This is a genomic window from Occallatibacter sp. FHG110214_02 (assembly GCF_059115385.1).
Genome location: NZ_JBZYWK010000027.1, coordinates 1 through 51,531, shown reverse-complemented (window position 1 = coordinate 51,531; position 51,531 = coordinate 1). Strand labels below are relative to the sequence as shown.

General features: G+C 59.0%; 38 protein-coding genes and 2 pseudogenes. 27 read left to right on the top strand and 13 right to left on the bottom strand.

Translation table 11 applies throughout. The features are described from left to right. The 3 genes and pseudogenes from AC5S3R_RS18415 to dnaN all read right to left on the bottom strand — a co-directional run. Positions 1-251 (bottom strand): annotated as a pseudogene (locus tag AC5S3R_RS18415) (L-seryl-tRNA selenium transferase); the annotation flags it as partial. A 71-nt stretch (positions 252-322) separates the two neighbouring features. Continuing rightward, a complete protein-coding gene (locus AC5S3R_RS18410) occupies positions 323-856 on the bottom strand; it encodes a RidA family protein (RefSeq protein WP_494268633.1) in 534 nt (177 codons plus the stop codon). A 157-nt stretch (positions 857-1,013) separates the two neighbouring features. Beyond that, complete coding sequence (gene dnaN / locus AC5S3R_RS18405) at positions 1,014-2,135, bottom strand: DNA polymerase III subunit beta (RefSeq protein ID WP_494268636.1); 1,122 nt, start codon at positions 2,133-2,135, stop codon at positions 1,014-1,016. A gap of 893 nt (positions 2,136-3,028) precedes the next feature. Here dnaN and AC5S3R_RS18400 point away from each other — a divergent pair. Both AC5S3R_RS18400 and AC5S3R_RS18395 read left to right on the top strand, forming a co-directional pair. Further along, positions 3,029-4,579 carry an ankyrin repeat domain-containing protein gene (locus AC5S3R_RS18400; protein WP_494268632.1) on the top strand — a complete coding sequence of 517 codons (1,551 nt, stop codon included), beginning with the start codon at positions 3,029-3,031 and terminating at the stop codon, positions 4,577-4,579. Positions 4,580-4,692: 113 nt separating this feature from the next. Then, a complete protein-coding gene (locus AC5S3R_RS18395; protein WP_494268631.1) occupies positions 4,693-5,505 on the top strand; it encodes a HEPN domain-containing protein in 813 nt (270 codons plus the stop codon). Positions 5,506-5,567: 62 nt separating this feature from the next. On the opposite strand, the gene AC5S3R_RS18390 is transcribed toward AC5S3R_RS18395, so the two are convergent. Further along, entirely contained in the window at positions 5,568-7,457 is a 1,890-nt protein-coding gene (locus AC5S3R_RS18390; RefSeq protein ID WP_494268630.1) for a hypothetical protein, read from the bottom strand. A gap of 129 nt (positions 7,458-7,586) precedes the next feature. Between AC5S3R_RS18390 and AC5S3R_RS18385 the strand changes: the two genes are divergently transcribed. From AC5S3R_RS18385 to AC5S3R_RS18355, 7 genes are all read left to right on the top strand, one after another. Continuing rightward, entirely contained in the window at positions 7,587-8,900 is a 1,314-nt protein-coding gene (locus AC5S3R_RS18385) for a bifunctional folylpolyglutamate synthase/dihydrofolate synthase (RefSeq protein ID WP_494268629.1), read from the top strand. A gap of 2 nt (positions 8,901-8,902) precedes the next feature. Then, entirely contained in the window at positions 8,903-9,640 is a 738-nt protein-coding gene (locus tag AC5S3R_RS18380) for a lysophospholipid acyltransferase family protein (RefSeq protein WP_494268628.1), read from the top strand. Positions 9,641-9,710: 70 nt separating this feature from the next. Next, positions 9,711-11,387 carry a M20/M25/M40 family metallo-hydrolase gene (locus AC5S3R_RS18375; protein ID WP_494268627.1) on the top strand — a complete coding sequence of 559 codons (1,677 nt, stop codon included), beginning with the start codon at positions 9,711-9,713 and terminating at the stop codon, positions 11,385-11,387. A gap of 90 nt (positions 11,388-11,477) precedes the next feature. After that, the gene (locus AC5S3R_RS18370) at positions 11,478-12,245 is read left to right on the top strand and encodes a gamma-glutamyl-gamma-aminobutyrate hydrolase family protein (protein ID WP_494268626.1); all 768 of its coding nucleotides are present in this window, start codon (positions 11,478-11,480) and stop codon (positions 12,243-12,245) included. Next, positions 12,242-12,874 (top strand): 16S rRNA (guanine(527)-N(7))-methyltransferase RsmG, encoded by a 633-nt coding sequence (gene rsmG / locus AC5S3R_RS18365; protein ID WP_494268625.1) that lies wholly within the window; start codon positions 12,242-12,244, stop codon positions 12,872-12,874. Before AC5S3R_RS18370 ends, rsmG begins: the two co-directional genes overlap by 4 nt. A gap of 350 nt (positions 12,875-13,224) precedes the next feature. Beyond that, positions 13,225-14,085, top strand: coding sequence for a ParA family protein (locus AC5S3R_RS18360; RefSeq protein WP_494268624.1), 861 nt, complete (start codon positions 13,225-13,227; stop codon positions 14,083-14,085). A 119-nt stretch (positions 14,086-14,204) separates the two neighbouring features. Continuing rightward, positions 14,205-15,122, top strand: coding sequence for a ParB/RepB/Spo0J family partition protein (locus tag AC5S3R_RS18355; protein ID WP_494268623.1), 918 nt, complete (start codon positions 14,205-14,207; stop codon positions 15,120-15,122). A gap of 92 nt (positions 15,123-15,214) precedes the next feature. Here the strand turns inward: AC5S3R_RS18355 and AC5S3R_RS18350 are convergent. Beyond that, a pseudogene (locus AC5S3R_RS18350) lies at positions 15,215-15,727 on the bottom strand (SDR family oxidoreductase); the annotation flags it as partial. Positions 15,728-15,735: 8 nt separating this feature from the next. Here AC5S3R_RS18350 and AC5S3R_RS18345 point away from each other — a divergent pair. The 7 genes from AC5S3R_RS18345 to AC5S3R_RS18315 all read left to right on the top strand — a co-directional run bounded on the left by AC5S3R_RS18345 (position 15,736) and on the right by AC5S3R_RS18315 (position 28,871). Next, complete coding sequence (locus AC5S3R_RS18345) at positions 15,736-16,068, top strand: ArsR family transcriptional regulator (protein ID WP_494268635.1); 333 nt, start codon at positions 15,736-15,738, stop codon at positions 16,066-16,068. Positions 16,069-16,401: 333 nt separating this feature from the next. Further along, positions 16,402-16,611, top strand: a complete 210-nt coding sequence (locus AC5S3R_RS18340) for a hypothetical protein (protein ID WP_494268622.1) — start codon at positions 16,402-16,404, stop codon at positions 16,609-16,611. A 154-nt stretch (positions 16,612-16,765) separates the two neighbouring features. Continuing rightward, on the top strand, positions 16,766-17,131 hold the full coding sequence (locus AC5S3R_RS18335) for a PadR family transcriptional regulator (protein ID WP_494268621.1): 366 nt from the start codon (positions 16,766-16,768) through the stop codon (positions 17,129-17,131). An 11-nt stretch (positions 17,132-17,142) separates the two neighbouring features. Further along, complete coding sequence (locus tag AC5S3R_RS18330) at positions 17,143-19,797, top strand: ADOP family duplicated permease (protein WP_494268620.1); 2,655 nt, start codon at positions 17,143-17,145, stop codon at positions 19,795-19,797. Between the two features lie 27 nt (positions 19,798-19,824). Next, complete coding sequence (locus AC5S3R_RS18325) at positions 19,825-22,545, top strand: ABC transporter permease (protein ID WP_494268619.1); 2,721 nt, start codon at positions 19,825-19,827, stop codon at positions 22,543-22,545. Between the two features lie 10 nt (positions 22,546-22,555). After that, positions 22,556-25,171: an ABC transporter permease gene (locus AC5S3R_RS18320; protein ID WP_494268618.1), complete on the top strand. Its 2,616-nt coding sequence runs from the start codon at positions 22,556-22,558 to the stop codon at positions 25,169-25,171. A 241-nt stretch (positions 25,172-25,412) separates the two neighbouring features. Continuing rightward, positions 25,413-28,871: a TonB-dependent receptor gene (locus AC5S3R_RS18315; protein ID WP_494268617.1), complete on the top strand. Its 3,459-nt coding sequence runs from the start codon at positions 25,413-25,415 to the stop codon at positions 28,869-28,871. A 170-nt stretch (positions 28,872-29,041) separates the two neighbouring features. Here AC5S3R_RS18315 and AC5S3R_RS18310 read toward each other — a convergent pair whose 3' ends face one another. Then, positions 29,042-29,392 (bottom strand): hypothetical protein, encoded by a 351-nt coding sequence (locus AC5S3R_RS18310; protein WP_494268616.1) that lies wholly within the window; start codon positions 29,390-29,392, stop codon positions 29,042-29,044. Between the two features lie 226 nt (positions 29,393-29,618). Here AC5S3R_RS18310 and AC5S3R_RS18305 point away from each other — a divergent pair, with 226 nt between their 5' ends. The 4 genes from AC5S3R_RS18305 to AC5S3R_RS18290 all read left to right on the top strand — a co-directional run bounded on the left by AC5S3R_RS18305 (position 29,619) and on the right by AC5S3R_RS18290 (position 32,621). Next, positions 29,619-30,338, top strand: coding sequence for a metallophosphoesterase family protein (locus AC5S3R_RS18305; protein WP_494268615.1), 720 nt, complete (start codon positions 29,619-29,621; stop codon positions 30,336-30,338). A 97-nt stretch (positions 30,339-30,435) separates the two neighbouring features. Next, positions 30,436-31,800 (top strand): asparagine--tRNA ligase, encoded by a 1,365-nt coding sequence (gene asnS / locus AC5S3R_RS18300; RefSeq protein WP_494268614.1) that lies wholly within the window; start codon positions 30,436-30,438, stop codon positions 31,798-31,800. Between the two features lie 114 nt (positions 31,801-31,914). Next, the gene (locus AC5S3R_RS18295) at positions 31,915-32,238 is read left to right on the top strand and encodes a type II toxin-antitoxin system Phd/YefM family antitoxin (protein WP_494268613.1); all 324 of its coding nucleotides are present in this window, start codon (positions 31,915-31,917) and stop codon (positions 32,236-32,238) included. After that, a complete protein-coding gene (locus AC5S3R_RS18290; RefSeq protein WP_494268612.1) occupies positions 32,235-32,621 on the top strand; it encodes a type II toxin-antitoxin system VapC family toxin in 387 nt (128 codons plus the stop codon). The genes AC5S3R_RS18295 and AC5S3R_RS18290 overlap by 4 nt, the downstream gene beginning before the upstream one ends. 138 nt (positions 32,622-32,759) lie before the next feature. Here the strand turns inward: AC5S3R_RS18290 and AC5S3R_RS18285 are convergent, their stop codons facing one another. Beyond that, positions 32,760-36,203, bottom strand: a complete 3,444-nt coding sequence (locus tag AC5S3R_RS18285; protein ID WP_494268611.1) for a TonB-dependent receptor domain-containing protein — start codon at positions 36,201-36,203, stop codon at positions 32,760-32,762. A gap of 323 nt (positions 36,204-36,526) precedes the next feature. Between AC5S3R_RS18285 and AC5S3R_RS18280 the strand changes: the two genes are divergently transcribed. Beyond that, entirely contained in the window at positions 36,527-37,081 is a 555-nt protein-coding gene (locus tag AC5S3R_RS18280; RefSeq protein ID WP_494268610.1) for a DUF1697 domain-containing protein, read from the top strand. A gap of 48 nt (positions 37,082-37,129) precedes the next feature. Here the strand turns inward: AC5S3R_RS18280 and AC5S3R_RS18275 are convergent, their stop codons facing one another. Then, positions 37,130-38,377: a sugar MFS transporter gene (locus AC5S3R_RS18275; RefSeq protein ID WP_494268609.1), complete on the bottom strand. Its 1,248-nt coding sequence runs from the start codon at positions 38,375-38,377 to the stop codon at positions 37,130-37,132. A 175-nt stretch (positions 38,378-38,552) separates the two neighbouring features. Between AC5S3R_RS18275 and AC5S3R_RS18270 the strand changes: the two genes are divergently transcribed. Further along, entirely contained in the window at positions 38,553-39,761 is a 1,209-nt protein-coding gene (locus AC5S3R_RS18270; RefSeq protein ID WP_494268608.1) for a VIT1/CCC1 transporter family protein, read from the top strand. Between the two features lie 65 nt (positions 39,762-39,826). On the opposite strand, the gene hxlA is transcribed toward AC5S3R_RS18270, so the two are convergent. From hxlA to hemG, 4 genes are all read right to left on the bottom strand, one after another. Further along, positions 39,827-40,459 (bottom strand): 3-hexulose-6-phosphate synthase, encoded by a 633-nt coding sequence (hxlA, locus tag AC5S3R_RS18265; protein ID WP_494268607.1) that lies wholly within the window; start codon positions 40,457-40,459, stop codon positions 39,827-39,829. A 31-nt stretch (positions 40,460-40,490) separates the two neighbouring features. After that, a complete protein-coding gene (gene hxlB, locus AC5S3R_RS18260; protein WP_494268606.1) occupies positions 40,491-41,063 on the bottom strand; it encodes a 6-phospho-3-hexuloisomerase in 573 nt (190 codons plus the stop codon). A 70-nt stretch (positions 41,064-41,133) separates the two neighbouring features. Beyond that, entirely contained in the window at positions 41,134-42,060 is a 927-nt protein-coding gene (locus tag AC5S3R_RS18255) for a LysR family transcriptional regulator (protein WP_494268605.1), read from the bottom strand. A 176-nt stretch (positions 42,061-42,236) separates the two neighbouring features. Beyond that, complete coding sequence (hemG, locus tag AC5S3R_RS18250; protein ID WP_494268604.1) at positions 42,237-43,703, bottom strand: protoporphyrinogen oxidase; 1,467 nt, start codon at positions 43,701-43,703, stop codon at positions 42,237-42,239. A gap of 179 nt (positions 43,704-43,882) precedes the next feature. Here hemG and AC5S3R_RS18245 point away from each other — a divergent pair, with 179 nt between their 5' ends. The 3 genes from AC5S3R_RS18245 (at position 43,883) to AC5S3R_RS18235 (ending at position 47,697) form a co-directional block, all read left to right on the top strand. Continuing rightward, on the top strand, positions 43,883-45,220 hold the full coding sequence (locus AC5S3R_RS18245) for a cytochrome ubiquinol oxidase subunit I (protein WP_494268603.1): 1,338 nt from the start codon (positions 43,883-43,885) through the stop codon (positions 45,218-45,220). Positions 45,221-45,238: 18 nt separating this feature from the next. Continuing rightward, positions 45,239-46,264 (top strand): cytochrome d ubiquinol oxidase subunit II, encoded by a 1,026-nt coding sequence (gene cydB / locus AC5S3R_RS18240; protein WP_494268602.1) that lies wholly within the window; start codon positions 45,239-45,241, stop codon positions 46,262-46,264. A gap of 479 nt (positions 46,265-46,743) precedes the next feature. Beyond that, on the top strand, positions 46,744-47,697 hold the full coding sequence (locus tag AC5S3R_RS18235) for a universal stress protein (protein ID WP_494268601.1): 954 nt from the start codon (positions 46,744-46,746) through the stop codon (positions 47,695-47,697). Between the two features lie 136 nt (positions 47,698-47,833). On the opposite strand, the gene AC5S3R_RS18230 is transcribed toward AC5S3R_RS18235, so the two are convergent. Beyond that, positions 47,834-49,594: a CRTAC1 family protein gene (locus AC5S3R_RS18230; protein ID WP_494268634.1), complete on the bottom strand. Its 1,761-nt coding sequence runs from the start codon at positions 49,592-49,594 to the stop codon at positions 47,834-47,836. A gap of 395 nt (positions 49,595-49,989) precedes the next feature. Here AC5S3R_RS18230 and AC5S3R_RS18225 point away from each other — a divergent pair, with 395 nt between their 5' ends. Further along, positions 49,990-50,853, top strand: coding sequence for a ComFC family protein (locus tag AC5S3R_RS18225; RefSeq protein ID WP_494268599.1), 864 nt, complete (start codon positions 49,990-49,992; stop codon positions 50,851-50,853). Positions 50,854-50,885: 32 nt separating this feature from the next. Beyond that, complete coding sequence (locus AC5S3R_RS18220) at positions 50,886-51,488, top strand: HNH endonuclease (protein ID WP_494268598.1); 603 nt, start codon at positions 50,886-50,888, stop codon at positions 51,486-51,488. The last annotated feature ends 43 nt before the right edge of the window (positions 51,489-51,531 follow it).

Sequence of the window (51,531 nt, the reverse complement as noted above, 5' to 3'; positions counted from 1 at the left end):
GAGCCGCCAATCACCGTTACGGTGCCGACAATATTGATGAGCGGCTTTACGCCCAGCTCGGCGTAGACATCGCCCGTAGAACCAAGGCCGCTTGTAATCGGCACAATCGGGTGGCCGTCCAGCAGCGGGGAAGCAGGGGCATCCGGCTTTGCCGTGGCGGCGCGCAGCGGCGCTGGAGCCAATGCGCCGCCTCCAACCGCGCCTAAAAGTGAGAGAAACGAACGGCGATTCCAGATGGACTTCAGATTCATGAATTGTTTCCTTTCCGTGACCTCAAAAAATTTCTATCAATCTATGGGCTTGTGCGGATGCCGCGTCATGCTTACGGATTGACGACGAGCGCGCTTCCCACCATCTCAATCAACGAATCACCTGGAATCCAATCTACCGCCACGCACGCCCGGGACGGGGCTTTTCCGGGGCTGAAGTAGGTTCCGTAGATTTTATTCAGCGCATCGTACTGCGCTTTATGCGCGTCGAAACGGGCTTTACCCTGCGGTGTCGCCACTCCGTCTGCCAAAGGCAGGCAAAGCGTGACCTCCAGATGCAGGATATTGTCCATGTTAGAGCCGGCGCGTTCGAGCGAACGCTTCAGTGCATCCATGGTACGCGTGACGTGCTTCTCGAAGGGGTCGGTCACCAGAACATGGTCGTCCTTGGGATAGCCATCGTTCGCGCCGGTTCCGGAGAAGTAGTAGATGCCGTCATGAATATGGTTGCTGCGCCTGGGCTTGTCGCCGCCTGCGGCCTGCGCTACCGCCGGAGCCTGTTGCGCAAAGAGCCGCGAAGCACCGGCTGCTACAGCCGTCATTGAAGCCAGCTTTCCAAAGAAACTACGCCGGGAGGCAATCTCCATACCCCATCTCCTTCAGTCCTGAGGATTCACCTATCGCGAGAGCGTGAGCGAATCATAGGCGATGGCGCAAGGAGCGAATACGGACAAATGACATAGGCGCGCGGAAAAAGCAAAAGCCCTCTGCAATGAGGGCTTTTGCTTTTCCCATACAGGAAAGTCATATCCTCATCGGCATCAGAACATAGCGCGAGCGGTACTCCGCATCCGGGTCTTCGGGGCGCATCTGGCCGGCGGATTGCGAGTCCTTGAACTCGAGCCGCACTTCGCCTTCATTGCCCAGAGCCTTGAGGAAGTCGAGGATGTAAGACGAGTTGAAGCCCACCACAATCGGGTCACCGGAGTAAGGCGTATCAATCGTGTCTTCCGACTCGCCGGATTCCGTGGACGCTGCCGAAAGCTTCAGCTCATTCGACTCAAGGCGCAGGCGAATCGCGCCGGAGCGCTCATCGGCAAACTGTGCGACACGTTGAATCGATGCAGAAAGCTCGCTGGAGCGGATGACGGCGAACTTGGTGTTATCACGCGGCATCACGGCTTCGTAGTTGGGGAACTGGCCGGTCAGCTTGCGCGAACTGAGCGTGCGGTGACCTACGCGGAAGAAGAGCGTGTGCTCGTCGTCTGCAAATTCCACGGTCTCGGCATCGGAGCTATTCAGCAGGCTTGCCAGCTCCTGCAGCGCCTTGCGCGGAATGAGCACTCGCTTTTCGCCGCTGATGCCTTCGAGCGTTTCGCCGGGCTTTTCGACGAAGCTGAGGCGATGGCCGTCCGTGGCAACCATGGCAATCGACTCTGCCTTGAGCACCACCAGCGCTCCGTTCAGCGTATAGCGCGACTCTTCATTCGAGATGGCGAAGATAGTCCGCGAGATAAGCGTCTTGAGCGCGACTGCGGAAAGCGTGGTTACCGCGATGGAAGGGAACTCGGGAACCTGCGGGTAGTTGGCACGCGCCATGCCGACCATCTTGGTGTTCGAACGGCCGGAGCGAATCTGTACCCAGTGGTTTTCAAGCAGTTTGATGGAGACTTCGCCCTCGGGCAGCAGCTTTACGTAGTCGTAGAGCTTGCGTGCCGGAATGGTGCAGGAGCCCGGCTTCTTGACCTTGACGGAGGCGCTGGTGCGAATCGCCTGGTCGAGATCCGTGGCTGTGATGGAGAGCTTGTCGTCTTCGGCTTCCACCAGAAAGTTGGAAAGAATGGGGATAGTCGTCTTGCGCTCCACCACGCTCTGCGTAGCGGTTAGTTCCTTCAGCAGTTCCTGGCGGCTTACCGTAATCTCCATCGCTGCCCCCTGTGCCGATTCTCGCCCGGCAGTTTGTTCGACATCCGATTCCGTGATTGGCATTCCCCTACCCCCACCTTGCCAGCGCTCTCCCTGGCGGTCTCAGCTTTTGCGCCAGCGGCGCAGATATCTGGACGGCTAGTCCCTTGTTCCTGATTGTATTCAGGTTTGCGCCAATCTCAATGGTGGAAAACGTGCGTCATGTCTGGATTCCTCGTACCATGTTCCCGAAAAGTAAGCATTTTGGCGTGCCATGCAGCCTGATGAGCCGGGAAATGGAGGCTGTTTGCGGCAGTGCGCGTTGGCACAAAAGCCTGCGACGGAGACTGAGTTTTTCTATGAAAAGAGAAATACATACCCCGTAGTCATAACCGTTCCGTGCGGAAAAGTGGATAACTTGCTTAACTTCTCTGAATAGAAGCGGATAGATATATGTCCAGTTTTCTAAAACTTGGCATGTTCAATCTGCAGAATTGGAAAACTGGTGTGGAAGCCCGTTAGCCTGCCCCTGATTTCCCACGCTTTCAACAGCAAAGCTGAAACCCCCTGTGAATTCCTGGGAGATTTTGTGGGTTTCTAGTCCAAAGGCGCATGGATTGCAGCGATGGAATGCGCGCGTTCTGCACAGCGGACGTGGTTTCCACGGCTTCCACAAGCGCTTTGCGGAGCGTGGAAAAGCGGGGCGCAATCCGCGGCGCGCCGAGCCGGTGTTGTAGGTGTAACGAATGCCGGTAGACCAAAATATTTTTCTGCTGATACTCTTGTCTCGCACTGAAAAGGGTGCACCCCGTCCGCGGAAAGGGATTATCCCACCTTTGGTTTTGTGTTTACCCACAACCCACTCTCTTCTCGCCCGGCGCAGCGGACCACGGGCACACAAGAAGGAGTGAATTATGTCTTTACGCGAATTACCCGCGCGCCCCAACCTTGACCACCTGAAAAATCAGGCTCACACGCTACTGCGGCAGGTGCAGGAGTCGGACGCAGCGGCAGCCGGACGCTTTACTGCCTTTGGCATCTCCGCCACCCAGCCAAAATATGCCGATGCGCTCCACGTCATCGCCCGTGAGTACGGCTTTGACACCTGGCCGGCGCTCAAGCAGCGCGTCGAAATTTCTTCTGAAGATGCAACCGAAGCGCTGATTGCGGCCATCCGTTCTGACAACGCAGCGCTGGTGCGCGAGGTGCTTGCGCGTCACGCGTCGCTGCGGGAACGCATCGATGAGCCGCTGCCGAACTTTGCTTTCGACGCTCCGGCGATTCTTGGCGCTGTCCACCGGAAGAACCGAGCGATGGTGGATGCTCTGCTCGATGCCGGTGCCAACATCAATGCACGCTCGCGCTGGTGGGCGGGCAGCTACGGTGTACTGGATGAGGCAAGCCCGGAGCTGTCGGCGTATCTCATCGAGCGCGGAGCTACGGTGGATATTCACGCGGCGGCCAGGCTGGGGATGAGGGACCGCGTGCGGCAGCTTCTTGCGGCAGATCCAACTCTTATCCACGCCCGCGGCGGCGATGGGCAGCTTCCGTTGCACTTTGCGAAGACGGTTGAGATTGCTGCTCTACTGTTGGACCACGGTGCCGAGATTGACGCTCGCGATATCGACCATGAATCCACCGCAGCGCAATATATGGCCTGTACGGATCGCCGTGAAGTGGCGCGTTATCTGCTCTCGCGCGGTGCAAAGGCAGACATTCTGATGGCTTCCGCGCTTGGCGACCGTGCTCTGGTCGAAGAGATTCTGAACAACGACCCGGACACCGTGCGCGTGACCGTGAGTGAGCGCAACTTTCCCAAGCAGGACCCGCGTTCCGGCGGCATCATCTACATCTACGGCTTCGGCATCACCAAGTCGCCGCACTTGCTGGCGCATGAGTTCGGCCACAAGGATGTTTTTGATTTGCTGATGCAGCGCAGCGCTCCGTGGCTGCGGCTTATTGTTGCGGCGGAGATTGAAGAGGATGCGCTCTTCCAGCGGCTGCTCGCGCAGCATCCCAATGTGATTGCAAAGCTCAACGAGCGCACTGTGCGCCGCCTTATGGGCGTGGTTGTGCGAAACAACACGCGCTCTGTTGTGCAATTGCTGGAAGCTGGCTGGCCGGCCAATGTATCGATGGATAACAACCAGACCGCGCTGCACTTTGCCGCATGGCATGGCAATCTCGCGGTCGTTCGCGCGCTGCTTGCGCATGGTGCAGCCATCAACATCTATGAGACGGAGCATGGTGGCAATGCACTGGCATGGGCGCTGCATGGCTCCATGCACAGTTGGCAGCGCGACAGGGGCGATTATCCTGCCGTGACGCAAGCGCTTCTGGATGCGGGCATGCGAATTCCAGCGCCGGAAAATATGCCGCTTGTGGCGACTGACGATGTGCTGGAGGTTGTGCATGAATATGCGCGACAGCATCCGGAGGCAAGTGTCTCTCCAGGGGTTTCGTAACGCAGCGGTTTCGTTATGGGAGTCTCTTCCTGTTTCAGAACACGCATGGAATTTGTGCGCATCTTCTTCCCTCATGACTATTGCTCCGCTTTCAAACTGGAAGCGGAGCAGCTATGGCCATCGACATACAACGGCTGGAAGACGAGTTGGTACGCATGACAGCGGACGAGGCTCCGGGGCGCGAGTTTTGCCAGGCGGTGGCAGAGTTGGCGCGTACCGGGCGCATCGGCGAGCTGGAGCATGTGCTGCCCGAAGCTGCTTACAAGGAGATGGCGGCGCACTATGCCCGCGATCCCGGCGGCTTTGTCACCGGGTGGCAAAACCTTGCGCAGGAGATGCACCAGGGCTTTATCCAGCATGCACGGCAACGGCTCACGCATCTCACGCGGCTTTTGCCTATCGAAACAGCCACGCAGACGCCGACATGGCAGGAGATTCAGCGAGCGCTCGATACGCATGAGAATGACCTGCTGCGCGCCTCGATAGCCTTTGAGCTAATCGAGCTGATTGAGCCGGCAACGAAGCGGGCCACACATCTACGCGAGTGCGTGGTGACCTCGGCAGCATCCGAAGAAGCCGATCGTTATCTGAATGAAGCAACGCGCTGCTACTTTCTGGGGCTCTATACAGCCTGCGCCGTAATGTGCCGCAGCGTGGTGGAAGAGGCCGTGAAGCAAATGCTGCCCGATCCAATTGCAAAGCAGGTAGAGAGGCGTTATCGCAACACACCCACATTGGGAAACCTGCTGCACGAGGTAAACAACAACCTGCAGATGACTGGAATAGACGCGGCCTTTCTGCGCCCTGCCAATCGCGTCAACGATGTTGGCCGCAAAGCCGTGCACCAGGGCCTGTTAAGCGAGGAAGAAGCGCGCAAGTGCCTGCAGGATGCGAGGCGTGCGCTGGAGCTTTTGCTGAGAAGCTAGAAGCAAAGTCTTTGCTTTTGTTTCAACATCAATAGCTGAATAGCTATGCCTTATGAAGAATTTTAGTATTTGTTCTTGAGAATCAAGCGAATCGTGCGGGACGAAAATTCATCCATAGATGTGACTTGCACGGGAGCATCTGGCAGAGGAATCATAAAAGGTTGATTTACGTATTCCTGCGTGTTCATGGTGTTTATCAACTGAATCAGTTCGCCTGGCGTTAATACTCGCGGCAAGTTTTCCTGAAGGAAATACTCAGGTGCTGTTTTTGGTGGTACATACTCGGCATGCAGGGTGCATATCACCGGTAAAAGATGTGTGATCGTGGGTGGAATTTCGTAATTCTTTCCTTCGCGAGGGTAGCTCGCAATCAGCCGGGCGCGCTTGTCGTTCTCGTCTATCTGATGTTGTATCTGTCCTCCGCCCGCCCAGCGATTATTGAGCGAGTCGGGGCTGTAGAAGTGCATCGGCTTCTTCGTGCTCATCGCTTTGCAGTTAACCAGGATTAGGATGTTATTAACTTGGATATATAAATCTATCTCGCGTGTATTGCTGGACTCGTTATTCAGCTCAAGCTTTTTTCCGGGCTTAATAAGAAATATTGCACGCTTACAGCGCTGTGTAATACGCTCCGCAAGAACATTCTCAAAATACAATCCCTTGGCAGTGCCAACATGACCTTTCCAGGCTGCTTTTGGAGCGTTGCGTATGGACTCCTTCAGATGAGTGACGAGCCGCGTTGCATCAACAATGTAAAAGCCACCCTGCTCCATAAGGCACCCCTGCATGGAAGGACCCAGCAGATTGCATCCGCGAGAAGACACCTGGTCGAACTCCAGATATTGCAGGAAGTGCTCCAGAAACTTGTCAGCTTCAGGTTTCGGAACCGTTGGATATTCTTCGGAAAGAAGAGAGAGGAATGCGAGATGGAAGTCGTCCTTTGCCATGATAAGCAGCCCGGAATTGCAAAGGTTGTGCTGACAAAGCACTCCATATTGTCCCTTAGCTGCGTTGGAGATCAATTCATTCCAGACAGAGAAGCAAAGAAGAAGATCATAAACATGAAGTGTCCAGCGGGAGAGTAATGCGGCACCATTGCTTGCGGATTCGAGTTTCAGAAAGGTCTCGGCCCATTTAGGGAGCACAGAGGTAAAAGGGATGAAAGGTCCGTCATTATCGTGGTCCTGCTTTGGAGAAAAAGACAGGTTGCAGTGATAGATCATCCAGTTGTGGAGCGCATCCTGCAAGGATGAGAAGGTTAGCCAGACTAGAGGATGATCGATATCGATAAAATCTGGAGAGTCCAGTACATCCAGGGGTAACCCCTTGAAGCCGAGAGCGGCAGTCCACTGCTTGCTTCGGCTATACCAAAGTGCCAAAGCTGCGTCAGTCTCGTCATCGGTGGTGACCGTCAGTTCCTTCTCCTCATCGATCAGGAGTCTGCTGCCTCTCAAAGCTGATTCGTAGAGGCGCTTGGTCTTCATCATCTCTTCAAAGAACTGGAGCAGCGTATTGAGTTGATGGAAGTCCTCCGGTGTAACATCGCGAGATAAAGCACCGGTGCGTTCTATCAGGACATCATGATGATAATTATTCCCATGTTTGACTGTCAGCGCGGTAAAAAAATCAAGCATCTCGGACTTCTGCTTATATAACTCCAGATTGTCGCTTGGGCTGCAATAGGGCAGACTGCGATAGCAGAGAAGCCAGTACAAAGGGGAATGTGTATCGAGAATCCGGGCGCAAACTTCCTCAGCCTGGGTAAAGTGCTTTTTCAGGAGATCCGAAGCATTGCCGGCTTCTGTAATCAATCGTTCTCGCCAGGATGCAATTACCAGGCGGTTAGCCGTATACAGTGCAATCGATTCTTCTTCGATACGCTCTTGCATTATTTCCTGGGAGCCAATGCCTGATTGCTTCCGAGGATTTGGTCGGCCCTGAACGTCTTTCACAACGCCTCCCGTCAGATGTGATGACAATGCAAATATTGAGGCGCATTTTAGCAGAGCAGGATTGCATACAGGGACATCCAGTTCGTATACGTCGAGTGCGAACTTCCCCTCCCGTTATACTGAAGCTTCATGTCTTACACGGCTGCTATTGATGATCTGAACCGCATGGCTCCCGAGCTGCACACGCAGCCCGGCACGCCGCGGCGCAAGTTTTCTCTCGATGAGATTCGCGTTCTGCTTGCTGCTTTGGGCGACCCACATCGCAAGTTTCTCGCTGTGCTGATTGCCGGAACCAACGGCAAGGGCTCGACGGCTTCCACGCTCGCTTCCATCCTGAAGGAATCCGGCTTGCGTGTAGGCTTGTTTACTTCGCCGCATCTCGAACGGCCCAATGAGCGCATCCGCGTGAACGGCGCCGAGATTGCCGACGACGAGTTTGCGCGCCGCTACTTTGCCGTGCATGACGCGGGCGAAAAGCTTGTTGCGGAAGGCACTTTGCCACAGCAGCCGAGCTTCTTTGAAACGCTCACCGCGATGGCTTTTCTGCACTTTGCCGAAAGCGATGTTCAAATCGCCATTCTCGAAGTAGGCATGGGTGGCCGTCTCGATGCAACGAATATCGTTGAGCCGCTGGCTTCGGTGATTACCGACATCTCACTTGACCACACGGAATGGCTTGGCGATACCATCGCCGCGATTGCCCGCGAGAAGGCCGGCATTCTGCGCGCCAATGGCGTGCTTGTCACGCTGCCGCAGCATCCGGAAGCGAACCAGGCGCTTGGCGAAGTGGCCGTCGAGCTGAATGTGCGTGGCGTGAATGCGGCGCAGTACATGCCTGCTCTCGGTGCGGGCGATGCGTACACCGTCGAAGTGCTGGGCAAAGAGATTGAGGTAGCAAGCCCGCTGCATGGGCCGCATCAACATCGCAATGTCTCGCTCGCGATTGCCGCCGCCATCGAACTGGCAACGCATCACGCATTTCCTATCACAGCGGATTCGATTGCCGCAGGTATTCGCAAGACGAACTGGCCGGGCCGCCTCGAAAGCATTGTGGCGCGTGGCGCGGAGTGGGTTCTAGATGTGGCGCATAATCCCGCAGGGGCATGGGCATTGCGTTCGAGTCTTCACGGCATTACGCCTGAGCCGCAAACGTTGGTCTTTAGCTGCCTGCGTGACAAGCCGCTTACCGAGTTGGCACAGATCCTCTTCCCGCTCTTTGAGCATGTAGTCTTTGCGCCCATCGCCAGCCCGCGCGCCACTCCGCTTGCCGAGCTGCTTGCCGCAGCCGAACAAACCGGAACGCCCGCAACCGCTGCCGACACGGTTGCCGAAGCGCTGGGCATTGCGCAGCAACAGGCCGCAGGAGCGCCCATCATCGTCTCCGGCTCTGTCTATTTAGTAGGCGAAGCGCGCCACCGGCTCATGCATGAGGACGGCAAGTAGGCATGCCTCGCCCGAACCCCGTTCCCGTGTGGAATCAGCTCTGCACCAATGTGGTGCAGGCTCCGGTCTTCTTTCTGGTCACGGCCATCTGTGGCTCGGCGGCGCTGATAGCCTCACTCTTTGCAAAGACCGGGCGCACGCAACATCGCATTGCGCAGCTATGGGCGCGGCTTTCTGTCTTTGTTTCGGGAGCGAAACTCACTGTCGTTGGCCGCGAAAATCTGCTGAAGTATCCCGCTGCCGTTTATGCGTCAAACCACACTTCGTATATGGATACACCGGTTGTCTTCGCTTCGCTGCCCTTCCAGTTCCGTATCCTGGCGAAGAAGGAGCTGTGGTCGCTGCCGTTTATCGGCTGGTACCTGGCGCGCAGCGGGCAAATGCCGATTGATACGGACAATCCGCGCTCCACGCTCTCAAGCCTGAGCAAAGCCGCTTCCGCGCTCAAGGCCGGAATGCCGCTCTTCGTCTTCCCGGAAGGCTCGCGCACGCCTGACGGCAATCTGCGTGAATTCCTCTCCGGCGCGGCTTTCCTCGCGATTCGCGCACAGGTGCCGCTTGTCCCCATTGCGCTTAAAGGCGTTTACGACCTGCTGCCGATTCATACCAAGCACTTCTATCCTGGCCCGGTCACGCTCATTGCAGGCGAGCCGATTTCAACCGAGGGCCTGACGATTCGCGATGCCAACAAGCTGACCGAAACGCTCCGCAACACGATTGCCGCTTTACTCTCCGCTTAAGTTTCACCGCTTGCGTTTCTGCAGACCTGGGGTATGCTGTTAAAACTCCCGTCGTCAGAGGCCAGCGCTCATGAGAGTCTTCCGCTTTCTTTTTGCCGCCAGCATTCTCTCTGTTGCAACCTGCATAATCGCCGCCGCGCAGCACGGCGCAACGCCTTCCGTTGCCGCGGACACAGCCGCCGGGCAAGCCTGGTGGGCGCATATCCGCTACCTTGCGGATGACTCGATGAAGGGCCGCCTCACCGGCAGCGAAGATTATCTCAAAGCCGCCGCGTATGTTGTGGAGAAGTTCAAAGCATTGGGACTGAAGCCCGCAGGCGTGAACGGAACCTGGTATCAGCCCGTTCATTTTGATGTGCAACACGTGCTGGCCAAGGACTCCTCGCTCTCGTTGGTTATAGGCGGCACAGCCACGCCGCTCGAACTCGGCAAGGATGCCATTCTCAGCGCACGTGGGCATCAGCCAGCCTCGATTGAAGCTCCGCTTGTCTTCATCGGCTATGGTCTTCATCTTCCAGAGTCCGGCTATGACGATTTCAACTCGCCGGAGCTATCGATGGCCGCGCTCAAAGGCAAGATAGTCGTGCTCATCAACGGTGGCCCCGCAGACTTGCCCGGTCCGCTGAAATCTTTCGCACGCACCACGCCCATGATGCAGGCCATTCGCAAGGCTGGCGCGGTGGGCATCGTTTCCATTCCCACGCCTAAGTCGATGGACTTCGGTTGGGAGCGCGTTGCCTCCAGCGCAGGACAGCCCGGCATGAGCCTTGCCGCCGCGCCGGGAGATGATGCGGTCGACAAGCGCCACCCCGCGCTCGCCAACGACCACGGCACGCTCTTCTCGGCTACCTTTAATCCCGCGCAGGCCGAGAAGCTTTTCGCAGGCACGGGCCACACCTTTGCAGAAATCCTCGCACTGGCTGATGCACAAAAGCCGCTGCCCCGCTTTGCGCTTGGTAAAAGCATTCGCGCCAAGGTGGCTACCAAGATCTCACACGTAGTCTCGCCGAATATCGCCGCGATTCTGCCCGGCTCCGACCCTGTGCTGAAAGACCGCTATATCGCCGTCTCCGCGCATCTCGATCACCTCGGCGTCGGCGCGCCCATTAACGGCAAGACGATTTATGCCGGGGCGATGGACGATGCTTCCGGTGTTGCCACGGTACTGGAAACCGCACGCACCATCAGCCAGAGTGGCAAGCCGCCGCGCCGCTCTTTGCTCTTCCTCGTCTTTACTGCAGAAGAGAAAGGCTTGCTTGGCTCGCGTTACTACGCAGGCCATCCCACCGTGCCGGACGGCAGCATCGATGCCGACCTGAACCTCGATATGTTCATGCCCATCTTCTCGTTGAAGAAGCTCCACGTGCAGGGGCTGGAGCAATCGACGCTGGCCGATCAGGCGCGGGCCGTCGGCGCTGCGCATCATATCGAAATTGCAGGCGACCCCGAGCCGGACCGCAACTCCTTCATTCGCACCGACCAGTACAGTTTTGTGCTTGCGGGCATTCCGGCCCTCGCCATGAAGTTTGGCTGGACTGCGGGTTCGCCCGAGTATAAGGCGTGGCGCGGCTGGCTTGCCCAGCGTTATCACTCCACCGATGACGACCTTACCCAGCCCGTTGACATAGGGGCTGCCGGACAGTTCAATGCCTTCTATGCGGACCTGGTGCGGGCCGTGGCAGACAGCTCCACCACACCGCATTATCTTGATTCGAGCTTCTTTCACCGCTTCGAGAATGGGCAATAACAGGTAAGAGTTTTGTATAAATTATTGATAATAAAATACTTATATTCAATAACCGCATGGCGCTAGTGGAAGGCGTACACTAATTGGTTTATGAGTATCCGCATAGCCATTCCTGAGCCCACCGCCAGCGACACCGCTTATAACCAGCGTTCTCTGCCCCAGTACACCGTCACACTTCAGTCTGTCGGAGCCACGCCAGTCGTAATTCCGTTGCATGAGAGGCCAGAGCGCGTAGCCAAATTGCTTGCCACCGTGCAAGGTGTCTTGCTGCCCGGTAGCGGCTTTGACGTGGAGCCGGAAAAGTTCGGCGAGAAGAAAATCCCTGAGTGCAACCCAGCCGACCCGGCTCGCGAGGCCGTTGATGAGCTGCTGCTGCAGGATGCCTTCAATCTGCACAAGCCCATCCTCGCCATCTGCTACGGCATCCAGAGCCTCAACGTCTGGACGAACGGCACGCTGATTCAGGACTTGGCTGCAGACGGCAAGACTCAGGTGAACCACAGCCCTGGTCGCGAAGTCACAGACGCCCATCCAATTGAAATCGCATCCGGCTCGCTTCTGGAAAAACTTGCCGCACAGAGTGATGACGCAAAACCGGAGCAAGTAAACTCCAGCCACCATCAGGCTTTGCGTGTGCCGGGCGACAAACTGCGCGTCACCGCCGTATCGCCTGCTGATGGTGTCATCGAAGCCGTTGAGCTGGACTCGCCGGACCATTTCGTTCTGGGTGTGCAGTGGCATCCCGAGCGCACCTATACCACCAGCGCATTCTCACGCGGTATCTTTGCAGCCTTCCTGCATGCTGCAGAGGCCTGGAAGCCGCGCGAGATTCAGGAATCGGTGGCTGCGGCAAAATGACGGATACCTCTACGCTGGAAGCCCGGCTGAATGCGCTTCTCACCGCAGCCGGGCAGGAACCGGTTGATCCCACCGCCGCCGCGCGCTTCGCCTCCTACTGCAACCTGCTTTTACGCTGGAACGCCCGGACCAACCTGACCGCCATCCGCGATGAGGATGGGATTCTCCGCCGTCACTTTGTCGAGTCCATCGCAACAGCCCGTGCCTTGCCGCTGCAATCCGGCACGCTGCTGGACTTTGGCTCCGGTGCAGGCTTTCCCGGCATCCCCATAGCCATCTGCCAGCCGAGTCTTCAAGTCACACTCGCGGAGTCACAGGGCAAAAAAGCGGCTTTCCTCCGCGAAGCCGTCCGAACCCTTGGCCTTGCGGCAAAGGTTCATAGCGGCCGGGCGGAAACTCTCGGTAAAACCTTCGACACGGTTACCCTGCGCGCCGTAGACAAGATGGAAGCAGCCATTCAGGCCGCGGCAGGCCTGGTTTCGCCTGAAGGCTGGCTGGTCATCCTCACCACAACCGGCACACAGGACGTAATGCAGGCCGCAGCCGGCGCAGGATTCTCATGGTTGCCTCCAACCTCGCTCCCCGGCGGGGAAAACCGCATCCTGCTCCCCGGCCAGAAGCAAGCCTAGCCAATCTCGCCGGCCCTTTGCCGTCCTCACTGTTGTGTTCCACGTGGAACAATCCTGCAACCCTCTCGCTTCTGGGCAATGTTCCACGTGGAACAATCACCTCAAAAGCCCAGAAAACAACCCCTGAAAACGCCTTCTTTTTCTAACTTTTCTCGGCAAGTTTTCCACCGGTCACGAATTTGCTACGCGCGAAATCTTCCCTGTCCTCAAAACCCCGCAAACCCTTGTCATTCTTAGTGTTGCGAGCACCCCGCCGGAGCTGCAAAAAGAAGCTTTCCACAGGTTTGGCAAGTTCTCCACAGGCAATCTGCCCTGTTCCAAACCGTCCGCAAACATTACTCTTAAAGTCCATGGGAAAGATAGTCGGTGTCGTCAATCAAAAGGGCGGTGTAGGCAAAACAACCACCGCAATCAATCTCTCCGCCTCCCTGGCTCTTGAAGGCCTCAAAGTGCTCCTGGTTGACTGTGACCCCCAGGCCAACGCCTCTTCCGGCGTCGGAATTGCCCGCGACGACGATCGCCACTCCATATATGACGTTCTGATGGAGATTGCCCCCGCCGAGCAGGTCATTCTGCCCACGGAAGTCGAAAATCTCGCCCTGTTGCCCGGCTCCAAGAACCTGACCGGCGCAACCATTGAGCTGGTGAATGCCGATGACCGCGCCCTGCGTCTCCGTAGCGCCCTGGCTACCGTGCAGGACAAGTACGACATCGTCATCCTCGATTGCCCCCCGGCGCTCGACCTGCTGACCCTCAACGTCCTCGCCGCCGCCAACTCGCTCATCGTCACCATGCAGGCCGAGTATTTCGCCTTGGAAGGCATTTCCGAGCTAATTTCTACGCTGGAGCGCGTCCGCCAGGCCTTCAACCCCGACGTAAAGATCGAAGGCGTGCTGCTCACCATGTATGACGACCGCACCAATCTCGCGCAGCAGGTTACGCAAACCCTCCGGGCGCACTTCAAGGATCAGCTCTACACGACCGTGATTCCGCGCAACATCCGCCTCGCCGAAGCCCCCAGCCACGGCAAGCCCGTCGCGCTCTACGACCCCCGCTCCCGTGGAACCGAGGCCTATTTTGAGCTGGCTGGCGAGTTTCTGGGCCGTAACGGCATTGAAAGCCCCAAGAGCAAGGAGCGAAAGAAGAAGGCTTCCCAGTCTGCCGCAGAGGGCAGCAAGAAGGCAGCGGTTCGCTTCTGGCCATATTCGTAGGCCGCAGTCAGCCTGATAACTCCAGAGCCGCAATCCAGCCACAAGTTTTGAACGAACCAGATTTACGTAATTGTTAGGAAGTTCCGGCCTACCAGCCGGAGCGGAAGGAATTGGAACCGATGAGCACTGCAACCTCCGACACAAAACGCCGCGCGCTCGGCAAAGGACTCGATTCGCTTTTGCCTCGCATCCCGGCGCCTACCAAGCCCGCCGCCGCAGAAGCCTCCAAGCCCGAACAGCCAGAAACCGGTAAGCCGCGCGAGATTCCCGTCGAGCTCATCGACCGCAACCCCTTCCAGACACGCACAGCCTTTAATGAGGACCAGCTCGGCGAGTTGGCCGCCTCCATTGCAGCCAACGGAGTCGTGCAGCCCATCCTCGTGCGCCCTCAGGCCAATGGCCGCTTCCAGCTCATCGCTGGCGAGCGCCGCTGGCGCGCCTCGCAGCAGGCAGGTAAGAAGACCATCCCAGCCATTCTTCGCCAGGTCTCAGACGAACAGGCCCTCGAAATCACCATCGTCGAAAACCTGCAGCGCGCCGACCTGAACCCCATCGAGCAGGCCCGCGGTTTTGAGCGCCTCATGCGCGAGTTCAACATGACCCACGAGCAGGTAGCCACGCGCACCGGCAAAGACCGTGCTTCCATCTCAAACTACCTTCGCCTGCTCAAGCTTCCCACCAGCGTGCAGACCCACGTCGAGAGCGCCACGCTCAGCTTTGGTCACGCCCGCGCCCTGCTTGCCCTGGGACAAGCGGCAGAAATTGAAAAAGCCGCTCAACGCACCATATCACTTTCGCTTTCTGTTCGCCAAACAGAAAACATGGTGCAGACCATCCTGAACCCCGACAAGGCGAAGAAGGAGCCCAAGCCCGAAGTGCAGGTCGATCCCAACGTTCGCGAAGTTGCCGATCAGCTCCAGCGCGCCCTCGGCCTCCGCGTCAGCATCGAGGACAAAAAGGGCCGCGGCAAGGTCATCATCGAGTACGCCAGGCTTGAAGACTTCGACGCACTGCTTGAAAAGCTCGCTGGAAGCTAGCCACAAAACGGCCTCGCGCCAGCCGTTCCAGGGGCCTCGCTATAGTGGAGTCCTTGGAGCGCTGGCGCGAAAGCGCTCTCGCACTGAGCTTGTTAAATTTGCGCCGTGCCGCCGTCGACAAACAGCTCCACTCCATTCACAAAGCTCGAATCGCTTGAAGCCAGGAAAAGCGCAGTGGTGGCAATCTCTTCCGGCCGGCCCATCTCGCCACGCGGAATCAGAGTCTTGAATTGTTTCTTGGCCTCCGCGCCGAGCGGATCAAGCGCAGGCGTATCGATGGTGCCAGGGCTCATAACATTTACGCGGATTCTACGGTCCTTCAGCTCCACCAGCCACGTACGAGCAAAGGAGCGCAGAGCCACCTTGCTGGCGGCATAAACGCCAAAGGGAGGGAAGCCTTTAATGCTGGCAATGGACCCGTTGAGGATGATAGAGCCGTCGTTCTGAAAGAGCGGCAGAGCCTTTTGCACGGTGAACAGCGTGCCGCGCACATTCAGCCCAAAGGTCTTGTCGAAGTGTTCCTCGCTCACCTGCTCCAGCGTGGCAAACTCCCCAAAGCCCGCGCTGGCAAAGAGAATGTCGATCTTGTCCTTTTCGCGCCGCACGCACGGCTATCTATGCGGGCATCGCAGGGCAGGAGTGTCCACAAAACTGCTCCACATTTCTCACCGTCAGAAACAGAACCATTCCCAAGTCCACGCTTTCGCAGCACTTCAAAATCCTGCGTGAAAGCGGCCTCATCCACAGCGAGCGCCACGGCGTAGCGATGCACAACACTTCGCGTTGCGCAGAGATTGAGACGCGCTTTCCGGGGCTTATTCGAGCCATTTTGAATGCATATCAAGTGGAATCAGGAAAGATCCGCGCAACCAGGTCCAGCCCCAAAAAGCTGCCGCGCATTAAGAAGCAAGCTCAGTCGAAACAGCGCTCGATGGGTACGAAATGATTACCAAAGCGTAAAAGGTACCCATCTATAAAACACCAATGGGAACACAAAAACCAACCAGACAACTAAATGGTAACTGACGTTCAAAAAACCTCAATTATCTCGCTGACATATGGGAGAATTTTCACTCGTAGGATGTGCCACTTACATCATCTTTATGGATAAGGTAAGGGTGCCTTCTCAGGGCCAGGTACGAGTAACGAAAAACAACCTGGGAGCACTCTTTCATTGCAATAAATGTTGTTCAGGGTGTCACAGGAAAACAGATAGTTTCTATCTCGCTTAGTTTTCGCTTAGTTCGAAAACATTTAATGCCTTGGGAGTTTTAGAGTAATGAAGACGATTCTTTTAGCAGCAATGTTTGTTGGATGTGACTCAACGGGTGTCTCTCATCAGTCCAAGCCTGTTGTTCCGCCGTCGAAGCCTAATCAGCCGACTCTAACTGTCCCAGAGGGCGGCTCACCGTACAGCTATCTCGCACTGGCAGCAATCGCAGTGGCAGGCGCAATTCGAGTCCGTAAGAGCGCGAAGAAAACCTCCTGAATTATTCCCGCTGGTAGAGCGAAGCCGTTCTGGCATACAGCACACTCCTCCGAAGAAAACACCACCGCAGCTCCGGCTGATATCAGCCAGCGTCAGGTGTTTTTTGTTTCAGCATGTAGACAACCTACATCCATGGGTGTAGATTCTCTACATCATGGCTAAAGCAGAAACCCGCACGGAAAAATACCAAAACCGCATTGAGCTGCTGCAGGGCACGCTCGACATGCTGATTCTCGAAGCGCTGCGCTGGGGGCCCATGCACGGCTACGGCATTGCGCAGGGCATTCGCTTCAAGTCGAGTGAAGTGCTGCAGGTGGAAACCGGCTCGCTTTATCCCGCGCTGCACCGCCTGGAGCGGCAGGGATGGGTCAAGTCCAAGTGGGGCCAGACCGAGAGCAACCAGCGCGCCAAGTTCTACGAGATCACGAAAAAGGGAAAAGAACAGCTAGCCGCTGAGCATGAGCGTTGGCAGCGCATGGTGCAGGCCATCGGCGCAATCATGGGCACGGCAACAGAGTAGCGGAGGCGCATATGCGGTTGTGGCCAAACTGGGAGCATCGTAAAGACGATCTGCAGGAAGAGCTCGAAGCGCATCTGCGCATCGCTGTGGAAGAGCGTATGGCAAATGGCGAATCACCGGAAGCAGCCCGCACCGCGGCAATGCGTGAAATAGGAAACGCCGCACTGGTAGCGGATGTAACACGCGCATCGTGGGGCTGGCAGTGGCTTGAGCGCATCGCGCAGGACATTCGCTACTCTCTTCGCCAGCTCATCAAAAGCCCCGCCTACACCACCGCGCTTCTCGCCACACTTACGCTCGGTCTCGGTTCCGTTACAGCCATGCTGGCAATCGTGGATTCGGTGCTGGTTCGTCCGGTAGCCCTGCCGCACTCGGACCGGCTTGTCCTCATTCATGCCGAGAGCCATCGCGGAGGCAACGGCACTTCACTTTCCCCGCTCTCTTATACGCAAATGGAAGAGATGCGCAAGGGAGTAGGCGCATTCACCGCGTTGGCAGCCTACAACACCATGCTGAAGCCGCAGCGTGCGCAGGATGGAACGCGTATTGGGATTCTCATCATAGCTACTCCCGGGCTTTTGGATGTGCTCGGCGTCCACGCGCAAATGGGAAGGCTCATGAATGCCGCGGATGCAGGAGCACCCGTAGTAGTCGTCAATGACGAGTTCTGGCGCGAACGCTTGGGCGCAAACCCCGAAGCCATCGGCACAGGCATAGAGATTGATGGAAAGATGCGGACCGTAATCGGCGTGCTCCCACGCGGCCTCAGTTTTCTGCAGGTGCAAGGGGTTCCGGTTGCCTTCCTGACTACCTCTCTCAACACCAAGCAAGAAGATGAATTTGAAGAGCAAGGCGGCCTCGTGGTGGCGCGGCTCAAAGATGGGGTTTCAATTCAGCAAGCGCGCGCTGCCGCGCAGAGCTTCTACATGCACGCAAACCCGGATGCCGCTGCCAAACATGACTCGCTCCGCGTTCTTCCTTACAGAGACTTTGTAACCGGAGATGTGCAGAAGCCGCTGCTGGCGCTGCTGGGAGCCGTAGGCGTGCTGTTGCTTATCGCCTGCGCCAACGCGGCAAATCTACAGATAGGCCGCGCCGCCAGCCGCATGCAGGAGCTGCAAATCCGCTCCGCACTCGGTGCAAGCTTCGTACGGCTTACGCAACAGCTCCTGGTAGAAAGCCTCATAGTCTCCCTCACAGGAGCAGCACTTGGCAGCGGCATATCCTATGCCGCGGTTGCCGCAGTGCGCAAAACCTACGGTGCGCAGTTCGCACGCTTCAATGAGCTGACTGTGCATCCCGCAGCGTTGGCCGCAAGCGCTCTGCTGGCGGTGATGGTCGGCGCCGCGGCCACACTCGCACCCATGCTCAGCGTCCGCCGTCAAACGCGAGCACAGGGCCTCCGTGCCGGCACAAGAACCTCCACGCGCACCGGACGCCTGCCCGGTATTCTCGTCTCCGTGCAAGTAGCGCTGACTTGCGTGCTGCTGGCCATCTGTGGACTCTTTGCGCGCACGTTCCATGCACTCGAACAGGTCAACCTCGGCTTCGACCCGCACGGCGTAACCACGCTTGTGCTGATGCCCGAAAACCAGAAGCAGAACCCCGAGCTATCGCGAGAGATAGAAACACGCCTGCTTGCAAGGCTCAAGACACTGCCCGGCATCAAGTCCGTCACCATGCAATCCTCGCTTCCGTTTTCAAGCTATGCCATGACACTCAACGGAACCACCGACGTAGAAGACCGTGCATGGCAGCAAAACGATTACGCATGGTACAGCCTCGTCAGCACGGACTTTGTGCGCACCAGCGGCATCCGTTTGCTGCATGGCCGTTCTCTCACGCCGCAGGATGAGAATCGCAGCGATGGCCCAATCACGGTGCTTGTCAACGAGGCCTTCGCACAAAAGTATTTTGCTGGCCGCAATCCCATTGGCCAATGGATTAAGTTTCATCGCGATAAGGGCGACACCGATACCGACATACCGTTTCTTCAATCGATGAACATCGTAGGCGTGGTGGAGAACGAGCTGCAGGGCGGCAATCTCGGAGCGCCCTATGAGCCGATGGTTTACATGGATTATCTCCAGCTACCCAAAAGCTCATTCCTGGCGGAAGTCTTCAGCATGTCGGCGCAGTACGCCGTGCGCTCTCATCTCGCGCAAGACGTGCTGGCAAAAGAACTGCGCGCCGCCATCAAGCAGGAAGCACCGCAAATGGCCGAGATGAGCCTTGTGCCAATGGAGCAGAGCATTTCCGCCTCGCTGAATCAACGCCGCCTTGCGCTGCGTCTTGCTGGCGGCTTCGGAGCCATCGCACTCGTGCTCTCAGCAGTCGGAATCTACGGCGTGCTTGCATACGCTGTCACGCTGCGGCGCAAAGAGATTGGCGTGCGCATGGCGCTCGGAGCTTCACGGCAAAACGTCACAGGATTAGTCATGCGCCAGGCCGGAGCAATGGTCCTGTTCGGCTTGCTGCCCGGCATAGCAGGAGCATGGGCCGCAGGCTATGCCGTGCGCTCCTTCCTCTTCGGAGTAAAAGTTCTCGACCCGTCAACACTCGCGGCGGCGGCCATCGTGCTGCTTGCGGTTTCCATCTTTGCAGCGCTTGTTCCAGCCTTGCGCGCTGCCTTGGTTAATCCAATCGAAGCACTGCGATTTGAGTAGCAAGACAAAGCAAAGCATAGGAGGCGTATGAAACTCTGGCCACGCTGGGAGCGGCGCAAAGATGATCTGCGAGAGGAACTGGAATCACATCTGCGCATCGCCATGGAAGAGCGCGTAGCAAACGGCGAATCTCCGGAAGAAGCCCGCGCCGCCGCACTGCGTGAAATGGGCAACCCCCCGCTCGTCGCAGACGTAACGCGTGAGTCATGGGGCTGGCAATGGCTTGAGCGCATCGCGCAGGATATTCGCTATGCCTTCCGGCAGCTTGCGAAGAGTCCCGGCTACACCCTTATGGCGCTGTTGACGCTGACGCTGGCCATTGGCGCGAATACGGCCATCTTTGGGCTGATGTATGCACTGCTGCTGAAGAGCCTGCCGGTGGAGCGTCCGGACAGGATTGTGAAGTTCGAGATGAAGATGGGCGGATATGCGTCCTCGGCGGAGCCGTCCGACCACCTGTCCGGCAAGATGTATGACATTCTTGCCGAGCAGCAGATGCCGCTGAGCGGGCTGTGCGCCTGGCTGGCGACGGACGAGAACCTGCATGAGAGCAGCGGGACGCATCCGGTGAAAACAGCGCAGGTGACCGGGGGCTGCTTCAAGATGCTGGGCGTGCACGCGGCGCTGGGGCGGCTGATTAGTGAGGCGGACGACAAGCGCGGCGGGGGCTCGGAAGGCTATGCCGCCGTTCTCTCCTATAACTATTGGCACGACCGCATGGGCGGCGACCCGAATGTGATTGGCCGCGTGCTGGACTTTGACGGCAAAAAAGGCGTGGTGGTGGGAGTAATGCAGCCGGGCTTTGAGAGCGTGAGCGTGGGCGAGCAGCCGCTGGTCTATCTGCCGTCGGAGATTAGCGACTCGGAGAACCGGCATACCTTTGGAATGTTCAACCGGGTTCTGCTGGGCCGGTTGAAGGACGGCGCAACCGCCGGACAAATACAGGCGCAGGCGGAGCCGGTGATCCATGCGGCGATCAAGGCAGCCAACTTTCAGTTCTTCACGATTGGCGCGGATGGGAAATCGCAGATATCGGACAAGGCGGACATTCTTGTCGTTCCCGGCCGCACGGGGTTCTCGTATCTGCGCGCGGAGTTTGCCAAGCCGCTTTACCTGATTGAGGGGCTGGTGGCGCTGTCGCTGCTGGTGGCTTGCGCTTACCTGGCCATGCTGGCGGGAACGCGCGCGCTGGCTCGCAGGCGGGAGCTGGCGGTGCGCGTGGCGCTGGGCGCGAGCCGGGGGCGCATTACGGCGCAGTTGTGCTGGGAGAGCATTATGCTGGCCGTGGCCGGTGTAGGGCTGGGGCTGTTGTTTGCGTGGGCCGCGGGCAAGGGGCTGGTGAGCCTGCTGGAGAGACCGGGGTCGAGTGAGCAGGCTCTTGATACCGCGCCGACGGGGATGGTGCTGCTGTTTGCGCTTGGCGTGACGGGGCTGACGGTGCTGCTGGCCGGAGTGATTCCGGCGTGGCGGGCCAGCCGCGTGGACCCGGTGCGGGAGATTAAGGAAGGCGAGCTGCGCATCGATGGGCGCAGACCGCGGCGCATCGGCAGTTGGCTTGCGCCGGTGCAGTTCGGTCTTTCGCTGGTGATTGTGGTGGTGGCCGCGCTGATGGCCACTACGCTGGCGCGGCTGCTGGCTACAAATCCGGGCTTTTGCACCAGCGGCGTTACCTTTACGCGGGCGGATTTTTCCGAGCGGCTGAAGCAGGCGGAAGGCGTGAAGGGCCAGGACAAGGACAAAGGCGTGGAAAGCTCCGCGCTCAGGCCGCTTTACCTTGCGCTGATGGATCGCATCCGGCACGCGCCGGGCGTGGAAAAGGTGAGCCTTACGCAGGCGCATCCGCTCAGCGGCAACCTATTCATGGTGTCGGCGGCCTCCCGGCTGCCTTCGGGGCAGACGCGCGAATCGAGGATGCAGATCTTCATGCCGGTTTCGCCGCAATACTTTGCCACGATGGATATTCCGATGCTGCAGGGCCGGGACTTTACGCTGGACGATCAGGGCGGCAAGCCGGGCGCGCCGCATGTCTGCATCCTGTCGCGCAAGGCGGCGGAATACTTCTTTCCGGGGCAGAATGCGATTGGGCAGACGATTATGACCGGCGACGAGAAGGCGCAGGTGATTGGCATCGTCGGCGATACGATCTCCATGAATCTGCGCGGCAAGAGTATGCCGACTCTGTATGAACCGTTCCTTGGGGAGACCTCCAATGCGTATCCCGAGTTTGCGGTGCGCAGCGAGAGCGCCGCGGCGGGCGAGTCGGCGGTGCGGGAGGCGTTCCAGGCGCTGGCCTCCGATGTGCCGCTGCATGAGACCGTGAGCATGAGCCAGATTATGGGCGGCGCGGTGGGACGCGAGCGCATGGTAGCGCTGCTGGCCGCATTCTTCGCCATACTCACGTTAGTGCTTTCCGCCATCGGCATGTATGGCTTGCTGAATTACTCAGTTCTCCGCCGCAAGCGCGAAATCGGCGTCCGCATGGCACTCGGCGCTTCACGCCCGGGAGTCGTCAGGCTTGTTCTGCGCGAGGCTCTGTGGATGGTTATACCGGGCCTTGCGCTTGGCGCAGTTGGCGCATGGGGTGTGTCGCGCTTTGTGCAGAGCCTGCTCTATGGCGTAAAGCCGCTCGACCCATGGGTGCTGGCCGCAAGCGCTGCGGTGTTGTTGGCAACAGCGGTCGCAGCATGCCTGCTGCCTGCCCGCCGCGCCGCGGGAGTGCATCCGATGGATGCGTTGCGTTCCGAATAAAGGAGACACGATGAGATTTTGGCCAAGCTGGGAACAACGCAAAAACGATCTGAACGAAGAGCTGGAAGCGCACCTGCGCATCGCCATCGAAGAGCGCATGGCCAACGGCGAATCACCGGAAGCAGCCCGCGCCGCGGCGTTGCGTGAGCTGGGCAATCCGCCGCTTGTCGCCGATGTAACGCGCTCCACATGGGGCTGGCAGTGGCTTGAGCGCATCGCGCAGGATATTCGCTATGGCCTTCGCGGCATTGGCCGCGCACCCGCGTATTCCCTCATCGTCATCCTCACGCTCGCCGTTGGCATCGGTGCCAACACCGCTATCTTCAGCACCATTTACACGGTCCTGCTCAAGCCGCTTCCGTTTCCACACGGTGAGCGCATGACCATCCTCGGCGAGTCCACCGCAAAAGCGAACGGCGTCAGCGTAACGTGGCTCAACTTTGACCACTGGCGCAAAGAGAACCATTCCTTTGAGTCCATGGCAGGCTTTGAATCCATGGACATGACATTGACCGGACACGGGCAGGCAGTCATGACGCACGCAGCAATGGTGACAAGCGAATTCTTTCCACTCACCGCCGCGCAGCCCGTGATGGGGCGTTTGCTGATGGCCAATGACGATGATCCGCAATCGCCCGCCGTGGCCGTTGTTTCGCGTGCCTTCTGGACGCGCATGCTCGGAGCCGACCCCGCCATCATAGGCAAAACGCTGATGCTGAATGGCAGCGCATACACCATCGTTGGCGTGCTTGCTCGCGACCCAGGCTTCTTCCTGCGGCAGGCGGATTACTACCTGCCCTATCGCCCTTCGCCGAAGCAGTTAGCAAACCGCAACGCGCATGGCTCGCTGCGGGCGCTGGCATTGCTCAAGTCCGGAGTCACGCTGGCGCAGGCGCGCGTTGATATCAACGCAATCATGCAGCGGCTGGCCAAAGCCGACCCCGGCCCTGAAGACGACCATCGCGTTTACGCCGAATTCGTCACCGAAGAAAGAACCGGCGACGTACGCCAGGTCTTCATACTGCTGATGGGAGCCGTAGGCTTGGTGCTGATTCTTGCCTGCGCCAACATTGCGAGCCTGCTGCTCATCCGCATGACACAGCGCGCCCGCGAGATTGCCATTCGCAGCGCCATTGGCGCAGGCCGCGCGCGGCTTGCAGTGCAGTTGCTTACAGAAACGTTGCTCATCACATTGATTGGCGGCGCGCTGGGACTCCTGCTTGCGGCAGGCGGCCTGCATCTGCTGAAGACCCTCGGCCCCAAAGATATCCCACGGCTGATGGAAGCCAGCCTCGACCTTCCCGTTTTGTTCTTCTCCGCCGTGCTCACGCTGATTGTCGGCCTTGCCTGTTCGCTGGTCCCAGTCCTCGGTGCGCGCAAAGTCAATCTCGCCGCGGTGCTCAAGGAAAACACCGCCGGCTCAGGCAGTGGCAAAGTCGGCCACACCTTGCGCGGCGGTCTTGTCGTCGCGGAAATCGCCGCCGCACTCGTGCTCCTCTTTACGTCGAGCCTTCTGCTGCGCAGCCTGCTGGCCGCTGAGAATACAAATCCCGGCTTTCAGCCCGAACATGTACTGGCATTGGAGCTGCAACTGCCAAACGGACGCTACAAGACAGACGCTGCCGCTCAGGATTTCTACACGCGCCTCGAAGCAGCTCTACGCCCCTTGCCCGGCGTGCAATCCGTCGGCGCAGTGGTGGGCCCTCCCGGCGGCGGCGACCGCGGCGACTACTGGTACTCCATTACGGAAAAGCCAACGCCCAGCCGCGAAGAAGTTCCGCTGACGCTGTTCAATTCCGCAGACCCCACCTACTTCAGCACAATGGGAATCCCGTTGCTTGCCGGACGTGGAATCAGCGCACAGGATCGCGCAGGCAGCCCGCAGGTAGCCGTCATCAACGAGACGCTGGCCCATACATGGTGGAAAGACGCACGCGCCGCGCTAGGCCAGCACATCAAGATGGGTGGCCCTTATATGGAAGGCCCAACGCTGGAGATTGTTGGAGTAGTCGGCGATACACCGCAGTTCGGTCTCGACGCGGATCCCACGCCAATGTTTTATTACGCCTCTGCGCAGAACGGGGATTCCGCCATGGTGGTGACAATCCGCACCAGCAGCAACCCCGAAGCGTTAGCCTCAAGCGTGCGCCACACACTCGCCGCCATCGACAGCGAGCTCCCCATTCAATCCCTCAAGCCAATGAACGAGTGGCTGGGAGAAACCCTCGCGCAGCGCCGTTTCCTCACATTACTGCTCGCGCTCTTCGCTGGCATCGCCGTCACACTCGCGGCCATCGGCTGTTACGGCGTGCTCAACTTCTGGGTCAGCAGCCGCAAGCAGGAAATCGCAATCCGCATGGCGCTTGGCGCAAACACGCTGGCCATCCTGCGCCGCACGGCATCGCAAGCCGCGGTGCTCGGCGTCATCGGGCTGGCCATCGGCCTCAGCGCCTGCTGGGGAGCATCCCGCTGGCTCCGCAATATGGTCTTCGGAATTACCACGCACGATCCGACCGCGTTGATTCTCGCCATCACCGGCACGCTGGCCATGGTCATGCTCGCCATCGCCGTCCCCCTGTGGCGCGCCACGCAGGTCGATCCCATGAAGACGCTCCACGAAGGCTAAGAAACGGCTAAGCGCTTAAGAAACAAACATATACCATGCACAGGTTTGCTCCTTGGCATGGTTACTTTCATCCATGTCCTTTCGTAATGCAACAACCTTAAGGCATTCTTAAGTTTTCAAGTCTGCTTTAACTTGTATTCACGGCACGTTCGCAATCGCTGCGTACGTTGCACGTATGAAAACCAAAACTAGGCGTCTTTATGCCATTTTGTTCGCCGTCGTGTCTTTGGCGGCTTTTGGAGTGCCAGCGTGGGCCCAGTATGACAACGGAAGTCTCGTTGGCACCGTGCATGATGCCTCCGGCGCAGCCATCCCCGGCGCATCTGTAACCGCAACCAACACCGCCACGGCCATCGCCACGCGTACCGTCGCCAACGGCTCCGGCGACTACGAGTTTCCTGACCTCAAGGCAGGCGTTTACACCATCGCAACCACCGCCAACGGCTTCTCTCCGGCGGAAGCGCGCAACGTGAACATCACCGTCTCCGGCCGCCTGCGCCTCGATCTCACCTTGAAGGTCGGCAGCTCCGAAACAACCGTAGAAGTCGTCGGCACGGAAGTCGCTCCTGAGACCGAAACCAGCGAACGCGGCCAGACCATCTCGAACTACCAGACCGCCAGCCTTCCGCTCGTCAGCCGCAACTACTCGGATCTTCTCCAGTTGATCCCCGGCTCGCGCCAGGCCCCCACCGCCGCAACCACAACCAGCGTGACAAGCCTCGTCCGCGCCGGCGCATACAACGTCAACGGCCAGCGCTCCATGTTCAACAACTACCTGCTCGACGGTCTGGACAACAACGCCTACGGTGAGTCCAATCAGGGCTTCGACAACCAGATTATTCAGCCCCCGCCGGATTCCATCTCACAATTCCAGGTTGTGACCAATAATGAGAGCGCCGAATATGGCCGCTCCTCCGGTGCCATGGTCAACGTGGCCTCCAAGAGCGGAACCAACCAGTTCCACACCACGCTCTACGAGTTCCTGCGCAACACCGACCTCAACGCCTTCGGCTACATCAAACCGACGGCCATCGCCTCCAACGGCTCCGCGTTCATCTCGCCCAAGCCGGGCTTCAACCGCAACCAGTTCGGCGCAAACTTCTCCGGCCCCGTGTGGAAGAACAAATTCTTCTGGTTCCTCGATTACGAAGGTTTCCGCCAGACCCTCACGCCGACTGTTGTGCTCACCGTTCCCACGCAAAACGAAATCAATGGCATTCTCGCCGTAGACGTGCAGGACCCCTTCGACGGAACTGTCTATAAGGCAGGCACATCCATTCTGAACTCGCCGCACGCAAGCCCCATCGCCAAGCAGGTGCTTGCCTACTACAGCCAGCTTCCCGCGCAGTGCCAGACCGCTCCGGGCAACCCCGGCATCAACGCCGCCACCGGCATTGCCCTGAACAACTGCGCAACCAACGCGCCGTTTACAGACAACGCCGACAAGGGCGACCTCCGCCTTGACTACCAGCAGAACGAGCGCAACTCATGGTTCTTCCGCATCAGCGACCGTAAAGAGACCGGCATCAACTTCCGCACGCTCCCCGGCCCGCTCGACGGCCAGACCAACGGACGCACCCGCATACTCGACCAGCAGCTCGCTCTTGGCTATACCGGCCTCATCGGCGCCAACAAGGTAATCGACGCGCGTATCGGCCTCAGCGGCACCAAGGCTGGTAAGTACACGCTCTCCATCGGCGAAACCGACATCCAGTTCCCCGGCCTTCCGACTGACCCAACCGTAGCTGGCGGACTTCCGTCCATCGGCATCGGCGGCGGCTTCTCCGGCTTTGGCCGTCAGGGAACCAACCCGCAGTGGCAGAACCCCTCGCTCCTCGATCCCAAGGTCAACTTCTCCTGGGTCAAGGGCCACCACTCGCTCAAGTTCGGCTACGAGTACGAAAAAATCTGGATGGAAGTACAGGACTCCAACCCGCTCTTCGGCTCCTTTACCTTCAGCAAGGGCTACAGCGCCATCGGCTCGCCCGCGGCAGACACCTACTGGGCCGACTTCCTCTTCGGCGCACCCAACAACTATGCGCTCGCAACCTACTTCCTCGCACACCTGCAAACCAGCATGGACAACGTCTACGCGCAGGATGACTGGAAGGTCTCTCCCAACCTCACGCTCAACCTCGGCCTGCGCTGGGAGTACGGAGCCAACTACTCCGAGAGATACAACAACCTCTCCAACTTCGACCCCACCACGGTCACCATGCTCACGCTCACCAAAAACTACGCGGGCAGCCAGTACATCAAGCCCTACAAGGGCGATGGAGCCTACGGCAAAACACTCGTCAACCCTGACCTCAACGACTTCGCTCCACGCGTAGGCTTCGCCTGGCAGTTTGTACCGAACACGGTTCTCCGTGGCGGCTTCGGCATGAGCTACGTACACTACACCCGCGCCGGTTCAGGCGACATCCTCGCCATCAACGCGCCTAACGCGCTCTTCGTTTCGGTCAACCAGCCCGGCACAGCCACGGCGACCGGCTTCCGCACCATGGATCAGGGCTATCCCGCAGGCCAGGCAACCAACTTCTCGCCCGGCACCGACAACATCACCTACATTCCCAAAGACAAGCGCGACAGCTACGTGGAGGACTACTACATCAGCCTCCAGCACCAGGTCAGCAAAAACATCCTCGTAGACGTAGCCTTCATCGGTAACCACGGCCTCAAGCTCGAAGGCCTCTACAACGCCAACCAGGGCAACCCGTCGCTTGGCCTCGCCAGCGCGCACCCCGGCGATGCGCCAGCAGCAGGCGCAGGCTTCGCGCGCCCCTTCCCAGCATGGGGCGGATACGTGGGCAATACCTGGACCTACGGCGACATCACCGAAGCCGGCAACGTCATCTTCTCCCACTACAACGCCGTGCAGGTCAAATACGAACAGCGCTTCGTGCAGGGCCTCACGCTGCTTAACTCGCTCACCCGCGCCCGCTCTACGGACAACGCCTCTGCCTCGCTCGAAGGCAACACGCCCAGCCCGCAGGATGCCAACAACCTCAAGGCTGACTACAGCCAGAGCGACTACAACCTGCCGATGTCGAATGTCACCAGCCTCGTCTATGACCTGCCCATCGGCCACGGACGCCAGTATCTCTCCAGCGCCAACGGTATCGTCGATGCCATCCTCGGCGGCTGGCAGATAAGCGCCGTCAACACCATGCAGGCCGGCACTCCCTACAACCTCACCTACGGCGCCAACGCGGCAACCGCGGTCAGCCCGCAGATTTCCGCCACCTACCGCGGCGCCAACGAGTACCGCCCCAACTACGTAGAAGGCGCAGCCATCCGCACCTGCTTCTCAGGCCGCTCCTGCATTGGCCACCTCAACACCAACGGCACCGTGCAATTCGTCAATCTCGCTGCCTTCACCCTGCCGGCCATCTCCAGCAACGGCATGCTGCTCAGCCCGTTTGGAACAGCCTCACGCAACCCCGGCCGCTCGCCCAACTTCTACGAAACGGACCTCGACTTCAACAAGCGTTTCCGCCTCCCCGGTGACCGCCTTGGCCTCGAGTTCCGCTCCGAGCTCTACAACATTTTCAACCACACCAACCTGTACCTGCCGTCCAGCGGCCTGAGCGGAACGCTCTCCACCAAGGGCGCGCAAGCTCCCGTAACCGGCGGCGGCACCATCTCCGGCACCTTTGAGCCGCGCATCATCCAGTTCGGCCTCAAACTCACGTATTAAAAGGTAGGGCAGGGCTTTAGCCCTGCCACTCAAACATCCACCTCAAATGCAAAGCGGCCCGGCAAACGCCGGGCCGCTTTGTTGCTTTGCAGATACCATCACGAAACTTGGGTGTCTCACGTCCCTCGCATTTGGGGACGTGGGATATCTCTACAGCCAACTTCCTGCCTCTAAAACTTCTCCATATGCCGAAACGTAATAAACGCCCCGGAATCCGCCATCAAATCCGAAAGAAACCACCCCACCACAAACAGCCCCACAATACACGCCAGCCCCCACAGATACAGCTGCACCGGCGGCGTATGCGTAAGCGTCAAATTGCGGTCAGGATTTGCAGCAGTAGGCCAAGCATACAGCATCCCGCTTAAGTAGCAGACGCACGCCGCAAACGCCAGCCGCACCAGCATATAGACAAGTCGCTCCCTCCAATGCGCGCCGGGAATAAAGAAGGAATGAATCGCCGCCTGGTAGAGCGTAAGGATGCAGACAACAAACGAAAGCGTTTTAGCAATTTCCAGCACAGCCCGCCACCCGCAAACATTGTAGGCCTGTTTCTAAGCAGAAGTGTACCCCGCACTGTTGTGTACCTGTGCACGACTGGTAGGCCGGGGGATTTATCCCCGGCAATTTCAGTCTGCAGTCAGGTTGGGCCTTCAGGCCCTGGGGTATGCGCTTTGAAAGGCTAATTCGCACCCCACGCCCCGGCGTTATTCTGAAAGTCCTCATTTCAACCCGGAAGTTATAACGATGCGCATCGCTGTTGTTTCCGATATTCACGGCAATCGAACTGCGTTTGAAGCAGTCCTGGCAGACTTGCATCAAACATCGCCCGACATCGTCTTTCATGGCGGAGACCTTGCGGATGGCGGTTCCGGCGCGGTTGAGATAGTAGACCAGATTCGCAGCCTTGGATGGAAAGGAGTTGCCGGCAACACGGATCAGATGCTCGCGATGCCAGAAACCTTTGAGCGTTTCGCAAACCAGTCGCCGAAACTGGCGCATCTCTGGGAAGCCATTCGTCAGATGGCCGCGGCCACGCGTGAACGACTGGGTGAGGAAAGGCTGGCATGGCTGGGCAGTCTTCCACTCATTCACATCCACAATCCCATCGCCATTGTTCATGCAAGCCCCGAAAGCCCGTGGGTCGCACCATCCGAACAAGCCAGCGAGGAAGATTTACGCACACGGTACTCGTCTCTCGGTCAGCCGATTGTCATTTACGGACATATTCATCAGCCTTTTGTACGCACATTAGCCGGTTTGACCGTGGCTAACTCAGGAAGCGTAGGTCTTCCGTATGACGGTGACCGCCGCGCTGCATATCTTTTGATAGAGGATTTCAAAATCGAAATCCGCCGCGTCGAATACGACCTTGCAAAGGAATTGCAGGCGATACGGAATAGCAAAGTCCCCCATGCCGACTGGATAGCGAGAACGCTGGAGGCCGGCTCACCGCAAATGCCATAGCAGTCTACTTGGCGATTGCAACCGCTATTGCTTCGGTTCTCTCACGCCCCGGCGTTATCCTAGAATGTCCGGCCACCAACGCCGGAAGAGAGTGAGTATGTCCGAAGAAACCGCCGTAAAACCTGCCGAAACCGCTTCTGAAGCTCCGCTAGCTACCATCGCCACGCTGGGCCAATACGATGGCCAGTCCGTCACGCTGAAAGGCTGGCTCTACAACCTGCGCGAAAGCGGTAAGCTCCTGTTTCCCATCTTCCGCGACGGCACCGGAACCGTGCAGGGCGTAGCCCACATCAAATCCGTTCCCACAGAAGTTTTCGAGTCGCTGAAAAACCTCACGCAGGAATCCAGCGTCATCGTCACCGGCAAAGTCCGCGCCGACAAGCGTGCCCCCGGCGGCTACGAGCTCGACGTAGAAAACATCGAAGTCATCCAGCGCGTCCCCGAGTCCGACCCGTATCCCATCAGCCTCAAAGAGCACGGCGTCGATTTTCTGATGGAGCACCGCCACCTATGGGTGCGTACACCGCGCCAGTCGGCCATCCTCCGCATCCGCGCCGAAATCATGCGTGCCGCCGCGGAATACTTTGATACCAACGGATTCATCCGCACCGATCCGCCCATCCTTACTCCCGCCGCCTGCGAAGGTACTTCCACGCTCTTCCCGGTGGACTACTTCGGCGACCCCGCCTTCCTCACGCAATCCGGCCAGCTCTACATCGAGTCCACCGCGCTCGCGCTCGGCAAGGTCTACAGCTTCGGCCCGACGTTCCGCGCCGAAAAATCCAAAACACGCCGCCACCTAACCGAGTTCTGGATGATCGAGCCCGAAGTCGCCTACTGCGACCTCGACCAGCTCATGACGCTCGCCGAAAACTTCATCTCGCACATTGTGCAGAGCGTCCTCAAAAACCGCGCAAGCGAGCTGGAAGTCATCGGCCGCGACGTCAAAAAGCTCGAAGCCATCCTCCCTCCCTTCCCGCGCCTGCGCTACGACGAAGCCGTAAAGATGCTCAACGAAGCCCACGCCAAAGGCGAGCTCGAAAACCCCTTCGAGTACGGCAACGACTTCGGCTCACCCGACGAAACCTGGCTCACCAAGCAGTTCGACAAGCCCATCATGGTGCACCGTTATCCGGCAGCGGTAAAAGCCTTTTACATGGAGCCCGATCCCGCCGATCCGACATACGCACTCTGCGTAGACGTACTCGCCCCCGAGGGCTACGGCGAAGTCATCGGCGGCTCCCAGCGCGTAGCCAGCTATGAGCTGCTCAAGTCCCGCATTGAAGCCCACAACCTCCCGCTCGAAGCCTTCCAGTGGTACCTCGACCTGCGCCGTTACGGCAGCGTGCCCCACTCCGGCTTCGGCATGGGCATCGAGCGCGCCGTAGCCTGGATCTGCGGCCTCGAGCACGTCCGCGAAACCATCCCCTTTCCCCGCATGCTCCACCGCATGTACCCATAAAAAGCAGGGAACAGGGAGTAGAAAAACAAAAGCGGCAGCCGGGATTGGCTGCCGCTTTTTAAATTTACAACATTAGCTAAGCTAAGCTTAGCTAACCCGTGCTAAACTCTTACCATGGAAGTCAACATCCATCACGCCAAGACCAACCTCTCACAACTGATTCTCAAAGCAGAGTCCGGCGAAGAAGTCATCATCGCCCGCGCCGGCAAGCCCGTCGTCCGCCTCGTGCCAGTTGAGCCAGAACCCAAGCGCAAAATCTACAAGCCGGGCATTTTGAAAGATAAGCTGTGGATTGCTCCTGACGCCTTCGATCCCAAGCTTGATGAAGAAATAGCATCATGGTTCAATGATGGCCCAATCTTCCCGAAGGAAACCTCGGCATCTCCAAAAAAGAAGACGCGCAGGACAGTCCGTACGAACGGAGCCCGTAAACGTTGATTCTGCTTCTGGATACGCACGTCGTACTGTGGTGGCTAAAAGGAGATTCACGGCTTTCCGAACGAGCACGGAAGTTACTGGGAGATTCCTTTCATCAACGGTGGGTAAGCCACATCTCTCTATGGGAAATCGCGATTAAGGCGAACCTGGGAAAACTCGATACGGGGGATAGAAGTATCGAGGAGATTGCGCAAATGCTACGCAGTCAGGAGTTTCAGCTTCTTCCACTTCAACTGGAACATGTGTCGCGCGTGGCGGAGTTGCCTAATTTACACCGTGACCCCTTTGATCGCATGTTAATTGCCCAGGCACAGGAACTAGGCATCCCGCTAGTCACCAACGACACAAAAATCAAGCAATACCCAGTCAAAACCCTCTGGTAAAGAGTAGTTCTTCAACGAAACAAAAAAGCGGCGGCTATCAGGCCGCCGCTTTTCATTCCGTAAAACCACCACTGCCTTATCCGACCACCGGGAGGACCATAAAATCCTCCCATCGGCCGCAGTGGCTCCATGCAATGGTTAGAAGTTGAACCGCGCCGCGATTTCCACCTGCCGCGGCGTATAGAGAAACGCGCTGCTGTTCGAGTTATTCGGCACCATGAAGCTCTGCGACCCCGTGCCATCCTGCCCGGTATACGTCGCCGTCGTTCCCGACAAGCTATACAGGTAGGTGGCCTGGAATCCAGTAATGTTCTGGTGATTCGCAACGTTGAACACGTTGAGCATGAACTGCAGTCCGTAGCGGTCGAGGAACTTGAACTCCTTCTGTACGCGTGCATCGTCCACAATACGCCGCGGATAGCGGTACGAGTCGTAGCCGATCTGCGGAATGATTCCGCCGGTATAACCGGAGCCATTCCAGCCGCTGGCCAGTGCGCCTGTCGGTTTCGCGCTGCTGCTCACACCTGCCGTAAAGGGCAATCCGTTCTGCATCTGGAAGCTGTCATTCAGGCTCCAGCCGTTCGCAATCCACTTCAGCGGATTCGAGCCATGCATATTCGGGAAGTTGTACAGCGCATAAGCAACAAAGCGGTGCGGAACGTTGAACTGCGAGTTGCCGTAGTTCACGCGATAGTTCCCATACGGGTCATACCACGCTTCCGTCGTGCCCTGCGTGTTGGCGTTCTGCGCAAAATCCAGCGCGTGCGACCACGTATAGTTCGCGTCGAACTGGATGTTCTTGAACGAGCGGTTCAGCAACTCCACCACAAACGCGTTGTAGCTTGAGTTCACATTGCTGACCATCTCCGTCACCGAGCTGAAGTTCAGAGCATTCTGTCCCAGCAGTGCCGTGTTGCCATACGAGGTGTAAACCGGAACCGTGTACGTCGAGCCGTTCGCGCCCAGCGGTCCGCTGCCATTCGGATCGCCCGCCACCTTGATGGTCTTCAGCGCGGTAGTATCCGGGTTGAGGTTCACGTCCAGGAAGTTCGGGAGGTGCCGTCCCAGGCCGCCCAGGTAGCTCACCGACAGAACCGTGCCGCGTCCCATCGCCTGCTGCACCTGCAAGTCGATCTCCTGCACTTCCGGCAGCTTCAGGTTCGGAGACAGGAAGTAAGAGCTGGGGCAGGATGAGCTGCCCGGCTTGCACGTTGTCGTGGAAGCCGAACTGATCACAACCGGATACACCGGCGCGTTGGCCGTGTCGTTGTACCAGGTACGGCTGAACTGCCCATTCGGGCTGCCGGTTTCCAGGCGAATGTTTTCAAGGTTACCGTTCGTAATGCGGCCATAGTAGATGCCGTAGCCGCCGCGCAGCACTGTCCGGCCGTGGCCGTACACATCCCACGCAAAACCGATGCGCGGACCAAAGTCCGTGTTGTCGCTCGGATTGTTCGTCAGGCCGTTATAAGGCTGGAAGCTGCCCGCCGTCGAGGTCAGGTTCGCGTCCGCGCCCGGAAGCGATTCATGATCCCAGCGCAGGCCGAGCTCCAGTGTCAGCCGCGGCGAAAACTTCCAGTTGTCCTGTGCAAACACGCCCGTATCCAGCGTGGCGATTGTGTACACCGGGTTGCCAAAGCCCTGCACAAAGTCGTAATAGCAGGGATAGTTGCCGGTAACCGCGCTGCCCGAGTAGTTCTGCGAAGCATTCTCATCGCAGCCAAACGACGTGCCGTTCTTCATGTTCAACAGATCGTTAAAGTAGTTGCCGACCCAGTTGTAGCTGAAGTCGCCATTGCTCTTGTACGTGTTGTTCATCAAGTCGAAGTTGTGCACTAGGTCCACGCCGAACTTGAAGGTGTGGTTACCCTTGCTCCAATACAGCACATCGCCAACCTGCCACTTGCGCTCATCGGGATAAGCCGTGCGGTAGGAGTAATACAGCGAACCGGCATCAAAGCCATAGTTGTAACCCGCCTCAAGCTGCGGCGTGTTGGCGTTGCCAGCAGTAATGTCGGCTGTCGTATACGCAGTAAACGGCTGCTGCCCTTCGTTGTTCAGCTCGCGGCCATACTGGTAAAGCAGCTCGTTGCTGATGCGGTCCGTAATCAGGCTCGTTAACTTCGCTACGCCGTAATCCAGCTTCACAAAGTCGTTGCCCTGCGAGTCCCGCGCGTACATATCCGCGGCGCTCGTCTGCACGCCGCCCGGCGAATCCCAGCGCAGCCGGTGATACAGCACGCTCACATGCTCGCGCGGCGTCACCTGCCAGTCGAGCTTCGGCGTGTTGATCTCCTGGTAGCCAAAGCGCGAAACCTGTCCCAGGTCGGAGTTCAGGCCAAGGTCGTCAATCGGCGTAACGCCGGAGCCAAAGCTGGATGTCTGCACATTCGCGCTGCCGTTCAGCAGCGCCGTCCAGTCATACGAGGCTTGCTCATAGCTCACACCCTGGCGGGCCGCCAGCGCGCAAACGTTGGCGTCGTTAATGGCTCCGCTCGGAGCCCCTGTCAACTGGCCCGTCGTTGTGCTGCAAGCCTCGCCCGTAGCAAGCTGCGCCGAAGGAAGCGTGTAGAACTGCGTCGGGTTGTAAGGAATGCCCACCACCGGGAAGACGTGCGTGTGCTGGTCATACGTGTACATCCAGAACAGCTTGTCCTTGATGAGCGGACCGCCCGCCGTAAACCCGTAAATCTTGCGCAGGTCCTCCGGCTTGATGTGCGTCGTAACGTTCGCCCCGTCCTCAAACGTGGTAATCGTCGTGTACGGGTTGAAAGCGTTCCAGTTGCTCTCGCGCTGGTAGAAGTAAGCCTGCCCGTGAATCTGGTTCGTGCCGCTCTTCGTCACAGAGGTGATAACACCGCCGGCCGCGCGGCCATACTCAGCCGAGTAAACGCCCGTATTCACCGCAAACTCGCGCACCGCGCTGCCCGCCGTCGAATAAGCCTCGCGCGTACGTCCGCGCTCTTCCGCAAAGAAGGCCTGGTTGTCGTCCGCGCCGTCAATTTCCACGTTGTTCAGCAGTGTGCTGATGCCGCGCACGCTCACAAGGCCGTAGCCGTTGCCGTCGCTGACCACGCCCGGCGTCGTCATTGCCAGGCTCGACCACCGGCGGTTGTTGATCGGCACATTCTGCATTGCCACCGTGTTCAGTGTGGAATTAAAGTCCGGCGAGTCCGAATTCATCACCGGAACCTGCTCGCCGTTCACCACCACTTCAGTAGAAGAAGTAGTAAGAGCAAGGTGCGGATCGAGTCCGGTTACCTGGCCCACCTGTACAACGAGATTCGCGCGATAGGGCGCAAAGCCCTGCGCGGAAACGCTCACTGTGTAGCTGCCGGGTTCCAGCAACGGGGCTTTGAAGTAGCCGCTGCCGTCGCTTGTCAGCTTGATTTCCGCGTTGGTGGCGTTGTTGTGAATCGTAACGGTCGCCGCGGGCACAATGGCTCCGCTCGGGTCCTGCACCGTGCCCGCTACGGCGCCCTGCGTTGTGCTCTGCGCCCGCACAGCCGCGGGGACAAAACACATTCCGGCGCCAAGCAGTGCAAGGCAAAGAGTGCGTTGCAGAGATTGAGATAATTTCATCGATTGGCTCTCCTAAAAAATGCGGATTCTACAAATCCAAGTCTGAGGGCACAGCAAGAACGGCCCCTCGAAGATGGTTTTATGGTTGGCACGCCGTTTATTTGTACGGCTGCGCCACCAGGGGAGGTCGATTGCCTGAACGGCAACTTATGATCTGGGTTGAGATAAGACAGTAATCTCAGACGCAGTATGACCTTTATATAAGGCTGACACAACCGTTTTACGCTCACGTTAAAGAAGCAGAAAGACGTTCCGAACGTCCCTTGATGCGGTTTCGGGGTTACACTTTCCGCAGCATTTGAGCCGAAAACCACGGAGTCGTGATGCCAACCTATATCGTTCTTCTCCGCGCCGTAAACGTAGGCGGAACCGGCAAGCTTCCCATGGCTGATTTCCGCAACCTGTTGGAAGATTTAGGCTTCCGCAACATTCAGACCTACATCCAAAGCGGTAATGCCGTCTTCGACGCCACCGGAACCGCCGCCAAAGTCACCCAATCCATCACCGCGGCCCTCGAAAAGCTCCTCAGCGCCCCCGCCGGCGTCATTCTCCGCACCCACGACCAGCTCACCCGGACCATTTCCGGTAACCCCTTCGCCGTTGAAGCCGCCGCCAACGGCGCTCTCGTCCACGCTGCCCTTCTCGCAACCCCCGCCAGTGCGGAAGCTCCCGCAGCCTTAGCCGCCCTCGCCGCCAAATACCCCACCCGCCGCGACCGCTACCACCTCGACGGCGACGCCATCTACTTCCATTTCCCAGACGGCGCAGGCGAAACCAAGTTCAGCGGCAAAACCCTCGACAAGGCCTTGGGAGCCACCGCCACCGCTCGCAACTGGAACACCATCCTCAAACTCCACGAAATGTCCAAGCCCAAATAGAAAAGCCCTCCGGCAATCGCCGAAGGGCCTTCCACAAACCAGCTTCCGTTACGAAGTCTTCTGCTTCGACCCCCAAAGCCCGTAGTAAGCAATAAACAGGTAGCAAATCGCCGGAATAATCAGCGCGGTCTGAATATTGTGTGTCGCATCGGCCACTGCGCCAATCGCCAGCGGCACAATCGCGCCGCCCACCACGGCAGTCATAATCAGTCCCGACCCCTTGCTCGTCAGCGGCCCAAGCCCCGCAATGCCCAGCGCAAAGATATTCGGGAACATAATCGAGTTGAAGAACCCGCAAAGCAGCACGGCAATAATCGCCGTCCAGCCATGCGTAAACATGGAGAGCAGCACAAAGAACAGCGCCGCAAAACCGAAGATACCCAGCAGCTTCCCGGCCTTGATAATCGTCAGCATCCACGAGCCCAGCAGACGGCCAATCAGCGCGCCCAGCCAGTAGAGCGACACAAGGAACGAAGCAATCTTCGCGTCAGAAACGCCCTGCGTCTTGAAGTAGTTCACGGCAATCGAAGCCAGCCCCACCTCAACGCCTACATAAAGAAAGATGCCCAACGCACCCAGTACCGTATGCCGGTAGCTCCAGATGCTGCGCGTCAAAATCGAATCGCCATCCTTACCCGGACGGAACTCCTGCGTATGCTGCACCTGCGGCAGGCTCAGGAACATGACGATAATGCCAAGAATCAGCAGCCCGCCCGCAATCGCCAGGTAAGGCCCGCGAACCGTGTTAGCAACAGCCGCCTTGCTCGAAAAGTCCGCCGAATCCGTAAGAATGTAAGCACCCGCAACCAGCGGAGCAATCGTACCGCCCACCGAGTTCAGCGCCTGCGCCAGCGTCAACCGCACCGGGGCCGACTGCTCTGGTCCAAGAATCGCAACATAGGGATTCGCCGCCGTCTGCAGCGCCGTCACGCCCGCGCCCACCACAAAGATGGCCGTAAGAAACATCGGAAAGCTGACCAGCTTGGCCGCCGGAACGAACAGCAGGCACCCAACCACCTGGATAAACAGCGAGACCACCATCGTTTTCTTGTAGCCAATCATCTGAATCAGCCGCGAAGTCGGCGAGGAGAAGACAAAGTAAGCAAGAAAGAAAGCCGACTCAACCAGCATCGCCCATCCATAGGGAAGGTCGAAGATATCCCTGAGGTGCGGCACCAGGGCCATATTCAGGTTGGTAATAAACCCGAAGATAAAGAACAGAATGGCCACAGTAATAAACGGGCCTGTGTAATTTGGCGCACTAGCAGCCGCCGGAGGTGTCGATCGCGTTGCCATTGAGGGAGGACCTCGATTCTTTCAAAAGTCGCATAAAACACGTACTAACCCAACAACTGTAACAGTGAAGCGTAGACCGTGAACAGTGCGCGGAAGGTTGTCACCGGGTACAGCCCACTTCCCCATCCAATGCTATTCTCTTCTTTCGACAGGCAATGAGGTTGGGGGAAACTGCTTGGCAAGCGAACCGATAAACGAAGCCCGCAAGAGCAAAATTCTTGCCGCCCTCGAAGGCAACTGGCAAGCCGAAATGGAGGGCTATCACACCTACAACACGCTCGCTAACCGTGATTCCGACCCGGTGCGAGCGCAGGTGCTACGTCATCTTGCCGCTGCCGAAATCGAGCACGCCGCGCTATGGGCTCAGCGCATCAAGGAATTGGGCGGCCCCGAGCCCACCTATAAAGGCAGCAAAGGCGGTCAGGCCGACAAAATCTCCCATCAGGCCGGCGGTCTCCGCACCTCGCTCCAGCGTCTCGAAATCGACGAAGGCCGCGACATCGCCAAATACGGCGTACAGCTTCAGGAGCTAGGCGACGAAGGCTCCGTCGAAATCCTGCACCATGTCATCGAAGACGAAAAAGCGCACCACCGCGAACTGAGCTCGCTGCTCCGCGGCCACTACGCACCATCTCCAGACAGCGCCCACAAGGTTGACCCCAAAGCCGTCCTCAACGAGCTGCTAGCCAAGCGCGACAATGGCCGCCAGCAACCCGGAAGCTGGATAGGCGACGCAATCTACGGCGTCAACGACGGTCTTGGAGCCATCTTCGGCATCGTCTCCGGCGTCTCCGGCGCAACGGCGGGCGAAAGCAAATACGTTCTCCTCGCCGGACTCTCCGGAATGATTGCCTCCGCACTCTCGATGGGCTCTGGAGCCTACCTCGCCGCCAAAAGCGAGCGCGAAATCTACCAGGCCGAAGTCGCCCGCGAACGCGAAGCCCTCAGCCTCAACCCAGCAGAAGCCCGCGAGCTTCTCTCGCTCTACTACCAGGTCAAGGGCCTGCCCGAAGCAGACGCCTTTCAGGTCGCCGACCACATCGCCCGCGATCCCAAACAAATGGTGCGAGCACTGGTCAGCGAACGCCTCGGCTCCAGCGAAGACGCCCTCAGCAAGCCTATGGTCTCCGCCACCTCCGGCGCGCTCTCCACCGCTGTCGGAGCCATCATCCCCGTCCTCCCGTTTTTCTTCCTTGGCGGAGTCACAGCCATCATCGTCGCCGCCATCGTCTCGCTGCTCGCGCACTTCGCCGTCGGCGCAGCCAAGAGCCTCATCACCGTCCGCTCATGGTGGTCCTCAGGCCTCGAAATGACGGTAGTAGGCGCAGTAGAAGGCGCAGTCACCTACGGCATCGGCATGCTGCTAGGCACCGGCGGACTCTAATCCAAATAAAAACGGGTGCATCCACTCCGCAGAGCCAATGCACCCGTTTCAAAGCAAACCGTTACTTATCCCAACTTCTGAATCTTCTCGCGCAGCGCCTTAGCCGCGGAAGCCGGGTCCTTGGCCCCGTAGATGGCCGCACCGGCAACCGCAATCGTCGCCCCCGCTGCTTCCACCGCGCCAATGCGCTCCGTGTTAATCCCGCCCGCAACCGAGAACGGAACATCCGCGCTGCGTCCCGCTTCCAGCAGGCTGTCAATGCTGTAGCCAGCCTGCGCCTGTTCATCGAGCCCCGCATGCAGCTCAACCCAGCTCACGCCCAGCTCCTTCAGCTCCTTCAGGCGAGCTACCTTGTCCTTCACGCCAATCATGTCGGCCACAACAGACTTGCCATGCGCCTTCCCGGCCTTCACTGCGCCCGCAATCGTGCTGTCCGCCGCTGACGCAAGCACGGTCACAATATCCGCGCCCGCTTCAAACGCAAGGTTCGCTTCCAGCTCGCCCGCGTCCATCGTCTTCATATCGGCAAAGACCAGCTTGTTGGGATAAGCAGCCTTCACGTTGGTCACCACGCTCAGTCCCTGCTGCTTAATCAGCGGCGTGCCCAGCTCAATCACGTCCACATGCTCAGCAACTTTGTTCAACAGCGTAAGCGCGTCCGCGGTGGAAAGAAGGTCAATTGCTACCTGCAGTTTCATTGTTCCATTGCTCCTGATGTATTCCAGTTAGTTATTCAAGATTGGCGTGGCGCTTCCAAAGCTCCTGCGCGGACTCGCCACGCTCGTGCCACATCTGCTGAAAGAGAATGTCCATCAGCAGCAGCACCGCCTGCTCAAACAAAGCGCCCGCATATTGTTGGGAAATCGTTCCGCCATGCTCCTGCTTGGTAGCCGCAGGAATCGTAAGTAACGCATCCGCCACCGCACCCAGCGGAGACGCGGGCGCAGCAGTAATCACCAGCACCTCAGCGCCAGTTTTCTTCGCAACCTGCGCCGCATGCAGCGGCCCAGCCGTCGTGCCAGACCCCGAAGCTACCACCAGCAAATCCCCGCTCGCAATCGCCGGAGTCACCACTTCGCCAGCCACGTAAACCGTAAGCCCAAGGTGCATCATGCGCATGGCAGCCATGCGCAGCGCCAGCCCGCTGCGTCCCGCGCCCATAAAAAAGACGCGGCGCGCGCCAACAATAAGCTGGCCCGCAGTTTGAACCTGTTCCTGTGACACCGCCTGGAGAGTGCGCTGCAATTCGCCTAAAACCAAATCGCAGCCGGGGAGAGCGTGCGTTGAATCCTCAACCAACATGACTCTCCGAGCATGACACCGCCCGCATTCCCAAATCCAACAGGAAATTCTGATGATTGATAGGAGTCTTCTATCTCCGCGCAGCCTTCTTCCTCACCACATAAGGCTCATGCGCCTTCAGAATCCTGCGAATCTCCGGCACAACCTCCTTCGAGTGCGCCAGCTCCAGCCACATACGAACCGGCGCAGGCAGCGGCCCATGCTTCGCCGCAAGAAAACCAACCGTAGCCTGCTCCTTGCGCAGCGCAAAAGCCCGCAGCCGCGGCGCACTGGCAAAATACGCCGCCAGCGACTGCGGCAAAATCGTAGACCAGCGGCCAGAGGCCACATGCGCCGCCACCACCGCAATCGAGTCGGTATAGAGAACCCCGGAAACTCCCTGCAAACGCCGCTCTAACGCAGCAGGCAGCGCCGAGCGCAACAAGCAAAGCGGCTCCGCAACCGCTTTCTCCCATGTAAGCGCAGACTCTTCAAGCCGGTCTTTCGCCGTAAAGAAAAACATCCCTTCGCGATACAGCGAATGGCTATCCAGCCCATCCCCAGCCGCGTCCTCAAGATACGTAATCGCCACATCCAGCTCGCCATCGCGAATCTTCTGCACAAGCCGCGCCGCGTCCTGCGTCTCCATCGACAACTGCAGCTCCGGCGCGCGCTCTGCAAAGGGCACGCTCAATACGGAAGCCAGCGCCATCGTCGCCGGCAGCGCGCCCACGCGAAACGGGCCCTGCATCGCCTGTCCCTTCAGCGTATGCAGCTCATCCTTCAGCCGTGTGCAGTCGTCCATCATCTGCTGCGCCCAGGCAAGCACGCGCTCACCCTCCGGCGTAAAGCCCTCAAAGCGCCGCCCGCGCTTCACAATCTGCACGTCCATGTCTTCTTCAAGCTGCTTGATGCCTGCCGAAAGCGTCGGCTGCGAAACACTGCACGCCGCGGCAGCGCGCGCAAAATGCCGTTCCTGGTTCAAAGCAAGCAGGTATTCAAAATTGCGAATAATCAAAGTAGAAAAGACCCCCCTCCGCGACCATCCATCGCGATCACAGGCTTCTTCTATTCTCTTCGATTTCAAAGCAGCGCGATTTCAGGACGAATGCCGGACGCCGGACGCCCCACATCTCCCGCAGTTGAAGATGTGGGATAGCGCTCCCGCTCGTTCTCCCGCAATCGAGCTAAAAGCTAAGAGCTAACAGCTAAAAGCTCTTTCGCCGCCTTGCGCCCCAGCCGAATGCAATCCGGAATCCCAATCCCGTCATAAGCATTGCCCACAAGATGCAGCCCCGGCCAAACCGCCACGCGCTCGCGAATCCGCGCCACCCGCTCCAGATGCCCCACAGCATACTGCGCCATCGACCGCCGCCAACGGCTCACGCGAGCCTCTTCCGGCTCAATATGCAGCCCGGCAATCCTGCTCCCAAGAATCTCCGCAATCTCCCGCCGCGCCGTAGCAATCAACACCTCGTCCGGCTGGTCCAGCAGCGACTCATTCCGTACGCCGCCCAGAAACGCCCGCAGCACAGCCTTGCCCCTCGCCGTCCGCCCCAGAAATTTGCGATGCGCAAAGGTGCAAGCCAGCATCGCCCGCCCTGAGCTAGCCGGAACCAGGAACCCAAACCCATCCGGCAGCGGCCCAAGCATGGCCTCGTCATAAATCAGGTTCACAGCAATTGAAGAGGAATAAGGAATCCCCGCCAGCTCTTCGCTCAACTGCGCATCCACCGTAGCCAGCAGCTTGCTCGCCGCCCATGCCGGGGTAGCCACAATCAGCGCGTCAAACTCCTCGCTGCCCGCCGCCGTCGTCACGCGCCAGCCATCTCCGCTAACCCGCTCCACCGAACGCACCGGCGTATGCAGCCGCACCGCTTCCGTATTCAGCCTCGCCGCCAGCGCATCCACCATCTCCTGCAGCCCGCCGCGCAGCGTAGTAAAAATACTGCGCACACCGCCGCGAACAGCCCCCGCAGGCCGCGGCGGCGGAGACTTCCGCATCTCCAGCATCGCCTTCGTCAGCGAGCCATACTTCGCTTCCATCTCCACAAGCCGAGCCAGCACCGCCCGCGCGCTCAACTGGCTCGCCTCGCCGCCGTAAATGCCGCTCAGCAGCGGTCCCGCAAGCCTGTCCACAACCTCCGGTCCATAATGCCGCTCCACAAGCGAAGCCACCGACTCATCCTGCTCACTGGGCCGCGGCGGATGCAGCAGCTCCAGCCCCATCCGAATCTTCGTGCTTAGCGAAAACAGCGGCGATAACGCCGTCGGAACCAGCTTCGTCGGCACCAGGAACATCAGCCCATCCGGCAGCGGCACCAGCCGGTTCTTCACCACAATGTATGTCTTCCGCTGCGGGTCATTCGAGGGAAGCAGCGACTCGCCCAGCCCCAGCTCGCGGCAAAGCTCCGCCGCCGCAGGCTTCTCCGAAAGAAACGAGTCCGGCCCATCCTCCAGCACCGAGCCGTTCACGCGCTCGCTGGCAATCACGCCGCCCAGCCGCGCGCCCGCCTCGAACAGCGTGTACGCCGCGCCGGCTTTTTCAAGCTCGTACGCCGCCGCCAGCCCCGCAATGCCCCCGCCAATGATTGCCGTACGCATCTCTCTATCCACGTTTAGATTATCGGCAGCCAGCAAGGTTGTAGAAGCGTATCTCAAAATACACACTCCCTGACTGCAATCTACGGTCCCACTTTCTGGGAGAAAGTGACAAGAATCACTCATCGCCCTTTCTCGCGGAGGCGTATAACAAAGAGTTCACACAACGAACGGACGAGCTCCGGAGCCTGCGCACACGTCCGCGCAGCCAACAACCATCGGACGAGCTGGGGAGTTGCATGACCGCTGAGTTGATTCACCGCCTCCACTTTGCCTTCACCATCACCTTTCACTATCTCTTTCCGCAGCTCACCATGGGCCTCGCACTGCTCATCGTCGTCCTCAAGACAGTAGCGCTGCGAGCCTCCGACCCCCCAAAATCCGAGCTATGGGACAACGCCGCCCGCTTCTGGGGAAAAATCTTCGGCATCAATTTCGTCATGGGCGTCGTCACCGGCATCCCCATGGAGTTCGAGTTCGGCACCAACTGGGCGCAGTTCTCCCGCGTCTCTGGCGGAGTCATCGGCCAGCCGCTCGCCATGGAAGGCGTCTTCAGCTTCTTCCTTGAATCCGCCTTCCTCGGCCTCTTCCTCTACGGTGGACACTTCCTCTCCCGCCGCATGCACTGGTTTTCGTCGGTAATGATTTTTATCGGCTCATGGATATCCGGCTTCTTCATCATCGTGACCGACGCATGGATGCAGCACCCCGTCGCCTATGAAGTCCTCAACGGCCACTATGAAGTGCTCAGCTTCTGGCAGCTTCTCCTCAACCCCTGGGGCCTCCTGCAATACATGCACAACATGACCGGAGCAGTCGTCACCGCATCCTTTGTCATGTCCGCCGTCGGAGCCTTCTATCTACTCGACAACCGCGAAACCGAGTACGGCCGCATCTTCCTCAAAGTCGGAGTCATCGCGGGCCTCCTCTCTACCATCGCCATCATCTTTCCCACCGGCGACCTCCACGGCAAGTACGTAGCGAAGAATCAACCCGCCGCCATCGCAGGCATGGAGGGCCTCTTCCACAGTGAAACCGGAGCAGGCATCGTGCTCATGGGCCAGCCCAATGAAGAAACCCAGCAGATCGACAATCCCATCGTCATCAATGACGTGCTGAGCTTCCTCATTTACGGCACCACCAAGGCGGAAGTCAAAGGCCTCGACCAGATTCCGCATGACCAGTGGCCCACAGCCCTGCCATTGCTCTATTACAGCTACCACATCATGGCTGGCCTCGGAACGTGGTTCGTGACGCTCATGCTCCTCAGCGCCTTCCTGTTGTGGAGACACAAACTCTTCACCACGCGCTGGACACTCTGGCTCTTGCTCATCAGCTTCCCGCTGCCCTACATCGCCAACACCGCCGGATGGATGACCGCGGAGCTGGGCCGCCAGCCATGGCTCATCTACGGCCTCATGCGCACCAGCGAGGGCTACTCGCAAATGGTCTCCGCCAGCAACGGACTCTTCACGCTCATCGGCTTCATGGGCATGTACACGCTGCTGGGCCTGCTGTTCACCGTCCTCGTCTATCGCGAAATCAGCCACGGCCCCGAAGCCGAAGCGGCCCACTAGCCGGAAAGGAGCACAACAATGGGATTCATCTGGTTCTGGCTGGTCGCCATCATGATCGTCGGTTACGTTGTCCTCGACGGCTTCGACCTCGGCGTCGGCATCCTGCATCTCTTTCTTGTTCGCGACGAAGCCGAACGCAAAGCAAGTCTCAAATCCATAGGCCCCGTCTGGGACGGCAATGAAGTCTGGCTACTCGCCGGTGGCGGCACGCTCTACTTCGCCTTCCCGCTCCTCTATGCCTCGGCATTCTCAGGCTTCTACCTGCCGTTAATGATCGTCCTCTGGTTGCTCATCCTGCGTGGCGTCAGCCTCGAACTCCGCAACCACGTAGACCTCGGCGTCTGGATGCGTCTCCTCGATGGCATCTTCGGCATCGCCAGCGCCCTGCTCGCCATCTTCTACGGAGCAGCACTCGCCAACGTCATTCGCGGCGTGCCGCTGCGCGAAGACGGCTTCTTCTTCCTGCCTCTCTGGACCGACTGGCAACCCGGCTACAACCCCGGCATCCTCGACTGGTACACCGTCATCGGCGGCCTCGTCGCGCTCATCGCCCTCACGCTGCACGGAGCTCTCTGGATCTCCCTCAAAGTCGAGGGCGACCTCGCCGACCGTGCCCGCGAAACAGCACAGCGCCTCTGGCTCTCGCTCGCCGGCATCACGCTGGTCAGTCTTGGCGCCACGCTCGGGGTACGCCGCTCCATGCTCGACAACTATTTCCAATACCCGGTGATGTTCCTCATCCCACTCGGCGTAGTGGCCTCTCTCGTCGGCATTCTCGTCTGGAACCGCAGCGGCCAGGCCGTGAAAGCCTTCCTCTGCTCCTGCGCCTACCTCTTCTTCATGCTCGCCGGAGCCTGCTTCGGCCTCTACCCCACGCTGCTCCCCGCCACCGGTGGCCCGCAGTTGGACATTACCCTCAACCGCGCCCTCAGCGGCCCGCACACCTTGGCAGTAGGCCTCGCATGGTGGGCCTTCGGCATGACCTTAGCCGTCTGCTACATAGTCTTCGTCTACACAAGATTCAAAGGCAAAGTGGAAGTGTAAGAGGAACAGGGAACAGCATTGGATACAATTCCACAAAGTTCCGTGCCCCACCCTTGCGACTTTTTTTCTGCCGCAAGGGTGGGATACCTCAACCGCAAGTTCTCCCGTCTAAGCTCTCCCACAAAGCCAGCAGCTATCCCCGTTCTCCCACAAAATCAGCGGGTGTCATCCTGAACGAAGCGCACTGGGGCCCACGAAGTGGGGTAGGCGGAGTGAAGGATCTGCGGTTGTTTTTTATAGCCTTTGCTTTTTACAGTCTTTCCGTCTTTATATAGTTCTGAGCCCTTTATCTAAAACCCTGTCCCCTGCACCCCGTCCCCCGTCCCCTGCCTTTTTTCCTGCAACTTTTCTCTGTCCCCAGCGTCTCAACAACCGGATAGCCTTCGCTTTGTGACGCCGCTCACAAGAGCAAGTGTCACCCGGCACTGCAATCCGGCAAACAACCTGTCATCGTTAAGTTCGTACGCAGGAGGTTTCCCATGGCCACCGCACTCAAGGCCGGGTGGAGCAAACCCGCCTCAATCCTCTTCGCTTCCGAAGTCCCCGCCAATCAGACAGCCTTCGCTTATGCCTTGGCGCAAGCCCGCGAATTCGGTTCGGAGCTCACCATCTTCCACGCCTATGACACCTTGATGGCCTCCTCGGCCAACGCCTCCGGCATCGTCTACTACGATTTCGAAGCCGCCGCCGCAGAAGACATCAAGCATCTGGAGCCGTTAGCCGAGCACGCCCGCGAAGCCGGCATCACCTGCCAGCTCGTCGCCCGCCCCGGCCTCCCGGAAGACCAGATACTCAAATACGTCCGCGAACACAACATCGACCGCATCGTAATGGGCACGCACTCACCCGGCCCCATCGGCAAGCTGCTCGTCGGCTCGGTAGCAGAAGCCGTTCTGCGCCGCTCGCCCATCCCGGTCTTCGTCGCCGGGCCGGAAGTCCTCGAAGGCACTTACCGCAACTTCATGACGCACACCGTTCTCTGCGCCGTCAGCCTCACCGAAGACTGTGAGCCCGTCGTCGAGTTCGCCGCACGCGTCGCTCAGCAGCACAAAGCGCGCCTCGTGCTCGAACACGTCATCCGCCCGCAGGAGCGCCGCGAAATCCTTGCCCACCAGACACTCACCGAGATTGAGAACCATCTCATCAACCTCATCCCGCTTGAGATGCAACAGGCCGTCCAGGCGCAAGCCATCGTTGTCGCTGGCGACCCCACCGAGGAACTGCTTTACCAGAGCCGCGCCCAATACGCCGACCTCATCATCCTCGGCGCACACGGAGCCTCAGCCTTTGCTGCCATCACGCGCCACGGTGTCGTCTACAAGGTGCTCGCCCACGCGCAATGCCCGGTCATCACGCTTTCGCCCGCCCTGCTCGCCGCGCAAGGCACAGGCAAAGTCACAGTGACCGAAACCTACATGGCCGGAGTTATTTAACGGTGAGTAAGCGGGGGGATTCAAGAAGACAGGCAACAGCCGTAACGATTGCCTGAAGAAACACAGCACCAGCGTTGAAAGCTCACCAAAAAGCCGCGAACCAGCTTGAGGATTCAAGCCTGGTTCGCGGCTTCCTTTATTTCCCGCAAGCCTTCCCGCCGCTGCACATCGCGCCGGTAACGCCCTTTCCCTCTTCAATCGTATAAATCCGGTCTACCCCCGGCAGCTTGAAGCTCTCCACCTTGCCATCCGGCCAGTGAATCTCCGCCGTTCCCGCATCGGTCGCATCCCCCAGCCCAAAGTGCGGCCTCCGGTCATTCGCCCCAATGTAGCTCCCGCTAGCCAGCACATCCTGCCGCTGCTTCATGCCATTCGCCGTCAAAAAAACCGTAGCGCAGGTAGCGTCCTTCGGTCCCTTAGGCCCACCAACCAGGCTCATCGCCACCCAGTGATGCTTGTCGCTATTCACATTCCTTAGCAACACCGCCGGTCCGTCAATCGGGCTGATAACCACATCCACCTTGCCGTCATTAAACAGGTCGCCAAACGCCGCACCGCGCCCGGAAATCACCATCGCCAGCCCCGTATCCTTCACCGCTGGCTGCAGCTCAAACTTCCTGTCCTTCCCATTCCCCGCAACATTCCGAAACAGCAGCGCCCGCTCCGCCCACGACGTCCCCCACTGGTGCTCATCCACCTGCGGATACACATGCCCGTTCACCTCCAGCAGGTCCAGCCACCCATCATTGTCATAATCCAGAAAGCCATCGCCCCACCCCACAAACGGAATCGTCGGCAGCGCCAGCCCTGTCTTATAGCTCACATCCGTAAAGCTAGCGTTTCCATCATTGCGATACAGCACCTTGTAGTCATCGCCAAAATCCGAAACAAAAAAATCCGCCTGCCCGCTGTTCTCGTAGTCGCCCACCGCAATGCCCATCGAAGCAATCTCATGCCCCGCATCATTCAGCGCAAAGCCCGAAGGATAGCTCTCATCATCAAACGTCCCATTGCCCTTGTTGAGATAGAGCATGTTCGGCATCGAGTCATTCCCCACCAGCAAATCAGGCCGCCCATTCGCATTCAGCGAGATAAAAACCGGAGTCAGCCCATACGCCTTGTCCTTGTCCTCCACGCCCGCCTTCGCCGTCACATCGGTAAACGTGCCATCGCCATTGTTATGAAAGAGATGGTCCGGCTCGCCCACCAGCCCGCGTGGTCCGCAGTTCACCACAATGCCGCGATATTGGCACTGCGCATAGTTCAGCGACTTCGACCCGCTCACCGGCAGATTATTCCGGTCAAGATGCACATACCCGGCCACATAAAGATCGAGCCGCCCATCGCCGTCATAGTCGCCCCACGCCGACCCCGCCGACCAGTTCCCCAGCGTCACGCCCGCCTTCTCCGCCACATCGGTAAACGTGCCGTCATGGTTGTTATGAAACAGCCGGTTCTTCCCATAATTCCCCACAAAGATGTCCGGCCAGCCGTCATTGTCATAGTCCGCCACGCTCACGCCATAACCCCAGCGGTCGTTCGTCACGCCCGCCTTCGCGGCCACATCCGTAAACGTCCCATCGTGGTTGTTATGAAACAGCGCCGCATGCGGCATCGGCTCCTTGCCGTCCAGCGCATCAAACGTAGCCCCGTTCACCAGGTAAATATCCAGCCACCCGTCATTGTCGTAGTCAATCAGCGCCACGCCCGACCCATTCGTCTCGACAATAAACTTCTTCTCCGGCACACCCATCTTGTGCACCCAGCCGGAAAGTCCCGCCTCTTTCGCCACATTCTTAAAAATCACCGGCCCCGTGTCCACAAAGCCCCCGGCAGTAATCGGCCTGTTCTCTGCGTCAAAAACCGGCCTAGCCCCCAGCCCCCCGGCCACACCCATGGCCGGCCCCTGGGCAGCAGCCCCTTGCTGCCCCTGCAAGGAACCCGCAACCCCAACAAAAGAAAGCGCAACAACCGCCACCCAACCGCAGCGCAACGAAAAAAATGTAGTCCGTTTCACGGCTTCGAGTGTACCGCGTATCCCCTCCCTGCGCCCTGTTTCCCATACCCTGTACCCTGACTTTTGTTAACCCAAAGAGTTCCATAACGCGGTCCCCGCGCTTGTCACGCAGCCCGCAAGCGCGTATACCTAAAGGCGAAGGGGCAGTACGACACGCTGCCCAGAGAGTGAGGTGCGTCTTCAGCACGAACTCTGGTTCGCTGATACTCGACGTTCCCCCATCGGAGACCACCCGGTGGCGTGCGGTCTCTCGTGTGCTCCGAAGTCCGCTTGCCGTGGCTTCCGGAACCCTGGACGTACTCTTTTCCACCGTCTACCCCACCCCCTGCTCGCTCTGCGGCGCTCCTCTGCCGCGCTTTTCTGCTGCTCCCATCTGTGAAACCTGCTGGGCCGAGATATCGAGCCAGGCCATGCCCGTTTCTGCCAGTGACTCCTGCCAGCAGTGCGGCGACTTCATAGACATGTCGATGCCCGGCCTTTGCCGGGCCTGCCAGATTGTTCCGCCGCCCTTTGAACGGGCGGCGTTTTCGTATCTCTACCGCGGCCGCATGCGCGACGCCATCCATGCCCTCAAATACGACCGCATCACGCCCGCCGCCAAACATCTGGGCCGCATGCTGTCTGCCGCCATCGCGCGGCTCCACGGCATCGCACCCAACAGCCTGCTCGTAGTCCCCGTCCCGCTCCACCGCCGCCGCCACTCCGAGCGAGGCTTCAACCAGACGCGCCTCCTCGCCCGCCACGCACTGGCATCCCTTCGGCGTACCCATCCCGAATGGAAACTGACGCTAGCCTCGCGCATCCTTATTCGCACGCGCCATACCGAAAGTCAGGCCAGCCTCACTAACCGCCAGCGCCGCTCCAACGTACGCGGAGCCTTTCGCGTCTCCGCGCCCGCTGCCGTAAAAGGCAAACACATTCTGCTGGTGGACGACATTCTCACCACCGGCGCAACAGCCCGCGCCGCGGCAAACGCACTCAAGCGCGCCGGGGCCGAATCCGTCTGGGTGGCCACGCTTGCCCGTGCCCGCCGTGACGCCGACACTGTTCCCCAACCAACCTCAACCCCAACCGGCAAGCCAGTCGAGCCGACAGCAGCTTCAGGCATGTTTCATTTCACTTCCCCATCATCCACCTGAAAGGGCATAGACCGATGTCATTGGGAAAAGCCATGATTCACGCACGCAAGCAGAAATCGATTGCCAGGGTTGCCGCCGCGCACGCGGGCGAGGCCATCAGCCCGGCTCATTCGAACCACGTGCTGCAGATGCCGGTTCTCGTGCTCAACGCCTCTTACGAGCCCATCAACATCTGCGGAGCCCGCCGCGCCCTCGTCCTCGTGCTCAAGGGCATTGCCCGCGCCGAAGAGGAGCACGGCCTAACGCTGCACGCGCAGCACAGCCGCGTCGCCATGCCGTCGGTCATCCGGCTTCTGGAATACCGCCGCATCCCGCACCAGACCCGCGCCCTCTCGCGCAAAAACATCCTGCTCCGCGACCGCAACACCTGCCAGTACTGCGGCGTAGTGCTGCCGTCCAATGAGCTCACACTCGACCACGTAATCCCGCGCTCCCGTGGCGGCAACTCCACCTGGGAAAACCTCGTAGCCTGCTGCCACGGCTGCAACCGTCGCAAAGGCAACCGCATGTTGCACGAAATGGACGACATGAAGCTGGCCCGTGAGCCCCGCTCCTTCTCGCTCCACACCAGCCGCCAGATCATGCGCATGCTGGGCCGCGGCGACGACCGCTGGCGCAAGTACCTCTTCTATTAAGCCGCGCCCGCTCGCGAAATCGGCATCAACGGTTTTCGTAACA

What these genes read in the sequence shown, in the direction of transcription:
- AC5S3R_RS18410 (WP_494268633.1), bottom strand. Translation starts at nt 856, where the DNA reads ATGGAGATTGCCTCCCGGCGTAGTTTCTTTGGAAAGCTGGCTTCAATG.
- dnaN (WP_494268636.1), bottom strand. Translation starts at nt 2,135, where the DNA reads ATGGAGATTACGGTAAGCCGCCAGGAACTGCTGAAGGAACTAACCGCT.
- AC5S3R_RS18400 (WP_494268632.1), top strand. Translation starts at nt 3,029, where the DNA reads ATGTCTTTACGCGAATTACCCGCGCGCCCCAACCTTGACCACCTGAAA.
- AC5S3R_RS18395 (WP_494268631.1), top strand. Translation starts at nt 4,693, where the DNA reads ATGGCCATCGACATACAACGGCTGGAAGACGAGTTGGTACGCATGACA.
- AC5S3R_RS18385 (WP_494268629.1), top strand. Translation starts at nt 7,587, where the DNA reads ATGTCTTACACGGCTGCTATTGATGATCTGAACCGCATGGCTCCCGAG.
- AC5S3R_RS18380 (WP_494268628.1), top strand. Translation starts at nt 8,903, where the DNA reads ATGCCTCGCCCGAACCCCGTTCCCGTGTGGAATCAGCTCTGCACCAAT.
- AC5S3R_RS18375 (WP_494268627.1), top strand. Translation starts at nt 9,711, where the DNA reads ATGAGAGTCTTCCGCTTTCTTTTTGCCGCCAGCATTCTCTCTGTTGCA.
- AC5S3R_RS18370 (WP_494268626.1), top strand. Translation starts at nt 11,478, where the DNA reads ATGAGTATCCGCATAGCCATTCCTGAGCCCACCGCCAGCGACACCGCT.
- rsmG (WP_494268625.1), top strand. Translation starts at nt 12,242, where the DNA reads ATGACGGATACCTCTACGCTGGAAGCCCGGCTGAATGCGCTTCTCACC.
- AC5S3R_RS18360 (WP_494268624.1), top strand. Translation starts at nt 13,225, where the DNA reads ATGGGAAAGATAGTCGGTGTCGTCAATCAAAAGGGCGGTGTAGGCAAA.
- AC5S3R_RS18355 (WP_494268623.1), top strand. Translation starts at nt 14,205, where the DNA reads ATGAGCACTGCAACCTCCGACACAAAACGCCGCGCGCTCGGCAAAGGA.
- AC5S3R_RS18340 (WP_494268622.1), top strand. Translation starts at nt 16,402, where the DNA reads ATGAAGACGATTCTTTTAGCAGCAATGTTTGTTGGATGTGACTCAACG.
- AC5S3R_RS18335 (WP_494268621.1), top strand. Translation starts at nt 16,766, where the DNA reads ATGGCTAAAGCAGAAACCCGCACGGAAAAATACCAAAACCGCATTGAG.
- AC5S3R_RS18330 (WP_494268620.1), top strand. Translation starts at nt 17,143, where the DNA reads ATGCGGTTGTGGCCAAACTGGGAGCATCGTAAAGACGATCTGCAGGAA.
- AC5S3R_RS18325 (WP_494268619.1), top strand. Translation starts at nt 19,825, where the DNA reads ATGAAACTCTGGCCACGCTGGGAGCGGCGCAAAGATGATCTGCGAGAG.
- AC5S3R_RS18320 (WP_494268618.1), top strand. Translation starts at nt 22,556, where the DNA reads ATGAGATTTTGGCCAAGCTGGGAACAACGCAAAAACGATCTGAACGAA.
- AC5S3R_RS18305 (WP_494268615.1), top strand. Translation starts at nt 29,619, where the DNA reads ATGCGCATCGCTGTTGTTTCCGATATTCACGGCAATCGAACTGCGTTT.
- asnS (WP_494268614.1), top strand. Translation starts at nt 30,436, where the DNA reads ATGTCCGAAGAAACCGCCGTAAAACCTGCCGAAACCGCTTCTGAAGCT.
- AC5S3R_RS18295 (WP_494268613.1), top strand. Translation starts at nt 31,915, where the DNA reads ATGGAAGTCAACATCCATCACGCCAAGACCAACCTCTCACAACTGATT.
- AC5S3R_RS18285 (WP_494268611.1), bottom strand. Translation starts at nt 36,203, where the DNA reads ATGAAATTATCTCAATCTCTGCAACGCACTCTTTGCCTTGCACTGCTT.
- AC5S3R_RS18280 (WP_494268610.1), top strand. Translation starts at nt 36,527, where the DNA reads ATGCCAACCTATATCGTTCTTCTCCGCGCCGTAAACGTAGGCGGAACC.
- AC5S3R_RS18275 (WP_494268609.1), bottom strand. Translation starts at nt 38,377, where the DNA reads ATGGCAACGCGATCGACACCTCCGGCGGCTGCTAGTGCGCCAAATTAC.
- hxlA (WP_494268607.1), bottom strand. Translation starts at nt 40,459, where the DNA reads ATGAAACTGCAGGTAGCAATTGACCTTCTTTCCACCGCGGACGCGCTT.
- hxlB (WP_494268606.1), bottom strand. Translation starts at nt 41,063, where the DNA reads ATGTTGGTTGAGGATTCAACGCACGCTCTCCCCGGCTGCGATTTGGTT.
- AC5S3R_RS18245 (WP_494268603.1), top strand. Translation starts at nt 43,883, where the DNA reads ATGACCGCTGAGTTGATTCACCGCCTCCACTTTGCCTTCACCATCACC.
- cydB (WP_494268602.1), top strand. Translation starts at nt 45,239, where the DNA reads ATGGGATTCATCTGGTTCTGGCTGGTCGCCATCATGATCGTCGGTTAC.
- AC5S3R_RS18235 (WP_494268601.1), top strand. Translation starts at nt 46,744, where the DNA reads ATGGCCACCGCACTCAAGGCCGGGTGGAGCAAACCCGCCTCAATCCTC.
- AC5S3R_RS18230 (WP_494268634.1), bottom strand. Translation starts at nt 49,594, where the DNA reads ATGGGTGTGGCCGGGGGGCTGGGGGCTAGGCCGGTTTTTGACGCAGAG.
- AC5S3R_RS18220 (WP_494268598.1), top strand. Translation starts at nt 50,886, where the DNA reads ATGATTCACGCACGCAAGCAGAAATCGATTGCCAGGGTTGCCGCCGCG.